The following is a 56,866-nucleotide window of genomic DNA, read 5'->3' as shown; positions in this document are numbered from 1 at the left end:
GCCCAAAACTCGCCGAAGGCTGGAACTTTGGACCCAATGATACAGATGCAACACCGGTACAGAATATTGTAGAAAAAATGGTTCTATTTTGGGGAGAAGATGCTCGTTGGCAATTAGACGGCAATGAGCATCCTCATGAAGCCCATTATTTGAAGCTAGATTGCTCTAAAGCAAAAATGCTACTAGGCTGGCACCCACGTTGGAACCTTGATATTACGCTATCTCGCATTGTTGACTGGCACCAAGCCTGGCTGTCCGGCGCAAATATGCATGAGTACAGTATTAACGAAATTAATAGCTATATGAACACTAAATGATTTGAGGTCATAGATAAATGAGTCAAGAACAATTACGTCAACAGATAGCTGAGTTAGTTGCTCAGTATGCTGAAACGGCTATGGCCCCAAAGCCATTTGAAGCAGGTAAAAGTGTCGTACCACCATCAGGTAAAGTAATAGGCGCAAAAGAGTTACAATTAATGGTTGAAGCATCCCTTGATGGATGGTTAACAACAGGCCGTTTTAATGACGCTTTTGAAAAGAAACTTGGTGAGTATATTGGCGTTCCTTATGTACTGACGACCACCTCAGGCTCTTCTGCTAACTTACTGGCATTGACCGCATTAACATCCCCGAAATTAGGTGCGCGCGCACTTAAGCCCGGTGATGAGGTTATTACTGTCGCCGCAGGGTTCCCCACAACAGTAAATCCAACCATCCAGAATGGATTAATTCCCGTATTCGTTGATGTTGATATTCCAACTTATAATGTCAATGCCAGCTTAATTGAAGCGGCAGTTAGTGATAAAACTAAAGCAATTATGATCGCCCATACTTTAGGTAACTTATTTGATTTGGCTGAAGTGCGCCGAGTCGCAGATAAGTATAACCTATGGCTGATTGAAGACTGTTGCGATGCTTTAGGCTCTAAATATGACGGAAAAATGGCTGGCACATTCGGTGATATTGGTACTGTTAGTTTTTATCCGGCTCACCATATAACAATGGGCGAGGGGGGCGCGGTATTTACTAAATCAGTTGAGCTCAAATCCATTATCGAATCTTTCCGCGATTGGGGCCGTGACTGTTATTGCGCACCAGGTTGCGATAACACCTGTAAAAAACGTTTTGGCCAGCAATTAGGTTCTCTGCCATTTGGTTACGATCATAAATACACCTACTCACACCTCGGTTATAACTTAAAAATTACCGATATGCAGGCGGCATGTGGTCTGGCACAACTGGAACGTGTTGAAGAGTTTGTTGAAACTCGTAAAGCGAACTTTAAATACCTCAAAGATGCACTTCAGTCATGTGTAGATTTTATTGAGCTACCTGAAGCCACTGAAAATTCAGACCCATCATGGTTTGGTTTCCCCATTACTTTGAAAGAAGATTGCGGCATTAGCCGTATTGACTTGGTTAAATTCCTTGACGAAGCAAAGGTAGGAACTCGTTTACTCTTCGCCGGCAACTTAACGCGTCAGCCCTATTTCCATGATGTGAAATACCGTGTAGTTGGCGAATTGACAAATACCGATAGAATCATGAATCAAACTTTCTGGATTGGTATCTATCCAGGACTAACACACGATCATTTAGATTATGTAGTGAGTCAGTTTGAAGAGTTCTTTGGTTTGAATTTCTAATTTAGTTATTACGTTGAGCTAGCTGGTCTAGCTCAATTTTTACTGAGGTAGTTAATGAAAGCGTCTGATGCCATAGCACATGTATTGAGTGCTAATAATGTGGACTTCGGTTTTGAATTGATTGGTGGGATGATTGCGCATCTTGTTGATAGCATCAATTTATTAGGGAAAACAAAATTAGTCTCTGTACATCATGAACAGGCAGCAGCATTTGCAGCAGGTGGGATCGCTAGAGCTACTGCTAATCAAAAGATAGGTCTAGCTTTAGGCACTAGCGGCCCTGGTGCAACCAATTTAATTACAGGCATTGCAGATTGTTGGTTGGATAGCTCACCTTGTATTTTTATTACTGGTCAGGTAAATACAAATGAGCTAAAAGGTGAGAGAAATATCCGACAACAGGGTTTCCAAGAGCTAGATATAGTCAGTATTGTTCAAAGTATTACAAAATATGCCTATCAAATAACAAATAAAGATGAAATTATCCCGTGTCTACAGCATGCTATAGAGACAGCACTCAATGGAAGACCTGGTCCAGTACTTATAGATATTCCAATGAATCTACAAAGAGCAGAACTAGATGACAGTGTGATTGATTATCTTAAAGAAAATAAAGCCAAACAAATAAAATATAATCTTTCTGCATCATCCGAGTTCGAAAAAACATTTGACTTATTAAGCGACTCAAAACAACCAGTTTTCTTAATTGGTGGTGGGGCGATAAATTCAAAGAACTTTAATGAGTGGCAATCCTATCTTTCAGATAATCATATTCCTCATGTTGCAAGCTTAAAAGGGAGTGAAAAGACGATAGCCCTACCAGGATACTTCGGTATGATTGGTAGCTATGGTACTCGTACTGCAAACTATGCTCTACAGCATGCAGATTTAGTTATTGTGCTTGGAAGTCGCTTAGATGTTCGCCAAACTGGTGCAGATACAGATGATTTTGCCCGGAATGCAAAAATCGTTCAAATAGATATCGATCAGCAGCAGCTTGATAATAGAGTCAAGGGTGATTTTAGCGTGGCTGCATCCTGTGAAGACTTCTTTTCTTATTCATTAAGTCATACTGTAAATATTGAATGTGGTAATTGGATTTTAAAGCTAAATAAACATTGGGATGAAATGTTTGTTGATGAATATAAAGAACTTAATATTAGCCCATTTAAAGTATGTGAAGCCCTGAATAATTTATTTAATGATAAGAAAGTGCATTATGTTACTGATGTTGGTAATAATCAAATGTGGGCGGCACACTCTCTGCGATTAAGTTCAGGACAGGCAGTTCATAATTCTGGTGGTTTAGGTGCTATGGGATTTGCAATACCAACTGCGATCGGAGTTTCTTATGCAATTAATGATCTAGTCGTCGTTATTACCGGTGATGGCGGAGCACAACTGAATATCCAAGAACTCGACATCATCGCCAGAGAGAAAAGGCCCATACTTACAATTGTACTTAATAATGATTCTTTAGGTATGGTTAGAGCATTCCAAGAGATGTATTTTGATGGTCGGGATGATTCGACATACTGGAATGGCTATAGCTCATCATTTTCAAGTATTGCTAAGGCTTATAATATCACTGCATTCACTATTACGACAGACATTGAGCTCTCAAAATATATAAATGATTTTATAACTAGCCCAAGACCAATGCTTATTGAAGTATTAATGAGTGATGCGAGAGAATGCCGCCCTAGACTGGCATTTGGTAATCCAATTGACAAACAGTTCCCATATAAGTAATTATTTATTTTAGTCTTTTACTATTAGTGATTTTAAGCTTAATTTCATTTATCAAACGACTACAACTTTATAATAGTTTTTCTAATATCTATCTAATGTGCGAAATTCTTATCCCTAAATGAATTGATAAAAGTGATTTCATTTTAAATAATATGAAAAATAGTCAAACCCTAGCATCTAAAATATCAGAAAAAACTTCAATTGATTACCATGTTGGAGTGACTTTATTACTTAGATTATGGACTATTGCTGCCGGTGGTATATTAATAATATTAATTCCACTTTATCTGACAGCACCTGAACAAGGCTATTTTTTTACCTTCGCAAGCTTAATTGCGATGCAGGTGTTTTTTGAACTTGGATTTAATTATGTAGTTGTCCAGTTTATCGGTCATGAAATGGCTCATGTCACTATTAATAATAATGGCCGCCTCGAAGGAAGTAGTAATAGTGTCAGTCGCATTTACTCACTTATCTCATTATTAAAGAAATGGTATACAGTTATTTCATTGGTTTTCTTTGTTGTCGTTTTTTTTGCAGGATTCTATTTTTTTAAACATAATGGGAGCTTGCAAATTCATGATTGGTTACCTGGCTGGACACTACTAGTTTTCTTTTCCTCGATAAATCTCTTTATTAGTCCGTTTTTGGCTGTATTGGAAGGAATGGGTTTTGTTGGTCAAGTAGCTACGATAAGGTTAATACAATCGGTAGTTGGCTATTCCGTTCTTTCAATATTACTTATATGTAAGTTAGGACTTATTGCTATACCTGCAATTACTGGAGCTGCGGCGTTATTTTCGACAATTCTAGTATTAAAGAGATATGGTAGGTTATTATTTAGACCAGGTTCTGATAATATTATTTCTAATGAAAAGATATCTTGGTATAAAGAAATTTTCCCTTTCCAATGGAGAATCGCTTTAAGTTGGTTAAGTGGGTATTTCATTTTTCAATTATTTAATCCAATGTTATTTGCACATCAAGGTGCAATTGAGGCTGGAAGAATAGGTTTAACATTGGCAATATTTAGTGCGATGTTATCTCTATCAATGAGTTGGGTTACAGCCAAAAGTCCAACAATGGCTAGGTTGATCGCGGAAAATAAAAAGATAGAATTAAATAAGTTATTTATATCCTTAATAAAGAAATCAGGAACATTGAATTTTTTGATTTCTATTTCATTCTTGATTTTCGTTCTTTTACTGAAAAAATATGGTGTCGATATAGTGAGCAGAGTTGCCAGTATTGAAGTTATAGTATTACTGTTTTTCATTTCTCTAGCTAATCATGCGGTATTTTCAATGGCGGCTTACATGCGGTGTCATAAGGAAGAACCTATGATATGGAATTCATTATCAACTGGCTTTATAGCGTTTCCACTTATTTATATATTTTCGCAAGTTAGTTCATTTGCTACCATTGCAAGCTATGGTTCTATAATGATTTTCGTATCATTACCATGGTGTTATTTATTATTCCGTAAGTATTACAATCATGGTGTAATTAAAGGTAATTAGATAAGTTAGTATCTTCTTTTTACGTGTTAGAGATTAGGTGTGTCGTATGCTAACGAGTATATCTCAGAGTGCGGCATTTATATATAGATAGCGTTAATGGCATGATAGACAATGATGAATAAAGAAATAATTTCTCAGGATGTGAATGATATCATTAACTCATGCCAAGATTTGATGACATTAAAAAACAAAGCTATATTAATTACAGGAGCAAGTGGCTTTATTCCTGCTTATATGGTTGAAACTATTGCCGTATTAAATAAAAACCATGGTCTAAACATTAAAGTGTATGCTTTAGTCAGAAATGAAATAAAAGCTAAAAAGAGGTTTAGCCATCTTTTAAATACTAGTTGGTTAAACTTCATCTGCCAAGATGTTACAGAAGAAATTAAAATAGATGCTACAATTAACTACATTATTCATGCGGCTAGCCAAGCGAGCCCAAAATACTATAAGACAGACCCTGTAGGTACTCTTTTAGCAAATACAAAAGGAACTTATAATATACTTGAGTTTGCTCGACGTAATATCCACAGTATTGAGGGAGTGCTTTTTTTTAGTAGTGCTGAAGTCTATGGAGACCTAAATAAAGATATTCAATATGTCTCGGAAAATGATTTTGGTTCTCTAGATTGTAGTGAGTTACGCGCTTGTTATGCTGAAAGTAAGAGAATGGGCGAGACAATGTGTATTTCATGGGGAGAGCAATATTCTGTTCCATGTAAAATTGTAAGAATATTTCATACATATGGACCAGGAATGGCTCTAAATGATGGTCGTGTTTTTGCTGATTTTGTAAGCTGTGCTGTTAAGGGCGAAAATATAGATATGAAAAGTGATGGCTTGGCCATCCGTGCTTTTTGTTATTTATCGGATACAGTTCATGCTATTTTTAAAGTTTTGTTATGTGGCCATATAGGACAATCATATAATGTTGGAAACGAAAACTGTGAAATAAATATTCGTGATTTGGCTTTTTTGGTTAATAAATTATCAATTAATAATAATTCAAAAGTTATAATCTCAAATAGTGATAACAACTATATTTTAAGCAAAGTAAACCGTATTATTCCAGACACAACTAAATTACGATCTCTTGGATGGGAACCGAAATATGACGTAATTTCTGGATATAAACGGACAATAAAATTTTACTTAGAGTAATTTACGCTTATAAATGACAATATATTAATCTACTTAAAGTGATAACTTGAAATCTACTAGTAGCGCAGATAGGCATTATAAAATGAACTCTAAATCAGACGTTAGTATAACAATTGTTATCCCTACCTATAATAGGATCGAAAAACTAAAAAGTCGTATCTTTGAGTTATTACCACAAATGAGTGAAATTGATACATTATTTATATCTGATAATGCCACTGAGAATTTTGATGTTGAAATTATCAACTTTTTCAAAAATGAGCCAAGAATATTTTTTCATCAAAATAAAGAAAATATTGGTGCAAACGCCAATATAGCAAAGTGTTTTGAGTTGGTAGAGAATGACTGGATGTGGCTACTGAGCGATGATGATTGTGTAAAACCAAATGCTTTAAATATAATAAAGAAATATATTGGTGAGAAGAACGTTGATTTTATAAATTTCTCATCTGAGCTTTTAAAAACTAAGCGAGTTGATTCTGTATGTAGGTCTTTTGATGAATACTTAAATTCAATTGGAAAAAATTTCAGTAACCATTTACTTATTTCTAATAATGTATTCAATATGAAAGCGTTTCGGCCTTTTCTAAAATTCGCATATTGGGGGTGTTTTGTTAATGCACCACATTTAGCGCCTGTTTATTGTGCTCTAGAAAATAACTCGCATATTTTATTATCAGGCGAAAATATTGTTGAATGGCAAAAACCCGATCGCATGGATTGTTGGCTGCAATCATCTTCTTTTAATTTGCTTTTTTTACCTGATGTATTATCAAATGCTCAGTTAAGAAGAAGGTCCATTCATACAGTTATGGAAGGGTTATCTATTCCTGAATTTTTAATTGCTCAACTGGCATTCAACAAAATAATCGATCCGGAGTGTGCTGATAAAGTAGATACTTATGCAGGAAGAATTATGAGTATCTATATGAAATATGGTAATGCCTTACAAAAGACAAGAGCTTTTCTTTTGAAAATAATGATAAAATCTCCACGATTATACTTATTTATGGTTAATATTGTGTGTAAAAAAATATATGGTAAGCCTATATATGATTTTCTTCAAAAAAGAAAATTCGAGTTTTATTTATAACTTTAGCTTTTTTACAATCCAAATAATTGGTTAATTGATAAGAAATCATAAGAATTAATATATAATTACAAAGAATAATATATGACTATTATTTTTGATGATTTAAGTCAGTGTGCGTTGAGAGTAATATGATATATAAAAAAGAACTTATTTCAGTAATTATAGTAAAGATTTTCTTTACACTATTTGCGGTTTTTGTATATAACCAGTTTTCGCACTTAGCTGACTCTGAAAGATACTTAAATGCAACAGTGAACCTAAATAATTTTTTAAATAGAACTCAATTTGTAGATAATATATTTTCACTTTTGCGATATTTGATTTCAAGTAAGCTTTTAATAAATGTTTTTATATCTATAATATTTGGATTTTCATTTTATTTTGTATTCAAAGATCTTCTTAATTTTATAGATAGGAAGCTATTATATATATGTTTTCTTCTTCCAAGTTTTCAAATTTGGACAAGTGTAGCAGGCAAGGAAATTATAGCGATAGCAGGGTTGCTTTTTTTTATAAAATGGGTTGTGAACATACAGTTTGGTAGAAGAAATAGAATAAGTTATCTTTTTGTTGGTGTTTTTTTTGGCATTCTACTCCGACCTCATTATGGTATCGCATATGCTTATCTCGCGAGCAGCATTATTATATTAAGCAATGTTAAAATTTCTAATTTTTCAAAATGGGCTTATATCTTACTATTAGTAATAATATCTATTCTACTGGCATTGATACTGGCAGTAACTGTCGGTTTGTGGAGCGAAAAATTTTTAGCAGTATTGGTTATAATTAAAAATTACTTCTTATCATCTGATGCAGCATATGCCAACCGATATTATATACAATGGGGGACAGTTGCAGATTACTTCAATAATATAGTGTGGGGCTCTTGGGTCTCAATTGTTGGACCAACATTTTATGAGACATTAAATAGAATTGTTTATGCTCCTTTCTTTATTGAAGGGATTGTTAGTTTAATGCTAATGATCTATATATTCTATCTGTTTTATAAAGTTACGGAAATAAATGTATTGTATAGAAAGTATTTTTACATAGCATTTATCCCTGCAGTAATAATTGTATTAATGATTCATTATCCATTTGGTGTTTTTAATCCCGGTGCAGCAATAAGATATAAGCAAAATATAACACCATTAATATATTTCTATCCTCTATTGGTGCTTGCCTGTATTAATGAGTCTAAAGCGAAAAATTATATGACATAAGCATTTTTAATTTATTATGTACTCCTTCTCTTCTAATAAGTAACTAAATTCCATATTTCGATAGATTAATAACATGTGAGTATTTTATGAATATTGCAATAGTTGGTGGGTCAGGTTTTATTGGCACAAATTTGGCTGAATTACTCAATAATAAAAATGTCGATTTTTCAATTTTCGATAAAGTTAAGAGTGATAAGTATCCAGATAAGTGGCAATATTGTGATGTTACCGAATATGATACTCTAGTTAAAACATTAGATGGACATGATTTTATCATCAATTTAGCCGCGGAACATAAAGATAATGTTAGACCCATTGACCTTTATTATAAGGTTAATGTTGATGGTGCTAAAAATATTTGTAAGGCAGCAGACTTTCTTGGTATAAAAAATATCGTTTTTACATCTTCCGTTGCTGTATATGGTTTTGTGGAAAAAGAGACCGATGAAAGTGGAGAGTATGCTCCTTTTAACCATTATGGGAAATCTAAGTTAGAAGCTGAAAAGATCTATGATGCATGGTTTGATTCCTCCTCAGATAAAAAATTAGTTACTATCCGCCCTACCGTTGTTTTCGGGGTTGGTAATAGAGGCAATGTTTACAACTTATTTAAGCAGATCGCGTCAGGAAAATTCTTGATGATTGGTAGTGGCGAAAATGAAAAATCCATGGCTTACGTTGAAAATATAGCTGCTTTTTTAGAACTTACTCTTTCGTTTTCTGCTGGGTATCACTTAATAAATTATGTAGATAAGCCTGATTTCACAATGAATGAATTATCTACTATCATTTATAATTGCCTTGGAAAAAAGAGTAAAATAATTAGGGTACCATATTTTATTGGGATATGTGCAGGTTATACTTTTGATATTTTGGCGAAAGTTAGTGGCAAAGAATTACCGGTAAGTAGCATTCGAATCAAAAAGTTTTGTGCAAAAACCCAATTTAGCTCTAACAATATCAATAATTATAATTTTTCAGCTCCTTATTCTCTGAAAGATGCCGTTGTAAAAACAATTTCACAAGAGTTTATGAATAGAAAGTAACTTATTTTTTCTTGATTTAATAATTAAGCTTGTATTTTGTTTGAGAGGTAGAGATGCACAATGTTGCATTTGTAATAACTAAGTCGGAAATTGGTGGGGCCCAAAGTTGGGTTGCGGAACAAGTAAGATTATTTCGTAATGATTGTAAGATTATATTAATAACGTCTGAGCATGGGTGGTTAACTGAATCTATTTCGTGTGACAAAATTGTAATCATACCTCAATTAAGAAGTATGACTAGTATTAAAGCTATATATTTAATGTATAAAGCACTAAAAGAAAATAATATCAATATTGTTGTTGCTAGTTCTGCTAATGCGGGGTTATATAGTCGGCTTGCTCGTGTTTTTATGAGATTTAGATGTATTTATGTTTCTCATGGTTGGTCTTGCTTATATAATGGCAGGTTTTTAAAATCTATATTTTCTTATGTTGAACGTATATTGTCACATTTATCCGATGTAATATGGTGTGTGTCAAAAAGTGATGAAATAAAAGCTATTAATGATATTGGAATAAAGAAATGTAAGATAGTAACATCACTAAATTCTATTACACCCTTATCACCTCGTGATGATCGGGTATGCGAAAATAAAATATTATTTTTAGGTAGATTAACTCACCCTAAAAGACCTGAATTGATTTGTAAGGTTGTTGCTGATAACCCTGAATATAAATTGGATGTTGTTGGCGCTGGAGAGTATGCTGACTCCTTATTCAATAAGTATGCTGATTACAATAATATACGTTTTTTAGGTGAGATAGAGAATTTTAACGCGTTTAATCAATATGATGTTTTTGTTCTAACATCTGACAGCGAAGGTTTGCCTATGTCTGCATTAGAGGCAGCAACAGCTGGAGTGCCTCTTATATTAAGTGATGTTGGTGGTTGTAACGAAGTTATTGATGGGAATGGCTTACTTATTGCTAATTCGGAAACGAATCTATCTGCAGCATTAGAAAGTATCTTTACTAATTATGAACAGTATTATTCGATGGCAAAAAATAGGAAAAATAAGTTCGATATTAATAATAAAAAAGAAGAATACAACAAAATTATTTTTGGTAATTAATATGTCTAAAGCAATCTGTACTAAGCTACTTATAATGAATTTCATGTGCTAATTTATTAATCGAGGGTGAGAAATGACTGTTTTAGTCACTGGTGGTTCGGGCTATATAGGTTCCCATACAGTACTCACATTGTTAGAACAAGGAAGAGATGTTGTTATTCTTGATAATCTAGCTAACTCATCAGCAGAGTCCTTAGTTAGAGTATCAAAAATTTGTGGGCGGGAGCCTAAATTCTATCAAGGTGACGTGCTTGATAGCTCTTGTCTTAAATTGATTTTTTCAAGTCATATAATTGACTCAGTGATCCATTTTGCGGGTTTGAAATCGGTAGGCGAGTCTGTTGAGAAACCTATTGAGTATTATCAAAATAATGTTACAGGCTCTATTATCTTACTTAAAGAAATGCTTGCTGCTAATGTTAAGAAATTAATATTTAGCTCTTCAGCGACAGTATATGGCGAACCTGAGTTCGTTCCATTGACTGAAAATGCTCGAATTGGTGGAACGACTAATCCATATGGCACTTCAAAAGTGATGGTAGAGCAAATACTAAAAGATTTCTCTTTAGCTCATCCTACGTTTTCGATAACAGCACTGCGGTATTTTAATCCAGTAGGTGCTCATCCTTCAGGTTTGATTGGTGAAGACCCGAATGGAAAACCAAATAACCTATTACCATTTATTACCCAAGTCGCTATTGGTAAATTATCAAAATTACTCGTGTATGGTAATGACTACGATACACCAGATGGTTCTGGTGTAAGGGATTATATTCATGTTATGGATTTAGCTGAAGGGCACCTTAGCACTTTAAATAGCTTGGCTTCTGGATTCCATGTATATAATCTGGGTACTGGTATAGGTTATTCTGTTTTGCAGATTATTAGAGAATTCGAGCGTGTTACAGGGGTGACGATTCCATTTGAAATTGTCTCTCGTAGACCTGGTGATATAGCTGAGTGTTGGGCAAGCCCCGAGCTTGCGAGTATAAAATTGGGCTGGGAAGCGAAAAGGAATTTATCTGACATGCTTATGGATGCCTGGAGATGGCAAGAGATGAATCCAAATGGTTATAATTAATGGTTTTTTTTAGTAATTAATGAGTTATTACTCTAATATAAGTGGATACAAATTAATGAATGGTAGATCTATTGATAATAAGAAGTTATCTTCCTTTGAGCAATGCGGCTTATCTTCGAGTAAAGATGAAATAGATCTTATAGATCTAGCATCTATTATTGTAAAATCATATAAGTTAGTTACTTTTGTTACCTTTGTTTTTATTTTTTTTGGTATTGGTGTTATATTGCTCTCCCCCCTAAATTGGCTAAGCTCAGCCACAGTTACTTTTCCTTCTGATCGCCAACTTCAATCTATCGACTCTATAAATGCTTCACTGTCGCTGCTAAATGTTGATTCCAGTATTAGCCAAGATGATATTTTTGGAGGGTTTGTAAGATATTATTCTTCTGAGGATTTATTTAATAAGTACTTGGGTAGTTTGAAGGTTAAACCTGTAGGAAGTGTAACAATTGTAAAATTATCTATAGATAAAAATGTTAATGACTATGTCTTCAATTACACTTCTAACATTGATTCAGGTATGAAAAACACGTTATCTGGCTACATTAATTATGTCAACGAGCAAGTTAATAATGATGTTAATCGTCAAATTAAGTTAGTGTTAGAAAAAGCGAAAAAGATAGCTTCAGAGGAATATGAATTGGCCTTGCAGCAAGCAAAAAATGAACAAAAAGTCAGAGTTCAGCGACTAGAATATGCTGTTTCAATAGCTAAGGCCGCAGGTTTGCAGAGACCGGCTAGTGACGCATTTGGTATTTCTGCAGATAATGATAACTACCCAATATCATTGGGTTATGATGCCTTGAATCGTCAGTTAGAAATTGAAAAATCCATAACCGACCTTACTACTGTTAATGCTGAGTTATTAAATAAAAAACTTTATCTTGATAAAATTAATGCACTGCAACCAGTCGTTATTAATATCCAATCATTTAGTTATTTACAGCAGCCATCTGATCCTGTGCAGCAAGATGCTAAGAAACGACTTCTGATTATTATTCTATTTGGGTTTGTTGGTTTGGTCGGCTCTATTGGTTTTGTCTTGGTTCGCCATTATGTGCGTGAACGTCAAAATACATTAGTTAACTCACCGAAAGAGTAACTTTTATTAGATTAATAATAAAAGGCAGTGGAGCAATAAGTCTGCTGCCTTTTTAATAACCATGATTTGCCTGATCATGTGTTATTTTGAGCTGGCAGTCTGGTAGGTCGGTTTATCCCTCCCTGTTTATCCTCCCTACATGTGCTAAAATTCTGTATCTTCCCGTTTCTACATCTGTAACCTAATACTATGAAATTTCCTGGTAAACGCAAATCTAAGCACTATTTTCCTGTTAATGCCCGTGATCCATTATTGCAACCAGCGCAGGCTGATAATGAGGTGAGTACCTCTTATATCGTTGGCATTGATCAGACGCTAGTTGATATTGAAGCGAAGGTCGATGAGGACTTTATCACCCGTTTTGGCCTTAGCCAGGGGCACTCATTGGTCATTGAGGATGATGTTGCTGAGCGCCTTTATCAGGAGCTAACACTCAATGGGTTAATTACGCATGAGTTTGCGGGTGGAACTATCGGTAATACATTGCACAACTATTCAGTGTTAGCTGATGACCGCTCCATTCTATTGGGCACCATGTGCAGTAATATCAAAATTGGTAGCTATGCCTATCGCTATCTGTGTAATACCTCCAGTCGGACTGATCTGAACTATTTGCAGGCGGTTGATGGTGCTATTGGTCGCTGTTTTACTTTGATTACTGATAATGGTGAGCGGACATTTGCGATTAGCCCCGGCCAAATGAATCAGCTACGCCCAGAGAGTATTCCTGAAGAGGTGATTGCCGGGGCATCGGCTTTGGTACTCACCGCTTATCTGGTGCGCTGTAAATCGGGTGAGCCGATGCCAGATGCCACCATGCAGGCCATCAGTTATGCGAAGAGACATAATGTTCCGGTGGTGATGACGCTAGGCACTAAATATGTCATTGCAGATAATCCGCAGTGGTGGCGTGATTTTCTTAGCGATCATGTTTCTATTTTAGCAATGAATGAAGATGAGGCTTATGAGCTGACAGGGCTAAATGATCCCTTGATGGCCTCTGATATGGCACTGAACTGGGTTGATTTAGTGCTGTGTACCGCAGGCCCTAATGGGCTTTATATGGCGGGCTATACCGAAGAGGCGAATAAGCGCCAGACTCAGCATCCGCTATTGCCTGGTGCGATTGCAGAATTTAATCTGTACGAATTCAGTAGGGCGATGCGTAAAGAGTATTGTGATAATCCATTGCGTATTTATTCTCATATTGCACCTTATATGGGGGGGCCTGAGAAAATAATGAATACTAATGGGGCAGGGGATGGAGCACTATCTGCTGTGCTACATGATATTGCCGCCAATGGCTATCACCGTAATAATGTTCCTAACTCCAGTAAACATGTCCGTAGCTATCTCAGTTATTCTTCATTGGCTCAAGTGTGTAAATATGCAAACCGGGTTAGTTATCAGGTACTGAATCAGCATTCACCGCGTCTAACTCGCGGTTTACCTGAGCGGGAAGACAGTTTGGAAGAGTCCTACTGGGAGCGCTAATCATCCGTGGGAATTACGTAGATAAAAAAACAGGGTCGGCAAATTTGCTGGCCCTGTTTTTTTTATCGCGTGCTGAATAGCCGAAATAGATTTAGATGGGGCAAACTGGACGCTTATCTTCTTCTGTAAGCCGATCTATTTTCAGCATATTCAGCATACTGTTAGCCACTTCGCGTTCCCCCATAACAACCTGATTCGCACCACGGTCTGAGATATAAACCACCTCATCATCATAATGGGCGCGAGCAATTATCTCGAGGTCGGGCCGCTTAATTCTGGCTGATGCAACAATTTCACCGGCTTCGTAGCCATTTGGGATAGTGAGTAATAACCAACGCGCGCAATCCAGACGCGCCAACGACATAATATCGGCGCTTGCAGCATTACCTAATACGGCATTAATACCTTGTTCACGCAGCGCTTCCACTCTTGGCCGAGAATTTTCGATGACGACCAATGGGACTCCTTCGGCATGAAGTTTTGCCCCTAATAAGCTCCCGACCCGGCCATAACCCACCAATAATGCATGGTTGCACAAGTCGACAGGGATCTGTTTCTCCTCTTCGACCGCCTCTTCCAGAATCAGATCTTCCATAGTTTCGTTTTTGGCTAAATAGCGATCCAACAGGGTGAACAGTAGCGGGTTGAGCATAATGGACAGAATCGCTCCCCCTAGCACCAGATTACGACCATGTTCAGACATTAAGCCAAGTGAGATACCTAGCCCCGCCAGAATAAAGGCGAACTCCCCGATTTGCGCCAGGCTCACGGAGATGGTGAGTGCGGTCCGTTTTGAGTGACCAAACATTCGTACCAATGCAAACGCTATCACTGACTTACCGAAGATGATGATAGCTAATGATGCCAGTACGGCGAGGGGTTCACGTAACAAAATCATCGGATCGAACAGCATACCCACTGACACGAAAAACAGCACCGCGAAGGCGTCACGCAGCGGTAAGGTATCTTGTGCTGCGCGGTGGCTTAGCTCTGATTCATTCAATACCATTCCGGCGAAGAATGCACCGAGGGCGAAGGATACATCAAACAGCCCTACAGCACCGTAGGCAATGCCGAGTGCTAACACCAGTACTGCCAGTGTAAATAGTTCACGCGAGCCAGTACTGGCAGTTTTAGCCAGTATCCATGGTACTAATCGACGACCGACGACAATCATCAATGTGATGAATGCGATCACTTTACCAATGGTAATAGCTAACTCAGTGAATAATTGGCTCAAACTGGTGGTTTCGTTGCCCATAACGCCAGCAAAGGCGGGTAGTAGCACCAATGTCAGCACCATCGCCAAATCTTCGACAATCAGCCAGCCAATGGCAATTTGCCCTCGCTGGCTATCAATCAGTTGCCGCTCTTCCAATGCCCGCAGCAATACCACGGTACTGGCGGTTGACAGACATAAGCCAAATACCAAGCCAGTAACCAAATCCCAGCCCAATAAGTGAGATAGTCCCATCCCTAAGAGGGTGGCGACAGTTATTTGTGCTATGGCTCCCGGTATGGCGATCGATTTTACCGCGAGGAGGTCTTTAAGCGAGAAGTGAAGTCCGACACCAAACATCAACAAAATAACACCAATCTCAGCCAGTTCGGGTGCTAATGATGTATCAGCAACAAAACCTGGCGTGAATGGCCCGGCAAGCACCCCTGCGGCAAGGTATCCCACTAGTGGTGAGATGCGCAGGCGGTGAGCCAGTGTGCCCAAGAGGAAGGCGAGAACAAGGCCTCCGACGATCGTGGTGATTAAGGGTGTTGAGTGGTGCATCCAGACTCCTTCTAGTGATACCCGCCATCTTTCAAGTTGCAGGTATGTTGGCTGTGTTCGTGACTCGGCCCCGGCTTGCCGCCTTCTTGCATTTTGCAATCTATTGGGTAGATACAGGGCGGTAAGCATTTCACAGCAATAACATTAGTTTATTGCATTTATGCGATCAATGCGCGATAAAAATTCATTTTTTATAGATAAAAGTCAACTTTGGCATGGAAATTGTTTGAAGTGGTTGTTTGTGAGGGATTTGCCAATTTTGCTAAGATGACATAGGCAACTCTCCCGGCTGAAACAGATATCTCAGTCGGGATTATAGGGTTATTACTATCACTTATCTTCTATATTGGGCAGTAAGGCTGTGAATATCCCGAGTAATGGTAAGAATGCACATATTTGATAAACCAATTCAATACTGGTCAAATCAGCAACATACCCTAGTACAGCCGCGCCTAAACCCCCCATACCGAAAGCAAAACCGAAGAATAATCCGGATACCATCCCCACTTTTCCCGGGATCAGCTCTTGTGCATAGACCAGGATCGCCGAGAAAGCCGAGGCGAGAATGATACCGATAATCACGGTTAAAATGCCCATCCAGTACAAAGAAGCGTAGGGTAAAATAAGGGTAAAGGGTGCTACACCCAATATAGACCCCCAAATAACATATTTTCGCCCTATTCTATCCCCTAGAGGACCGCCAATAATGGTGCCGGCGGCGACTGCGAATAAGAATACAAATAAGTGTATCTGCGCATTTTGTACCGAAACGCCGAACTTATGCATCAAATAGAAGGTGTAATAGCTGCTGATACTGGTCAAGTAGAAGTATTTAGAGAATATCAGCACCATCAGGATAGCTAACGTCTTAATAACTGTCTTTTTTGGCAGCATTTTTGCCGATGAGATTTTTATGGCTTTCCCATGTGTGGCTCTTTGTTGCTGCTGATACCATTTACTGACCTGCAATAGCACGACAATCGCCAGCAGTGCCGCGAGTGAGAACCAGCCAACATTGCCCTTGCCATAAGGTGCAATCAGGATTGCCGCCAGTAAAGGGCCGAGTGCGCTACCGAAGTTACCGCCGACCTGAAACACCGACTGAGCCATGCCATGACGGCCGCCGGATGCCATGCGGGCGACCCGTGATGATTCCGGATGGAACACTGATGAGCCAGTCCCTACCAGCGCGGCGGCCAGTAAAACCACCGGGAAAGTGGTGGCCACTGCGAGCAACAATATGCCCGACAAGGTGAACCCCATACCAATTGGCAGGGAGTAGGGCTGCGGATGCTTATCGGTATACAGGCCAATCAGCGGCTGTAACAATGAAGCCGTAAGCTGGTAAGTCAGTGTGATTAGCCCTATCTGAGCAAAACTCAGTGAAAACTCGGCTTGCAATAGAGGATAGATCGCCAGAATCAACGACTGGATCATATCGTTGAGTAAGTGAGATACGCTAATCGCCCCCAGAATTGAGAAGGATGTACGTTTTACAGATGCATTAACGGCTGGGGGAAGTACGGTCTCAGAACGATCGGTCATAGTGAGTATTCACCTAATAATTTTACTGTTAATAGTGTGTTGGTAATGAATACATATTATGCAGATCGAATGATTTTTACTACATCTGACACAATTTGATATATATTCCAAAGTTCTGAAATGTATCAGTGCGTTACCACATGACAATACGAGGCGTATCACAGTATGACCTTGATTTATCGTGTTATTGCTATGCATTACACCATTTTCACTGATTAAGCTGGCATTTATCGAGCTGGCTTTAACGATAATATGGAGATTTGCCATGGGTTTTTCATTACCGACCACAGCATGTGCTTTGGCTGTGTCGCTGGCGTTTGCACCGGGATGGGCTGCTGCCTGGGAAAAAGATAAAACTTACGATATCACCATACTGCACACCAATGACCACCATGGACACTTCTGGCAAAACGATCACGGCGAGTATGGTCTGGCGGCACAAAAAACGCTGGTAGATAGCATCCGCAAACAAGTTGCTGCAGAAGGGGGCAGCCTGCTATTGCTCTCCGGGGGCGATATTAATACCGGTGTTCCGGAATCTGATTTACAAGATGCAGAACCTGATTTCCGCGGTATGACATTGGTTGGTTATGATGCGATGGCTATTGGTAACCATGAATTTGATAACCCGCTGAGTGTGCTGCGTCAGCAGGAGAAGTGGGCTGCTTTCCCACTCTTGTCTGCCAATATCTACCAGAAAAGCACTCAACAGCGGCTATTTAAGCCCTACGCCCTGTTTGATAAACAAGGGGTAAAAATTGCGGTGATGGGTTTAACCACCGACGATACTGCTAAGATCGGTAATCCCGAGTATTTCACTGATATTGAATTCCGGCAGCCAGCGGCAGAAGCGAAGCAAGTGGTCGAGCAACTGCGAAAAACGGAAAAACCTGACATCATTATCGCCGCGACCCACATGGGACATTACGATGACGGCAAGCATGGATCGAATGCGCCGGGTGATGTCGAGATGGCTCGCAGCTTACCGACAGGCTATTTGGATATGATAGTGGGTGGTCACTCACAAGATCCTGTCTGCATGGCGAGTGAAAACCATAAGCAAGCTGATTATGTTCCAGGCACCCCTTGTGCGCCGGATCGGCAGAATGGAACCTGGATTGTTCAGGCCCATGAGTGGGGTAAATACGTCGGCCGGGCTGATTTCAAATTCCGTAACGGCGAACTGAAGTTGGTGAGTTATCAGCTAATCCCGATCAATTTAAAGAAAAAAGTTGAGAAGGCAGATGGCACCAGCGAGCGGGTCTTTTATACGCAAGAGATTGCCGAGGACCCATCAATGTTGAAACTGCTGACGCCATTTGAAGAGCAGGGTAAGGCGCAGCTGGATGTCAAAGTGGGTAGCGTGAATGGCAAGCTTGAGGGCGACCGCAGTAAAGTGCGCTTCGAGCAGACCAATCTGGCGCGTGTTTTATTGGCTGCGCAAATGGAAAGAGCGGGCGCTGACTTTGCAGTGATGAGTGGTGGCGGTGTTCGTGACTCAATCGACGCCGGTGATATCACCTATAAAGATGTGCTCAAGGTTCAGCCATTTGGCAATACGCTGGTTTACGCGGATATGAAAGGCAGTGAGATTGAAAAATATCTGGCGGTGGTAGCCAATAAAAAAGTTGATTCAGGTGCTTATGCGCAATTCGCTAATGTGAGCCTGGTTGCTGATGGTCAAGGTGTCAGTGATGTAAAAATAAAAGGTCAGCTGCTAGATCCGAATAAAACTTATCGCCTGGCGACCTTAAATTTCAATGCGTTAGGCGGTGATGGCTATCCGAAAATTGATTCGCTGCCGGGTTACGTCAATACCGGTTTTATCGATGCAGAAGTGCTGAAACAGTATATCGAAAAGCACTCTCCGCTAGATGCTAATCAGTATCAGCCGAAAGGCGAGATTGTTTATAAATAAGCGGGATTATTATAAATAAGTAGAGAACTGGAAGCCTCCATCTGTTGGGGGCTTCTGGTGATGGCACTCGCATTGCCGCGATATGTGCCGAGCGCCGCAAATCTTTAATTCAATAACTGAATCAATTAATCCCGCTTCGCGATATCGGCAAATGTGCCTTGCAATAATCGGCATAAATCCGCAGCCGCTAATTCAATATCCAATCCTCGTTTCCCGCCAGAGACAAATATCGTCGGGAACTGTTGTGCCAGAGTGTCAATCACCGTGGGTAAGCGCTTTTTCTGCCCGAGCGGACTGATGCCGCCGACTAAATATCCGGTGGTTCGCTGCGCCAATTGTGGGTCGGCCATCTCCGCTTTTTTTGCCCCCAATGCCCGCGCAACCCTCTTCAAATCAAGTTGAGTCGCCACTGGTGTGACGGCCACCGCCAGATTTTTGGCATCACCATTTAGCGCGACCAGAAGTGTCTTATAAACCTGAGCCGCATTGAGCCCGAGTTTTTTAACCGCTTCATCACCAAAATTGGTTTCAGCCGCGTCGTGATGATAAGGGTGTAATGTGAAAGGAACTTTCTGTTTTTCCAGCAAAATGACCGCAGGTGTCATAATAAACGTCCAGTTAAAAATGAAAATTTATTCAGGTGGATTATCCTACACGCAATTCGTGCGAATGGGGTGAAATTTAACCTAATGAAATCAGCATCATGATGATTAGTTACCCTGGGGAGGTGAATGTCAGTTGCTAATCTAATCGTCAGGTTGCTACCCTATACTGGCTGCTTATATTATCCGCAAGGAGTGTGAGCGCTAAATAACTAAAATAATGAAAATTCCTCTTTGACTGGCCGATAGTGATATCGGCCATTTTTTTTACGGCAATTATTGATATTGGCTATTGGTGATGACTGATAGTCGGTTTCAATAATTCAGGTAAATTCCCCTCGCCATATAAGTGCAACGCGCCGACTGCGACCACATAACGCCCTGGCGGTAACTGTTCTAGCTGTTGTTGCCAACGTGTGTTGCGCTGAATCATCAGCACCTCATAGAGGTTTTGGCTAAAGGTGGGGGTTAGCGTTGTCAGATCCGTGGTCGGATGATGTTCCAGCCACCAGCCAATCATGGTTTGCAGTAGGCGGGCATTGGTGTGCCAATGAGTTAGGGTATCAAGCAGTAAAGATATGCCGTTGTCAGGTAGTGTCGCCAACAGATCGAGCTGCATCTGCGCGCCTTCCAGCTCAATAATCTTTTTCTCCTGCGCGGCGGCCGCTCTCAACAATTGATAATCGATGCCATATTCACCCCGCAACCCCAGTCGTTGGGCCTGGCGAGCTTGCAGCATCAAGGCCACTTGCCATGCGGGCAGAAAAGCCATCGACAGCGGGTCATTGTCCAGCTCTTCGCAGCGTTGCAACAACTGTTGATAGTGCTCCTCCGACAGTCTATCGACTAAGGGTTCAGTCAGGGGATCCTGACCAAAAGAGGGGGCGGCTTCGGTGATATCCGCTTCGACAATCAGCGCATCGGCCTGATTCAACTTATTCAGCAATTCATGGGGGAGGGGGAACATGCCATCTGTTCCCATATGGATACTGCCGACCATATGGAAATGGCGATCACCGGGTAAGGTGATATCCAGCGCTGGGTAGGTGTAAGTCGTCGGCGCGTTAATCCCGAGGAGTGTTGCAATGCGGCGTAATAATTGGCCCATGTTGTTCCCTTATCAGCATTTCCTACATGCTAAACAGTAAATGACGCACAAGAAAGTGTTGTGCGCCATTATAGCTTATCGGGCAAGGTTACTGTTTGGGCTTATAGCGCAGTAAACGGTTGGCGTTGCTGACCACGGTGATGGAGGACAATGCCATCGCCGCGCCTGCTACCACTGGGCTGAGCAAGGTTCCGGTGAACGGGAACAGGATGCCCGCTGCAATCGGGATCCCCAGCGCATTGTAGAAAAATGCCCCCAGTAGGTTTTGTTTCATATTGCGCAATGTGGCTTTGGAAAGCTCCACGGCATCTGCAACCCCATGCAGACTGTGGCGCATCAGGGTGATAGCGGCGGTTTCAATCGCAATATCACTGCCGCCCCCCATGGCAATGCCAACATCGGCTTGCGCCAGTGCGGGTGCATCATTGATGCCGTCACCTATCATGGCCACTTTATGCCCCGCCGCTTGCAACTGTTTGATAGCTAGCGCTTTACCATCGGGGAGGACGCCGGCGATGACCTGATCAATGCCGGTTTCTCTGGCGATAGCATTAGCGGTAATTGGGTTGTCGCCGGTTAACATCACCAGGTTGTATCCCAGTTTATGCAGTCGTTGTAGGGCGCTGACACTGTCACTGCGCAGTGGATCGCGAATAGAGAGCAGTGCCGCCGGTTTGCCATTAGCGGTCAGGATGACGGGTGTCGCACCACTTTCAGCTTGTTGCTGCATCAGTGATTGCAACTCATGGGTATCAATGTGCTGCTCTTCCAGCAGGCGGTTGTTCCCCAGTAACAGCGGAACGCCGTCAACCTCACCACTGACCCCCAAACCGCGCAAGGTGCGGAACTGGTTAACCGTCGCCAGTGTCACTCCTTCTGCACGCTGCAAAATAGCCCGGGCCAGCGGGTGATTAGAGCCGGTCTCCAGTGCTGCTGCCCACGCCAGCGCTTGCTGTTCGCTCACGCCGTTGAAGGTGTGGATAGCCACCACTTGCGGATGCCCCTCCGTCAGGGTGCCGGTTTTATCAAACACCAAGGTATCGAGGTTGCTGGCCTGCTGTAATGCATCAGCATCACGCACCAGAACACCAAATTCGGCAGCGCGACCGACGCCAGAGATAATCGACATCGGAGTTGCCAGCCCCAGTGCGCAAGGGCAGGCGATAATCAACACGGTAGTGGCGACCACCAAGGTGTAGACCAACTGCGGCTGCGGGCCGAAGAAGTACCAGATCAGCCCCGCAAACAGAGCAATCGCGACCACGGTCGGCACAAATACCGCCGAGATCCTATCCGCCAACTTACCGATTTCCGGTTTGCTGCTTTGCGCCTGACGAACCAGTTTGATGATGCGCGCCAGGGTGGTTTGGCTGCCGATGGCATTGGCGCGGAACAGTACCGAACCATCCTGTACTTGAGTCCCGGCGTGTACCACATCACCGGCTGATTTTTGTTGTGGGATAGGTTCACCGGTCAGCATGGCTTCATCCATCCACACTTCCCCCTGCACTATCTCGCCATCAACGGGCACGCGGTCACCGGTGGTCAGGCGTAAGGTCATACCCAGCTGGACATCCGCGAGTGGGATCACTCTCTCACCCTCATCCGTCACTACCCGCGCCGTCGGTGGTGTCAGATCTAATAGTCGTTCCAGCGCATTGGATGAGCGCTGTCTGGCCCGCTGTTCCATGGCATGGCCGAGGTTAATCAAGCCGATGATCATGGCACTGGCTTCGTAATAGAGGTGGCGAGCCTCCATCGGGAAAACATCTGGCCAGATATTGACCGTGATGGAGTAGAGCCACGCCGCGCCTGTTCCTAACGCCACCAAGGTATCCATAGTGGCGCTGCCGTTTTTCAGGCTAACCCAGGCATTACGATAAAAATGGCCACCAGCCAATATCATCACCAGCAAGGTAATGACCCCGACAATCAGCCATGGCGTTTGGGTTTCTGGGGTCAGTGTCATGCTGCCGCCAAATAACCCCCATCCCATCAATGGGATACCCAATAGCAGGCCAAGTGCTGCTTGCCACTGGAAGCGCTTCATACTGGCGTGCGACATTTGCTGCTGGCGCTCACGTCGCTCCGCTTCATCCTCAATGATCTCGGCGTCATAACCGGCGCTCTTGACCGCAGCAATTAAGGCGTCATGACTCGGGGTTCCGGTCACCAATGCGCTGCGCTCGGCCAGATTGACCCGCGCCACCTCGACCCCATCAACATTTTCCAGCGCGTGTTGTACTTTGGATACACAGCTGGCGCAGCTCATCCCGCTAAGCAATAACTGCACGCTATCGCTATCTGTCACCGGGGTGGCTGGGGTTATCTCTGTTTGGTTCGCATCATTTGTGGCCGGAGTGCTGCTTGCGGCTGGAGTAGCGGTGGTTGCCGCAATAGTTGTAACTGCCGGAATAGGTGAAGAGGCCGCTGCCTGATATTCCGGCTGAGATGGGGCTGAGTGAGTCAGCGGCTCAGTTTTTGGGGATTGCGCCCCAAGCAGTGTGGCGTGATAGCCCGCCTGTTCCACCGCATCAATCAGCGTTTGTGCCTCAACCTTACCGTAGACTTTGGCGCTATCGAGGGTGACATCTGCGGCAATCACACCGGGAACCGCTTCCAGTGCTTTGCGTGTGGTTTCGGTGCAATGACCACAACTCAAACCAGAGAGCTGCAACTCAACATCAGGTGTTTGAGCAACTTGCGCTTGATAACCCGCTTGCTGGACGGTATCAATCAACACCTTTGTCTCGGCTTCACCGGTCACTTTGGCATAGTGAACATTCACTTCTGCATGATGAACATCTTCGCGGCTCTCTAACGCCGTTTTCACGCGTTTGGCACAACTCATACAGGAGAGCCCGTTTAAGGCCAGCACTGTGGTTTGCAACATAATTAACTCCTTATCGAGTAGCAACTTATCCGTTAATTTCGTCGGCATAAGTTTAGTCGGTATTTCTGGTCGCATATTGCAGCCTGCGCAATAATCAACTAATCCGTAGCTCTGGGTTGTACAGCTTTTATTCCGCTTGACTGACAACGTCATTTTCACTAATTATGGAGGTTAAACCTTCCAGCAAGGGGAAGGTCAATAGAATATTATGTTGATAGAAAAGGATTTTTATTAACGCTGTCCACAACGCGACCACATTCGACCTAAAGCTCACATATTGTGGGCTTTTTTACACTTGCTAGGAATTTTATTATCCATATAGTTTAGCTATGAGAAACGCTTCTTGGGTTCTCACTCGTATTCTCCACGTTGTAAAACTATAGATGAGGTCAAATCGTAGAATGGCTACAGAAAATCGTAAGTTGTACGCTTATTTGAATATTGATAACCCAATGGTTGCATGGGAAGTTGCCATAGGAAGGATTCAGTCAATTTGTGACAAACAGGAGTTCGGTGTTTCTGTTTGGTTTTATAACTTAGTTAAAGGATTCGTTGAGACAAATAATAATGTAAAGATTACAAACGAATTTAAACTTGAACTAACTAGAATGAAGATGTATCCAGAGAAAGTTTCAAGGCTTCAAGGTGTTTATTTTTTTGAGTCGAGAGAAATGGCTGAAATTGCAGTTGAAAGATGGGGAATTCCTGGCCGAAAAAAATATATAACAGAGGTGGATTTTTTAGGGAATAATTATACCGAAGTGGACTCCGAATGGATCACCGCATATTTAGGTAGTGATCCTAGACAGAACCCATCATGGATGGAGCGCTATTGGAAAGGTGAAACACTTGGGGTAAAACCTTTAATTGAGGTGCTAGCTAGCGGGATTGGTATTGTACGTGACCAAGCGATAAGATGTGAAGCTTACTGGAAAATCATAGATGCTTGGCCGACCACATCAATTCTTCTAAATGGTTGCATAGGTGGTTTTAATAAAAAAGGGCTAGAACAAATTGGTAGATCCATTCCAACCATATTCGTCGAAAAAGGAGAAATGATCGGTAAGCATTATATAAATACGAATGATTTCAAATACCATGTGAAAGAAATATTTGAGTCATTGGATGAAATGGAAGCAGAAGGTATTAAATTACCATTCATTAGGCCAAATAATGAAGAATCTGTTTTTTCAGTTCCTGATTTGAGGCATTTGTCATTCTCATCGAATGATAAAGCAATTTCAGCATTGTTAACTGAAATACATGAGCACTAAAGTAAAACTAACCAGCCGCGACGAAATCATCACGGAATCGACATGCGGCTGTTTTCCTTGGTGTGCCAGTTAGTTGTTTACTCCTCACTCCTAACGATCCATGCGAGATCTTTTATCGCACGTAATTGCAAAAACTTTTTCACCGTAAACCCTCCCGCAAGCCTTGCGGCGCATGGCTTTGGCTCTCTTTCAACTCACATGAAAATAACCTCGCCACTTTTATTTGATCGTCACGTAATCCAAAAGAGATCCTTTTAAAACATGATGTTAACCAAAAGGGTAGCAAGCTGATAGCCGCGACATTTTGCAAACTGTTGCAAATGTTGGCGACCAGTGCAAAACCATTCGAATAGCAACAGCCCAGCGGCGACGCGGTCTGGCGGGTTTGTTTGCCCCTCAAAACTTTTGCAAAATTTTTAAGATCCAAATCGTGCAGGCGGGTGCGGTGTAGCGCCGATTTCGTCCCGCGAGTGCTTCCGTATGTGGGCTAGGGATTCGCCCACGCGCGCAGGTGGTGAGATCGGATTGTTGGGTATGCGGTTACGTGTTTTGGGGCTTGAATTGATTGAGGGGCGCTACAGTGCGTTAGTTAATCACTGAAGCACAGACGGTTAGGTCTGTGCTCGATGGTGGCTAGGCAATGAAGGGGCCGTACTTGGTAGTAAGGGCTTGAGTGCGGTTGGCTGTGGCGGTGAAATCGCCGGCATTCAGTGGCCCGCCGGTGTTGGTATGGGTATGGTTGGCGGTCTGCGTGGCGAGGGTCTGGATCACATCCAGCGTATCGGTTAACAATGTCAGCACATTGATTTCATCTGTACCCAGGCGCACCGATGGCGCGATAAGTTCCTGAGCTGCGGCAACACTGCGGCGAATACCCGTGATTTTCTCTGTGAGCGCGCCGGCAACGTCAGTCGTTAGATTCTGGCCAACCTTGGTATTTTGGTTCTGGCCAACATCGTCAGTTCTGTCTTTGCCAACTTTGGTCACCATGTTGGCCGATGTGCCTATCGAATAATCACCCTCTGCAAGTTGCACCACCTGGCCGGCCATCAGGGTTTTAGTTCCCAGTACCGTGGTGCTATCGTTGGCTTTTACCGTGGTGTTGCGGGTCGTCGTGGTGCGGCTTTCCTCGTCACTGGTCACGCTGCGCCGGCTGCTGGTTTCTTCTATCGCCTGGTCGGTATCACGCTGCCAACTGCCGTCAACCGTCACGCGCTGACTGACGCCGGCGCGCTGCTGTTGCAACTGCTCGCCCGGCTTGACTGCTGGCAGTGATAGCCCCTCAGACAGTATTTGCCGGATCATTGGCTTATCTGGCCGGCCATCAGCAAAACCAATTTCGACCAGCGTTCCCTCTGGCGGGAACTGGAACATACCGCCCTCACTGCCAGCCATCGGAATGGGAAGCGGTACCGCGTTATATTCCTGCGCGCCGGCTGCGGCGTTGCCGTTCTCGTCCAGCAATTGAACATTAACCGCATAGCGAGGCCGGAAGGGGTCGGACGGGTCGCCCAGCTCGGCGGCATCGGTCGGACTCATTACCCGCGCACGGCGTGGCAAATGTAAGCCCGCCCCCAATTCTGGATAAAGTTTTTCAATCTGGCGCTGTTCCGGGGATTTCTGCGCCGGCTGGCCCTGGCTGTTTAACTGCGTCCAGTTCAATGTCATGGTGTCGTCGCTCACATCAACCCTAGTGATGCGCCGGCCATTAACAATCACTCCCGGACGGATTGCCGGGATAAGTGGTAATGTCAGGCTATTCCCGCCGCCGCCGCCCTGGGCGAATTCCTGCGGAATATCAACCGGCGTTTGTGCAAAGCGGGAATCAGCATAACTGCCGACATAGACCGTGCCATCAGGTAGCTGATACCAGACATAATCAGGAATGCTGAACGCGCGCCCCAAATTAAGCACCAGTTGGTTACCACTGCCATTGTGCTGGAAATGGGGGATTGGCGTATCGGTATAAGCGACGTTTTCCGGTAATACAAAACGCATGTTGGTGGATTTACCGACCGCGTCGGTAACATCGCGCAAAGTCGGGTGTTGCAATGAACACGGCCAAGAACGTTCGAACACGCCGACCAGCTCCCGCACCATTAACCGCTGCGCGCCATTTTCAGCTGGCGCGCTACGCTCAACAAATCCGGTTAACCAACGATAAATTGAGGCGTTATAGCCTAAATCCAGCCGCACCAATTTACCGTTACAATCCTGGTCAGTTAGCGCAGTAACAAACCCCAGGCCGCACCCATTAAGTGAGAGCGACAGATTTAAGTTATTGGCGGGGATAACATCATCGCCAATACGCAACGTGACAACGGATTTCATGCGCTACCCCCTGCCGGGCCTATGGTGTTATCAATTTTTTGCAGCACACTTTCAAACCATGAGCGGCTTTCCGCTGTCTCGCCCTCTGACGCGGTCGCGGTACCGCCTGCGGTCTGGATAGTGGCATTTTTCCCGCCTTTGCTGGCTTGTTGGGCCTTACGTTCGGCCACACTGGAAAATTCAGTCAGGGTAAAATTAACCAGCCACGCCATAGCATTTGTTTGTTCGGCGGCATCCACGCCACTGGTAAAGGTGGCTTCCCGGAACTTCACCGCCTGGGCCAGGGAGTGCGCGACACGATAGCGCTTCTTACTGCCATCTGCGTTCTTGGCTTCGGCCAGGCTATAAATACGCGTCAACATAGCGGCATCCGTATATCGGATTAACCCGGATACCCGCAACTCTTTGCCTTTGGTTCCTTGCTCTGATTTGTTGGTACTGCTGGCCTGGCCGCTCTGGTCTTTGTCCTGTATGGGCATCGTCAGCGTAACCAGAATGTTTTTTAATAAAATCGCCTCGCCATCTAACGCCAGCATCACAATATCAGCCATGATTTACCACCATTGCACGCAGTGGGGCCAAATCCGCGCCCACAAACAGTAACGCCAGGCTAAAAATGGCCTGGCTGTCGGGAATGTTTTTTTTCATCTCAGCGATAGCCGTTTGCGTGTTTCCCTCCACTGAAAACGCCCAAATTGGCACACTCGCCCCTTGTAATTGTTCCAGGCTATTTTTTGCCTCGGTCAGCAATGCGGCGCGCTGTTGTTTGAATGCTGCCAGGGCGGTACCGATAGCCTCGCTACTGCTGCCAGCGGCGGTATCGCTGATCGCTTTTTGCAAGGCTTGCGCACCGGATGCCATCCGCGTGGTTGCAACCGATAGCGGCGCACTGGCGGGCAAACCACCAGGGCGCGCGGGGATTTGCATCTTACTGACATCTAAACTCAATGCCGCTTTAGCCCGGCGTTGAACCTGGGTCAGTGCCGGGATGGGGAACACCTCAGCGGTAGCGGTCAGCAAAGTAATAAACTCGGCCAAGGTTTTAGCAGTGATAAGTAATATCAGCACATCTTGATTGCTATCTGCGCCGGCCAGCCGGCTGGCGAGTGCATTCACCGCATTGGCCGGACTGAGAAATGAACCTGATTTCTCCGTCTGACCGACGCCAAACGCCCAGGGGTGAGCGGTAACAGTCGAGCAATTGACCGGGGCCAGATTCGGCGGGATACGTAATAATGATTTACGCCACATCTGACAGCTCCGGCCAGGCAGGTACCCGATAACCCTGATTCACCGCTTCAATCAAAAGCCATTGCGGTAATTCGGGCATTTCAACCAACGGCCAGCCGGCGACGGTCGGCCAGGCGCGATATGCTGCGCGGATAATGGTTAATTCACTGCGCTGCGCTTCGGTCAGTGGCATATCATCAATGGAATAATCACTCACCATGAGGGGATCGGTTGCATGAATGAAGCTATCGCGATACATACGCGCGGTGGCGGCCAACAAATTATCGTTGATTACCCACTGCCTACCATCCCATTGATTAAATTTTTTGGGCGCACTGTCAGTAGTATCAGGAGGATATTCCCCCAAAGCCGTAACCGTTATTTTCTCACCAGTAATAGTGCTATAGCGCACCTCACCCCGATGATCGACTTTATATTCCCATTGCAGTTCATCTTTGCTGCGGCAAATGGTAAAACCTTTTTTTGCCTTGGGGGGGGCATCTAAATAGGCGTGAGCGGGTAACCCTTGTCCGGCGTGAATAAATTCATTCGATGCCGCGATAAACTCGCCACTGTCTGGCGCGGCGTTAAAGATAGAAACATCACCAGCCGTGACCGCATAGCCGTTTTTATTAAATTCAATCGTCATCATGCAGCCCTCACGATGTAGTTATAGGCAATGTTTCGCATACGAGTTTCTGTCGCTGTTCGTGAAACACGGCTAGCATCAAAGGTAATACCGCCAATATTCCCGGCGGTGGTCGCCTGATTGCCTAGTGCGTTATACACTTCCATCGGCCCAAATGCGCCTGTTGCTGCAACGCCTGCGGCCTGTTTACTGCCACCCATATAGAAATTACCAGTGATATTTTGATTAGCATCAAGCTGTTCAGACAGCAGCACACGCCCGGTATCAATTCCGCGACCGTCGTCCCAGGCACGAATAACATCTCCGCGCATGTCGGGTAGCACCCCTGAGGGATATTTAAGTGCTAGCTTTGGATATGTCACTGGATTGAATGTGCCGCCATTCATTTTAAAAAACACCACTCCTTGAACCTCTGTCGGGATATTGGCAAGCGGGTAAGGAAGCGGCACTCCGATTGGAAATGCAGCATCAATTAGCGCCCTGACTTCATCCCGGTTGGGGATATTCGTCATATCTGTCATAAACTCGGTTATAAGCAAATATTGGTCGTGGGGATTATCAGCTCGCACATGGTCACTCATCGCCGTTACCCCGGCATTGACCGCTTTTTTCACCGCTTTCAGGGTGGCGGCTAATTTCTCACTGTCGCTGTCAATATCGTTACCCAACTGGGTAAAGCCTTTATCATTGAGAGTCGCGTCTGGGTGATTGCGCGATTTCTCATGCTCTTTGAGAGCGGCGTTAATATCTGCAATGGCTTTATCAAAAGGATTGGCTTCGCGTTTATCTTCCAGTTCATTGGCGGTAATCATTGCCAGTGGCGCAACATAGTGCATAAAGCCGTTCGGGTCGGGATAATTAGACAAATCATCGGCATTGTTTTTAACACCAATATGAATAATGGCGTTAAATTGCCCTAAGACACTGCCCTGCAAACTCACATCAGCGTAAATAGTATTATTCTCACCGGCATCTAATAAAACCGCGTCAGTCAGTAATGCACGAATACCACCGATATAAGCCAACCCCGGATTAACCCGGTATTTATCCGCTTCTTTACTGACAGAAAAACCATCAGCAAAAAATGCCGCATGGCCGTAATAGTCATAATTTGCCAGGCGGGTGATTTCATCTATCCCACCCAGCCGCGCGCTGAAATCAATTTGCCAGGTTTGCGCGGTGACGGTTATCTGGCTGGCCTCGGCGGCTCCGTCAAACTCCATCACAAAGGTGCGGGTAATGTTGTTGCCCTGTACACCGCCAGCGGTGGCGATTTTTTGCTGCAATGCATTATGTACAATCATGCACAAGGTATTGCTGGCCGAATCGACCAGGCCGATCCAGTTAAAGGAAAAATCACCGACGCGGGTATCCAGCACCACGGAATAGGCAACCGCTGAATCATTAATCACGCCATATTGCGCCACAGCTTCGCTGTGTACGATTAATGCTGCGTCAGGAATACCCTCGTCGCGGTCAATTTCGGTATTACTGTCCAGTCCTGGAATGTGTGCGAAAATAACGGTATCAGGCCGGGCCGGTAAATTATTTAATATCTGTTGCGCCTGCCAGTGCTCAAAGGCGCGAGTAATTGCAGTAGCCATAACAATTCCTTATTTTAATTTTGCTGAATACACTTCGTGCGTGTGCTGCATTTGCGCCGGTGTTGAAATCACTTTTGCCGTCATAATGCCAGGGGCAATATTTAATTTTGCATGGTGGTAATAATAATCCCCGCCAAACTCACCACCGTGGATGGCTAAAGTTTTCGTATTAATCACCTGGAAAATATAACGGCGACAGGTGCGGCCGTATTGGCGAATAAGTGCCATCATTAAATTATTATTTTCAGCCAGTTGATTATCATTTACCCGAATAATAATAACGTCCCAATCATAGCCAGGCTGGCGCTCATGTTGGGTAATGGCACCGATCCCCAATCGTTCAAATATGGCGGCAAATCCCGCCAACGAGCCGGCATCTCTGGCGTTAATAAAGGCGTAATTTACCCGTTTGCGGAATAACGTCAGCGGTTCGCCGGCAAACTGTGTTACATCACGCTGATAAGCCAGGGCATTGAGTAGCGGCACAACACAGGTGAGCGGGTCAGTCTGGTTAAGCGGCCATTTCAGCCAGGTGTAAACCTGTTGCCAGAATGCCAGACAAGCGCGCATTAATTTCACCGGCTCGCCTTTATTCATCCACACCGGCAAGGTAAAAATGGGTAGCTTATCCATTAGCATTCTCCAGCGTCAAAACGCCCAATCGTGGCACGGATAACCCGCTGATTATGTCCTGTTGTGAAAATGTCAGTGACTCAATTTCAGCAAAGTGATCGTGTAATTCTTCCCCCAGGCGCGACATTGAAAATCGGCTGTGCGGCCAGGTCTTTTGTACGCTGTAATCGGTATTTTCACGGAATGCACAGCCGATCAGATTGCGGATATTTGCCAGCAAAACGGCGGTCTGTTCATCATTTAAATTGCTCGTAGCAAAAAGATGCAACGTGACCGTCAGGTCATAAATCACTTCTGGCAGTGGCAAACACAGCACATCGTCGCCGTGGCCGTGGTTGCCCTGGCTCATCACATAATCATTCACCGTATCGATAAATGGCTGGCTGGCGATGCCGGAATCCAGCAACAGATAAACGTTAGCGGTACCGGGGCCGCGTGGCGCATCGTGTAGGAAAAAAATTCGGTCAGTGGTCAGGCCGGCAATACCCGCAATCAACCCACGGTAAACCGCATCGATATGATATTGGCCCGGCAAATTAAACTGATTGCGCACCCGGTCACGCAAGTCGTCGTCCAGCTCCTTATCAGCCCCCGGCGCGATTAACCAATTATCCTCGTTTACCGCACTGGCGATGCCATTGACCGCGACCGGCAGAATACGGAAATAGCCGGGTGCCAGGTTGTGGCCGCTGCCGGCTGATTCAGCATTGACCGCAATCAACGCCCCGGTTACCCCGGCAGGTATGACGGTATCGGCCAATGTCATTAATTTATAAACGGTGCCGTTAATGCGTTCGGTCTGGATCACAGTGCCGGCGGGTACGGTAATTTCAGCGCTAACGCTATCTTTGGTAAAGCGGATCACGCCCTGGGTAAGGCTGGCATCTTTGCGGGACAAATTGACCGCCCAGGCAAACAGATCAACAAATTGCCCGCTGGCAGTTGCCAGGAACATATTTGCCATCACTGTATTCACCAGGGCGTTAATCAGCCACATCACCGGCGCAGTAACAATCGCCTTAATAAGCCGCCAGAACGGCGACATATTCGAGGTGTTGGTGACCAAATTTTCATCAGCCGCGACCTTTGCGAATTCCGCTTGCACCTGGCTTTCAGTCGTCGGCATGCCCTGATCGGCAAGAATAGCTTTATAGTCAGGATTGGGGCGATTATTCATAATAAGTCTCGCAGTGACAGTGGGCCGAAATCGTAGGTATCAGCCGTAATAAAATAGTGTCCCTGGCTATCATCGGTAATCAGTACGGTACCCGGCACAATGCGGGTATCGGTTTCTGTCAACAGTTCCATTTGCAACAAAATATCGGTGCGCAATACCGGGCTACGCTCGGCAATCAGCAACTTAACCAGGCCGGACTCAATAATCCGATGTACGCAGTCCTGCGCAATGCTGATGCGGTTATCGCACAACAGCGGTTCATTGCCGGATGAGAGTGTAAAATCACCGTCAGTGATTAGCAGGTCGATGTACAGTTGTTCACTCATCCGGCGGCAAGCTCCCTTGATTCCATGATGCTATCCAGCGTGGCCCCGTTCGGCGGGTAAATATTCACTTCGCCGATTGTATTACCGGTGCGCACGGTACTGCTCTGGTTGCTGTTATTGGTGGTCAGGGTTTTGGCTATCCCGCCCTTGTTCATCGTCGGGCTGACCAAACCCGCCGGCGTGGGGAGGGTGGTTGCCGGCGCGGCTGCGCCGTTCTCACTCTGGCCGATAGGCTTAAGGTCGATATTCACGCCGGGGATTTTATTGAGCTTGCTGACAATCCAGTTGTAGGTCGCGCCGAAAGACTCCGTCAGGTAATCCCACAGGCCACTGAACACATTAGCGATGGCGTCAACAAAACCGTTAAAGGCTTCTACAGGTGACAGGCCAGCAAAGAACCCAACCACCATTTCCCAGCCCAGGGTAATCGACGCCCATACACCGGCGAACATCTCCCCGACCTGGCCGGCAATCTGCATAACCCACTGGAATGCGGCGCTGTCCAACAGTGCGGCTTTAAGCTGATCCCAATGGGAAATTACATACCAAACCCCCGCCGCCAGCGCGACAAGGCCAGCAATAATCAAGGTGATCGGACTGGTTAATAACTGCATCCCGACACCAGCCAACATGGTGGCGATACCGTAGGCGCGCATAGCAACCGTGCTGCTTATCAACATCATGCGAGTAGCAATAAGCGCGGTGCGCAAGAATTTTAGTGCGCCGTTATAAATGACCGTGACAAAGGTTGCTAACTGAATGGCGCGGGCTTTGAGATTAATCGCCCACATCAGGCCACGAACGGTGAATGTTGCAACCGCCCAAATGCCGGTCAACCCCATCCAAATAAATTTCGATACCCCCATCACGACATTAGCGATTGCGCCGGCTGCGGCCATTCCAAGCGTTGCCATGGCAATGTAGCCAATCCAGCGGGCAATATTGGGGAACATGTCCAGCCATTTGGCGAACTGAGTCCCTGCGTTAATCGCATAATCAGTCAGCGGGGAAATAGCCGGGATAAGCTGCATACCGATGGAAATCCGAATACGCTTCCAGACCTGATCAACACGTTCCCACATGTCGGCCATTTTCTTAGCCATTTCTACCGCCCGGTCTAATCCCTGGGTGTTACCCATATCGCGCATATGTTTACGCAACTTATCCGCCTGGCCCCAGGTGGCAGTCAATGCCTGCGCACCCTCGCCAAAGGTTTTATTTAATGCGGCTTGCGCCTTAACGTTACCCTCGATGGTGTTACCGAATTTCGCCTGAAGTTTTTGCAGAATGTCGGGGAACTCCAACATCTGGCCTTGTGCGTCAGTAAAGCTCAGGCCCAACTGTTTACCGCCCTCGATAGCGCTTTTCAGAAAAGCGTCATAAATACCGCCGGCCTCGGTGCCTTTGGTCTGTTTGAGCATCCCCAGGACGGCGAGTTGTTCATCCATACCCGCCCCCATTTGGGTACCGGTTCCCTTGCTGGACTTGACCATTTCGCGGATTTCGTCAAGGTTTGCGCCAAAATTCTGCACCATGTACGCGCCTTTAGACGCCATCATTTCAGCAAATGGGATATTGCCCATCTCGCTGGCCGTGGTGCGGAAGTTATTTGCCATGTCAGCCATGTAATTAGCGGCCCCCTCTGCGCTGCCTTTGGTCGCGATGGCAAGAGTGTTTATGGCGGTGGTGTAGCGGGGCAATTCATTGTCAGTGATGCCGGCAATGGTACTTTTGATGATGGTTGCCGAACTGATAAAGTCGGCGGCATTCTTGCCGTAAGCGGTGCTAAACGTCTGCGCCGCCTTAAACATTTTGTCTAAGGCTTGCGTACTGACATTACGTGTAGACAACTCATCTAATGTTTTCTGAACCTCATGAGCGGGAGCAAGCAAGCCTTTGACACCTTGAGCAACGCCCCACAACCCCACAGCCCCGACCGCAATTTGTTTAAAGGCCCGTTGTGACTGTTTGGCGAACTGTTCGACAGACTGTTGCGCCTTGCCGAGCGGTGCGCTCAGATTATTTTTAAGACTCAACAGAAAAGACAGTTCTTTCATGATTATCCTTATTCACCGTTAAAGGCTTTGCATATGCCTGCGGTGGTGCCGTTAATGGCGCTTTCGTGGAAGTATTCCGCCAGCCAGGCCGCGCGCGCCAGGCTCATAACGTCATCACCTTCGCTGGGAAGGTAATGACGTCGGAGCGTCATATATTGTTCAAGCGGGTTATTCTTAATCGCTTGAATGAGCGCGGTTATTCCTTTACTTCGATTTCTGCATCTGGCGCGTAAATCTCATTCACTTTCTTCGTGATTTGTGCCGCCAGTCCGGGGAGTTTCATTAGCTCGGCCAGATTGTCGCGGGATTCCGGTACAACAATGCGTTTCAGATAGGTACTGACAGCACCGACGATATTTTCATCCCGCGCCGACTCATTCAGGCACTTGTTATACGCGACCAGGGTCGGGGCAAATTGCACATCCATACCTTTTACGGTCAGGGTGATTAACTCTTTATTTTCTTTGCTCATTTCTCTAATTCCTTTCGTTGTTTTATTTCGCTTATCAATTGGTTATGCCGTGCTGCACATTCCGGGTATATCTTTTGGTACTGCCCTAACGTGTCGCTAAAATCGGTGCCAGTATTACCGGCCAGGCGTGGCAACGTTACCGGGCAAGGGGTCAACAAGTTTTCCTGATAAGGTACGTTCGGCACGTTCCGCACTGGCGTTGAACAACCGGACGTAATCATCAGTAGCGCAAACAGTGCTAAATACCGGTTTAATAATCTCAGTCCTGATAAGTCGCTCGGTGTGCACTTCATTAGCCCTTAGCTCCGTTAATTTATTCTCAAGCTGGCGCGCTGAGGTGCCGGCGATATCTTCAACCTGTACGCGGTTGGCTGCGGCTACCTGGCTAATGGCCAGTTCGATTTTTGCCTGGCGGTCGCCGTGCATCGTCCAGCCCAGCAACCAAGCCGCAATCAGTAGCAGTACCGCCGGCAGCAGTTCGCGCATCACTTCACCCCGTTATGCTCAAAGCTGAAGTGATTGCCGTCAGGATTTGACTTAAAGCGCCCGCCCCAGGCCCCGCCGATTGACTCCCAATATTCCCCCAGGGGCTTATAGGCTTCGCTTTTGTCCTGGTACTGGCCGTTAACAAACAGATTGAAATCCACCGCCAGCCGTTGGGTATGTAAGCTGTTAAGAATGCCTTTACCTGCCCTGGCGTTTAATGCGGATTGTTCCGAGGTGCGGTAGGCTTCGCCAAAGGTCAGGCGATAACCGCGCTCGTCAGCCCAATTAATCAACTGGGCGATCATGACGGTAAATACCGCCTGTTTTTCGCTTAATGTCATGATTCACTTCCTTTTTTTAATCGTCCCAAGTAGCGAGTCAGTAATCGGGTTAGCGTTAGCTCAATCACACTGGAACCGATAATTCCCAGAGCAGCAGCAACACCTATCAACGCCAGAATGTGAATATCTGGAAAATGAATCAGCGCCATACCTGCCAGCAATGAAGTGCCTGAACCTAATATTGTTCGGCCCACAATCAGGCGCAGGGTGATCGCCTCGTTACCCACCAAAACCTTGGCGAGTGAAATAAAAGCGCCAATCCCGCCCAGCATCAGCACAATGCGAATAAATGATGTCTCTCCGTTTGGCATATGCATCACTCACCCGATCAAGTCGCGAACGTCGTCGCTGGATAAAATCGGCGTACCGTCAATGTGGATAAAGTCCGGGCTGGTCACGATGTACTTAAATTTATGGGTGGCCGTCTCGCCGCCTTTTGGGTCAAAACCTAACGGGCTGGTGATAATCAGCTTGCAACCGAATACCTCGACCGTTAACTCCTCATCGCCAGTGTTGGCATAAAACAAAATGTCGGTAGTTGGCATTTTGCGGTAGCTGCCAGCGGATTTAGCGGCAGCACTGAGTTTTTTAAAGTTCTTGGTATCAACTTCCATCTCCCCCTCAGCAGACACATCACCTGATACATAGCCATCAGGAATACCGCGAGATTGTGTGGCGGCGGTGTTATCGGTGATATCCACTGAAACGGTTTTGACATGGATAATTTGCGTACCCAGGGTAATGTCGATTGAGTTACCGCCAATGCGTGCAGTCGTCATGATTAATTCTCCGAAACGGCGGTAATGGATTGGTCTAGCATGATCCCAATCTGAATGGTTTTAGCGCTGCCATATGGCCGCACAACCAAGTAAATGCTCACGGTTTCGTTATCCGACCAGGTAATCACCACATCGCCGGATTGCGGGGATTTCACTTCGCCAGGGAACATCACGCCGTTAATCTGCGAGCTGTGAGACATATCGCGCATGGTGCGGGCGAAAAAGGTCTGGTGCGCCGCAATACTGGCCGGTGTGCTGTTCATCGAACGGTCGGCTATTTTGCTGATTGCCTGAATCCGTACCCGGCGCGCAACTTTGTCAACAATGCGCAGATTTTCAATAATTTGGTAATCACCGCCGACCACGTCGAGTGTGCGGCCGTCAGACCAGTACATGCCCTCGTAATCGGGGTACCACATCGGCACGGAATAACGCAGGTCATGCATGGCGCGCAAGTGCGCCAGGGTGACTTCTACCCCGTTGCTATCAACGGGCATTTCGGCGGTATCAATCCCCAGCCCAATTAATGCACCGGTTTTCACGCGGGCCGGACTGTCGGCCACGGTCACGCTGCGGTGACATAATCGGCCCGCCAACACGCCAGCTTCATTGCCCCACAATGCTGGGACAAGTTGCACGGACTCAGCAGCAATGCCGGTCTCCAGTTCAGCAAGAAATGCCTGGTACGCTGACCACGACATAGGTACAGGCAGCGTCGTCGGCCCGGAAACAGTCAGCATTGACCACACCCAACGACCATATTTATTGGTCAGTTCGGCGCGCAAAGCGTCGTATAAGTTAATTTTGGTGCGGCCATCGGCCACGGTAGTGATCGGGATGGTGCAGATAACCCCTTCAACAGAAATCATTTGTTGAGCGCTTAGAATTGCCAGCATATCGTCGCCAGCCTGTGCATCAGCCGCCAATACCAGCGCATAGGCTTGCCAGTTCTGACCGCCATTGCGCTGTGCGGCGCGGACGTTTTCACGTAATGCCGTATCAGCATCAGCCAGCACAAGCGTGATATCAGATTGTGAATCTAGTGCGATCAAGTCGCCTGGGATTTCAGAATCAGCGGCAGCGCTACCGATGAATAAAACGGTACGCTCTACCTCGTTAATCTTGCCCTGGCGCTGGTTAAGCTGGTCTATCGTAACTGTGGGCCATGTCATTATTGTTTTCCTTTTATGTCCTGCGCTTTCACGTTCCAACCGAAACCGATAGCCTGGAGTTGGCGCGCCATAATGTTGTTAAACTCGGTATCGCTTACCCCCAAGAACACGCGAGAGGGGATATCAATTTTCCAGGTACTTTTTGATGGTTTCCCCCGGAGTTTTTTTATCATTAACCCAGCCTGCGCCATGCTCATCGTGTTCAGAATATGTGCACTGGTTGCCTTAACGTATTTACCGTTTTTGAGCATCTTAAAACCCATGGCGCGCAACTTTTTAGCCTGACGCGGCAGTGCCGGTTTATTGCGCTGGTCAGGGCGCGGCGCGCGGTCGGCACTCATTGAAAATGACGCGCCATCTTGATGCACCCCCGCAATCAAGCCGGCTGAAACGGGGTTATTACCGTTGTTATACTTGCCACCCTTGAAATAAATCCGCACGGCTTCCCGTTCTGGCATTTCCCGTACATGTAGCAATTTCGGTAGCTGGCGTAACATCTTGCCTTTACCGCGCTTGCGCGCCGGCCATGGATTGCCGTCCGGGTCTGTCTGATTACGTTGGTGACGTTTCGCCGCTGTAATGATCCCTAGCTTGGCAATGCGCCATAACAACCGTTGCCGCTTTTTCGGGGGCAGTTCCGCCGCCTTTAGTGCATCCCGCAACTGTTGAAGCTGACGTTTATCCAACTCTCCCCGGACAATCACTGTGTATCACTCAGTGGCGCGCCCTCAGGCCCCCCGGCAAACAGCCGGCCACCAGTGGCAATCATGATTTCAGGGTTAACCAGTGACCAACGCCGGCCCTGCAATGGAATATTTCCGTTTACATCCAGGCGAATATTGATGCTGTCGGCCAGTTCCACCACGATTTCAAGTGGTGCCGAGGTTTCTTCATCAAATTCAATATCAACAGTCGGTTCGGCTAGCTCTAACTCGTCATAAATCTCATTACGATAGGAATCCAGCCAGGCCAGTACCAGCGCGTAGACTTCTGCCGGCGCGCAAATTCGGTAAGGGAATGCCCCCCAATTCAATACCGCGTGATAGCGAAATATTCCTAGCCGGCGCTGGTCTAATCCCAATGCTTTTGGTGCTCTGATAATTGACGCGCTATCAATGGCACTTTCAAACTGTTGCATCGACCGTTCTGGCAGGCATTCCGTTAAAAATGCGGTCAGGCTTTCTATTTGGCTCATATCAAATGCACCCCAACACGCGGAAATTTCTTCATATTTCGGAGCACAAACGCCGCCTCAGCCAACAGAATGGCGCGGGTTTCGCTGCTTTCCTGTCCTGGGTGCGTTTCGCGCCGGCCAATGCTGGCAAACTCGCCTAACAAATCCGCTTTTGCCCTGGCGTAGACCGCCTTTTTGTATTGGGCGGTAAGCTGGTTTTCATCGGCCATCTTTGCGCCAGGCGTATCCAGTGCGGTGGCGTGGCCTTTGCCTTGCCAGTAGGTCACAACGTCGGCGGCATCATCATTGATTTCAGCAATCGCGGCTAAAAGCGCCTGGGCGGCTGTTGATGCCGGCAGCTCTGGCGGGATAGTGCGCGACTTTTGAAAGTCGGCTAGATTGAGGTCGGGCCAGAAAGCCACCCCGTTAATAATTGGCTCATCCTGGTATTCAATCTGCCGACCGCTAAATCCTAATGATGGTGCTGCCACGTAAACCCCTTATGTGCAAAATGGGAAGCGGGCTGACCGAGATCCACGACCTTGAAAACCTTACGGGTTTTCTGTCTCCCTCGCGCCCGCCCCGGCTTGCGGTAGTCGTTAAACTTTTTGTAAGGCCCGAATACGGGCGGCGATTTTTTCGCGATGGGTCTTTACGCCCACTTTCACATCAAAAGCGCCCGCCTGTGCCAGCAATGCGTCAGCCTGTAACAGGGTTTCCACATCATCAATCGCCGTGGCAACCGGTTTACCGGATTTATCACTCAGCAACAGCAGCCCGGCGAACTTGTACCACTTGGCGTTAACCTCTTCATGAAGCCGCCATTTATCGCGGATGTTGATAAACGTCCGGCTAAAATACGGCTCAATGCTGTGACCAAGTGACGCCTGGGTTTCGGCCCAGGCCATCACGGTGTCAGCCACAAAGGTGGCAAAGGTGCTTTTGATGTTCTCAGGGGTGCTTTGCCCCTGTTCGATCGCGATATCGGCCCAATCCAGCGCCTGGTCAAAATTCCCCACGTCAAACAACCAGACCACACACCAGGCGAAAGCCGGGTTAGCGTGAACTATGCCGCTTTCCAGATAGCGCTCGACGGTCGGTAGCCATTTCGGCAACAGCTCGTCACGCTTCATATCTACGCGGTCGGCAATCGTTCCCAGGCTGCGCACCCGCGCCACATCACTGTCTAGCTCACGTAGCTGTAAGTGCAGGCTGGCCGGGCTGGCGCTCAGGGCTTCATGGTTTTTTAACGCCAATTCAGCATGAACGCGGCGGCGGTAACGCTGACATGGGGAAAGGGCCATAATTATTCGCCTCCGTTAACTGCATCCAAGACGCCATCGCCAACGGTGATCACATCGTAAGCCGCATACAGCTCGTCATACTCCACCGCGTAACCTTCCATGCGCAGGTAGTTGTTTTCAAAACGCTTGCGGTCGTCTACCCATTCAGCTTTACGCTTACGGGTACCGCGCTGGGTGTACAGGTGTAGGTTTGACAGCGTGGTAACGATCAAACGCCCTTCTGGCATAAATGGCGGGGTGTAGGCGGTACGGCCTGCAATCTCGCGGTTAATCAACTGTGCGGCGACTTTCTCGGTCGGGCGGTCAATGCGGTTCATCATGCTGGTTGCATCCGCCGCGATAAGGTCAGCCGATACCAATACCACTAGGCGCGGGTCGTTACGGAATGGCTCATAAATGCAACTGTGGATCAGGTCAGTGACTGCCGCATCCAGAGAAACGAAATCTGCGCCCGTACCGTTGCGGTCTAAAATCACGCTATCAGTGATGATTTGACCGGGTGAGCGTTCCTTAACGATGGCATGCCAGCCACGGTTCACATCTTCACCCAGCGGGTTAGCCACTGGATCAGTATTTTCGGCGATGCTGGTACCGTTAAAGCCGATGCGCAACATATCAAGGGCAAAGGATTCATTACTGAATGCCTGGATGCGTTGGAAAAATTCATCTTCGGTACCGGAGTTCGCCCACACGACTAAAAGCGCGTAAGTCAGATAAGAACCGGAATCGGTTTCGACCAACTTATATTCGTTACCCGATACGCCCATTTCACGATTGAAACGACCGTCTTTTTTACGCCCGGTAAACATTCCCGGATTCCCGGTATTGACGACCTGGCCCTGGATCTGTTCAACGTCCATCAGATTGATTAAGCGTAAAAACTCAGATTCTTGTAGCAGCGCATTACGTAGCGAAGTTTCTTTCGGGTCAGTCAGCGAAAAAAATTGCTTCGTATCGGGCTGGTTATTGGCCTTTGCTAAGCCAGCCGCATATTTGCGGATTAGTGCTTCCGCTTTGGGTGTTAATTGCATGTTCTTTTTCCCGTTTAAAGGTGGTCAATGGCGAGTGCGGTTAGTTGAACTCGAAAGGCTTATTGCCGCCGCTTGGTGCGCCGTTGGGTACCTTGGTTTGGCGCGCATCCAATACGCTGAATTTTTCCAGTAAGGTGTTTAGCTGGTCTTTTAAGCCGGTCAATTCGTTACCGCTGGTTTCAGGCTTAGGTGTGCGGGCGGTAAAGTCCTGGCGGCGACCGGCGCGGCGCGTGTGGTTACGAGTGCGGGAGCGGCGCGCCGGCGCACCCTTAGCGGAAAATGACGTCATCAGTCGCGCCAGGTTCTTTTTAGCGACGCTAAATTCAGCCGCAACCACTTCATCCTCTGGATTGTCAGCCACTTCGGCGGCGATTTCGGCCACCTGGTCGGCGACGTCGGCAATCTCATCAGCCAAGTCGGCCACATCGGTGGCGGCTTCTTCCGGTGTATCTGCCGTGGTGCCGTTGGCTTTTTCTTCCATTTGCTGAATACGCAGGGTCAGCGCTTCAATAAGGGCTTTTAATTCATCCATCTTGGTTTCATCCTCGCCCTGGTCGGGCTGGTTATTGTCGGGGTCGGGTGTGAATTCTTTTTTGACGGAAAATAGGCGGTCAAAGAAACCCGGCTTTTTATTTTCCGGTTTACTCTCACGGCTTTTTAATTGTCCCAAGCTAAAGGCTTCGACATTACCGCGTGTTCCTTCTTTGGTTTCACCATCAATAGTAAATGACAGTTTTTCAGTGCCTAGACTGTTAGGTATATCGGTCACGGCAAGACCAAATAAATAATTTTGACCACTCCCGGCGAAGTCAGGAAATACCTCAACTGAGGTAAATAACTTTTGTCCCAGGCGGTTAGCTTCAATTAAAAATTGATTGGGGATTATTTTGGCGTAAAGTTTAACTTTCCCGTGTACTTCTTCGTATTTTAACGCATCAACCTCACCGAGATTATAAGTATATTGCCGCATAGCAATATCTTCTTCATGGTGCGGCCATAACAGTGCGGTGTAAGTTTCACGGCTGTAAGTATTGGCGCAGTCTATCAACCACTGGGGTTCTAGTATCCGGCCATCTACCGACGCGCCAGAAGTACCAATACAACGCCAGTCGGAAATAAGTTGCGGCATGAAATACCCTTTTACTGTTTTTATAATTAATTATTACTGTGTGATTTGCAGTATTGCGGATATTTAAATGCTGTGCATCCATCTTCATTATTATAAGTTCGGTTATAAGCCATTAACCGAATATAGCCGATATATAGTTATCAACGTTGTTTAAATCCCTCGTCATAATAGCCTTATGGCAAAATATTCTGATGAAATTAAAGAGGCGGCGCGAACGCTTTTTATTAAAAGCTGGACGCCCAAAGATATCGCGCAGGAATTAAATATTCCGGTGCGCACAATTTACCATTGGTCTGATATAGGCCAGTGGGCGGCATTATTACCGGTTGAATCTTTTGAAGCGGCCATTACGCGCCGGCATGACCAGTTATCACGGCGCGAAAACAAAACCGCGCTGGAGCTGGAAGAGATCCGCGACCTGGTCGCGCACCACGTCAAATTAATGGCGCAGAGTAATAAACACGCCGAAAAAATGGCAGAAATAAAAGCGCGCATGGCGATGCAGTCAGGAGGCGGCGAGGATGAAACCGGATTCGGGAGCGAGAAAAAACGCTCATACCGTAAAAATGATATTTCCAGCATCACCAAGGAAATGTTGGATAGTTGGGCCAGTGAGCACCTGTTTGATTACCAGCTACATTGCCGCGCCAATAAAGAGCAGAACTTCCGGCACATTCTGAAATCACGTCAAGTCGGCATGACTTACTATTTTGCTTTTGAAGCCTTTGAAGATGCGGTGTTGAGCGGTGATCGGCAGGTGTTTTTCTCTGCGTCTCGCGCGCAGTCTGAAATATTCAAATTTTATATTGTCGAAATCGCTCAACAGGCGTTTGGTATTACGCTGACCGGTAACCCGATCAAGTTGAGTAACGGGGCGGTGCTGCGGTTCTTGTCGACCAATGCCGGCACGGCTCAGGGTTTTAACGGCCATCTGTACGGTGACGAAATATTCTGGATACCCAAATTTGGGAAATTCCACGAAACCGCGTCAGCGATGGCAACGCATAACAAATTTCGTACTACTTATTTTTCAACGCCCAGCGCCAAAACTCACCCAGCGTACCCCATCTGGACGGGGGATACCTGGCGGGAAGATGACGCCAAACGGAAAAAGGCCATATTCCCCAAAGAAAGCGAACTGCGTAAAGGGGGGATTCTTTGCCCAGATGATCAATGGCGCTACATCATCACGATGGAAGATGCGATCAAGGGCGGGCTGGGTGCCTTGGTCGATATTGAGCGGCTGCGTAATAAGTACAACGCAACCGCGTTCGCCATGCTGTACATGTGCCAGTTTGTTGACAGCAAAGACGCGGTATTCAAGTTTTCCGAGTTGGAAAAATGCGGTGTAGATGCCGGCATGTGGCAAGACCACGACATCAAAGCCGCCCGACCGTTTGGTAATCGTGAAGTGTGGTGTGGTTTTGACCCGTCCCGCTCCGGTGATAACTCAACCTTTGTGATTGTCGCGCCGCCCATGTATGACGGCGAACGCTTCCGCGTCCTGGCGGTGTTCTACTGGCAAGGACTAAATTTCACCTGGCAGGCTGAACAGATAAAGCAACTCATGCGCCGCTATAACGTCACCTATATCGGGATTGATGTGACCGGCATCGGGCGGGGCGTTTATGACCTGGTGACCAAATTCGCGCCCAGGGAGGCCACCCCGATTTTATACAGCGTGGAAAGTAAAACGCGCTTGGTGCTGAAAATGGTTGATACGGTTGAACGCCACCGCATCGAATGGAGCAAGGACGCCACCGATGAGAACAGCCAGGAACGGGCAGAAATTGCCGCCAGCTTTATGGCAATTCGCCGCACGACAACCAGCAGCGGTAACGCGCTGACTTTTGTCGCCGAACGGTCAGACGCCACCGGCCACGCCGACGTATTTTTCGCCATTTCTCACGCCGTGATTAATGAACCCCTCGACTATGAATATGATCGCCCGTCTACCTGGGCCTTTGGAAAAGCAGCATGACAACTAAAAAGAAACGCGGACGCCAGAACAACACCCAGCCCAAAAAAGCCAAGGCAACTGAGGATTTCACCCCCGGACGCGGTAGCGTTATTTCATTCGGGGAACCGGAACCGATTTTAACGACCGGCACCGATTACAGTGAAATATGGTACGACAATGATTTCGACCACTGGCGATTACCCATTGATCGCCTCGCCCTGGCGCAGTTGCCTAACCTCAACGGCCAACATGGTGGCGTTCTTTATGCCAGGCGCAATATGTTAGTCAGTGATTACCTGGGCGGCGGCCTAACAACGGATAGTATTGAGGGCGCGGGGTTTGATTATTACCTGTTTGGTGATGTGGCTATCTTGAAAGCGCGTAATTTTTGGGGGGAGGTGACCGACCTGGTGCCGTTACCCTCACTTTATACGCGCCGGCGCAAATCGGGCGAGTTCGTTGTCTTGCAAAAGGATGAGCCTCTCGTTTATTCCCCGGAGGATATTATATTTTTGGCGCAGTATGATCCCCAGCAACAGATTTACGGCTTGCCGGATTATATCGGGGGCATTCATTCGGTACTGCTTAATTCAGAGGCGACGATATTTCGCCGCCGCTATTACCATAATGGTGCACATATGGGCTTTATTCTGTATGCCAATGACCCCAGTATCAGCACGGAAGTGGAACAGGAAATAAAGGAAAAGATAGAACAGAGTAAGGGCGTGGGTAACTTTCGCAATATGTTTATCAGTATTCCGAAAGGTGACCCGGAAGGGATTAAATTAATATCGATTGGTGAAGTGAGCGCCAAAGATGAGTTTTCCAACGTTAAAAGCATTACCGCCCAGGATATTCTTACCGCGCACCGCTTCCCGGCTGGCCTGGCGGGGATTATTCCGCCTAATGGTGCTGTGATGGGTGACCCGGACAAGGCCCGATCAACGTATCGAAAAGATGAAGTGTTACCGGTGCAAAATAAGTTTATGCGCGCCGTGAATACTGATCCCGAAATACCCGCCCATTTACACCTGCGATTTAAAGTAGATAAAGACACGGATAACACCGAAAGGGGCGAAAAGTGAGCAGGATTAAGCTAAAATCACGGAAGTTAACAGAAATAGCTTTCGGAGTGGTTAATATGCGAATGTTCAAAATTAAATGCACGGAATGCCGCGCGCCCGCAATTATCCGCAAAACAGAATGGAAAGACGTCAAAATAGCCGACCTGTATTGTGCCTGTTCAAATGTCGAGTGCGGCCATACCTTTGTATTTAACGCGGTGTTCTCGCACTCACTTAGCCCCAGCGGGCTAACGGGGAGTAAGTTGGTAATGGCATTACTTGAAATGTTAAAGCCGGATGAAAGACAAATTGCCCTGGACTTGCTGCAAGGTCAGCCAGGATAAGAGAAACCCGCCGAACGGCGGGTTTTTTGTGTGGTTGTATTTTCGCAACACAACAACTTGTTATACGCGTATTATCCTCGCATATTTTTCCATGCTCCCTATCTCTATATAAAACGGCTCTAAGTGTTGTAAAGGTGATGGGGGTAACCATATAGACCTCACCTCATTCTGATATGAGTATCTAAAATGTTTCGAGAATAGTATATCGACATCATTTGGATTACACATTAAGGGGTCTAAATACTTAACTGGAGACGCGAAACCCTTAAACTCAGGGAGTTTTTTAAAAACTTCCTTCATCATTTTTTGGAATAAAACCCTTGGATCACGAATAACAATGCAAGCATTTGCCTCGAAATCGTCATACTCTCTAAAAGTATATTTACTGGCAAAGCAATGAACGTAATAATTAGTGTTTGATTCAAGATGAAAGGTTACATTTCCATATGTAGGTATAATCTCATTGTCATGACTTTTAATAACTACGTTATCAGCCCTACTACTTATAGAAAATGAAAGTTCATCATCCCGTATTGCTTTATTCAATGAAGGGTCATTGTAGAGTGATGCAGGGGCAATTCTAATTCTTCCATGTTTAAACATGGGTTCTAGATGTTCGCTTTTCCCGAACTTATATATGTACCCTTCCTTTAAACCGTCAACTTGATCTATTGCTATCTTCGAAGGTGGTATGTCTGGATAAGTTGGCTTTACCATAGGAGCATCTTTTAAAAAACCGTCAGAAAATCCATTTGGGTAAGGGCCATATCTAAGTTTGAACTCTTCTAGTATATGAGTCCATTTAATCATCCAAAATAAACCATTATCATTAAGCCCATGAAGCCCGAGCTGCCCTTCTGAGGTAAGGATAGACATGTTTGACGTGATGTCTTGGGTTCTAATCTGAAGTTCCTCATAAGATAGATACTCCATATATCTATGTTGCCGATATTCATGTCGCCAAAGTTCATGATTTACCAAAGTATTAGCCTCTATATGACAGCGTTGAGTGATTAATATTACGATAATTGTAAGGTTTTGATACTGAATGATGCAACGGATAGCACATCCCTGATGAGGTATCCGCTTCTGACACAAAATGTTCGGTTGTTTGCCCGCCCACATTTCAAGGCCAGCACAGAATTCAGGTGGATTATTTATTTTTATACCCTTGTCCTTTATCCGCCAGCCCACGTATAGCCGCGCGGGCTAAAATAAGAGTCTGCCCGGCGTGAATTGCTCGGCAGAATTCGTCACGCTCATTCGGATGCTCGGTAGGAAGCAGTAAATATTGATTCCATACATCACCCAGCATTTGGGCGATTCGGTGTTCTGCTGCTGACAATGTGCATACGGTATCGGTGTAACTGATGTTTGTTGTTTCCATGGTTTATTTCCCCTTATCTGGTTGTATATCCAAAGTCTTAATTAACGTCACTTCCCCCTGTTGCCAGCGTTCCTGGTCAAGTCGGGCAGTCACTTTGTTGGGGAGTACCAAATTACCGCCCTTGGCTAACACGCTGATTTCCCACTTTTCCAATATCCAGCCGCTGCGCTGTAAGGCTTTGTCGATTTTCTGGCACATTTCCACCATTGAGGCGCTGATAGGCTGCGCCTCAATTTTTTTCGGTGGTTTTTTAGCTTCTTCCCGTAGTCGGTTGCGCAGTTCTCGCCGCTGGGTGTAGGTGAAACTGTCAAAATTATTAAAATCTGGCGCTGGAGTTGTGCGTTTTTTACGCTGTTTCGGGGTTTCGTCGTCGGAGGTGGGGACAGTTATTGCCACGAGTCCAAGAGAGGGCGAAAGGGCATTAGGGCCAACGTCAAAACCCGTGCCCGCGCTGCGGTCGGTCTTAGGTTGGTTCTCGGTAGGCTTAGCGACCATCTTCCAATTATCGCTATGGGTGCATACGCGTGATTCAGCGCCCAGGCGTGGTGACCAGACTCCATAAATTTGTGTACCGTGTTCGCCGTAATCATTCGCCACGTCTGCTACTGCATAAGCGGTGCGCACGGTGTGGTACTTGCGCGGGATAAGGACGCCGCCCTGATGGTGGATATAGGTAGCAAAACAACCCGCATCAGCCGCCGCTAGCACATCATCCATTTTTTTATCGGGTAGAAGTTGTGCGCCCTTTTTGGGTTTTAACTTACGTTGTAGCTGGCCGGCTAACAGCCGTAATTCGCGGTAAGCCTGGCGGGAAGGAATGCCAAAGAACTGGAACTGTCTCACCCGGTGCAAACTCGCCCAGGCAACCGCATTTTCGACCATATCGCCCAACGGTTTACCAGTCTCTTTACTTAGCAACGGCTTGCCGGTTGCCTTGTCGATCACCGTTTTCATTTGCCGGCCATCAACGTTCTTGCTGATATATTTGGCTATGTAGCTGGTCGGCGAGCCTTTTCGTTTTGTTATCAACTCGGCAGTAAAGCGGGGTTTGATATCATCACCCAGCTCAGCGCGGTCTTTCCTGATCGCAAAGTCACGCATTATCTTTGTGATGGATGTGCGATGTTTTTTGCGCATAAAGCACATTAAGTGCCAGTGTACGGTGCCATCATGATGGGCTTCAGCAACACGCATCCCATACCAGCGTAAACCCATGCGATGCATCTTCTTACGGATACCGGAAAAGAGATCAACCAGATAATCACTGCTTTCTCTTACCGTCTTGGTTGTCCATTTGGGGTTTGGTTTTCCATTGGCAAGGGTGGCGTGATATTGAGACGGACAGGTAATTGTGTAGAAAACAGCACAATCAGATCGCATGTCAGCCAGATTTTCCAGCCCTTTCATGGTGGTCATCATTTCATTGCGGCGCATACGCGGATTACTGGCGCTGGCATTAACCACCGTTTCCATATCCAGCGTGACACCCTCGTCATTCACAAACTCATGTGAACGGATAAAATCCAGCATTCGGCGGTACTGTTCACGTTTGTGCGTCAGGGCGTCGTAGCTGATATAAGCGGAGGCGTGTTTATGCACTAATAAAACCGCGCGTAATTGTTCCTCCCGCCATTCACTCCGTAAGCGCCATAACTTTCTGTACCACCATTCGGCACATCGCAGCCGCGCCAGTGCTCCGGGGAGTAAATGATAAGGTACTTCCCCACGCCGGCGCAGACATTCATTCAACGCATACCAATAAGGTGGCGTGATACAAAGTCGGGCGGCTTCATTGGCGACGACCTGATAGATTTGTAATATTTCATCGGGGGTGGTTTCGTCAGTGAGCACTTTCGTGGCCTGATCGTCAAAGAGCATATCCATATGCGCGGCAACCATTGTCGCCAGGGTTTTCACTTCTTTTTGGTTCAATTCTGGCAGTCGCAATAAATCGTCCAGCCGTTCCCGGCTAGCAATATGTTGATAGGCGACGGTTTGCTGTTTCTTTCTCATGGCTTCCAGGCGTGACAATGCGCTTTCAACAATTTCAGTTAAAAAGGCATTGGCCCGTTCATCGCCAGATTCGCGGCGTAGGTAATCAATCCGTTGCTGTAATGGCTTGCGGATAAACTTTGGTTGGCTGCTTAAGTTGGCTTGCACCTCAACAGCAGGGCAATGGCGCTGTAACTTATGTGACTGCGCCAGTCGGGCAAGATGAATATCAAGGAAAAGCTCATGTTCTTCCCGGTCGTCCATTTGCCATTGACGCCGTTCGCGGGCTTTTAATTCTTCTTCGGTGAGTGATGCCTCAAATGCCGCCTGTTGGTCAATCTGATAAGCAGCCATCATGACAGCCAGCGGGGTACGTTGTGCCGGGACGATATCCAAGAACGGGTTTATAGCGATTTGGGGTTTATTATTCCAAGAGTAAACCCCGGTAAACGCCTCATCGTTTCCGGGGTAGGGTGTAGGGGGTTGAAATCGACTGCGCTTGGCGGTCATGGTTGGAATGAGCCGCCGGGTGTGGGGGTTCGGCGCGTCCGGTAATACACAATCCCGTATACAGCACTGACCGGCATTTCCATTTTTTCCGCGATAAATCTCGGTTTTACACCATCCTCGTAAAGTGCACGGCATAACTCCACGTCATGATCGCTGTGTTTGGCGTTTCGATTACATTCGCCAATGCCTGACGGGTTTACACCTTCAAAGAATGCTCTTACCCGTATTGCCGTTAATGTACGGCCCAGATGATCGGCAATATCTTGATATCGTGTTGTTGTTACCGCTTCACGTAAGTAAGCCACCTCATCCTGTGACCAGGGTTGTCCGTGACGTTGTGGAATAGTCATGGCTTCATCCTTAAAATGGAATTTCATCGCATGGATCAAAAAATGAAAGCATGACTAATTTCGGAGCGGCGAAATCACATTGAGTAATATCTGATATTTCTACAACAATCTTGCGGCCCGAATATTCATCAGTTCCACCGTCCCACTCAGCTAAAAGCAGATAATCCCCAACTTTAAAATTACGGTCATTAGTTCGTAATTCAGCTTTTTTTCTTCCCTCAATAACAGCTTGGAAATATTCAGGCAGAATTTTTAATTGATGGGTTTTAACTGATTGCGAATATCCGGCCGACTCCTGAAATGCCTGCGCTATCCGGTTGGCCTCTTTGCGGTCAGACTCCGTTTTATGTATTGCCTTGATTGCCAAATCTGTTGTTTCATCATGGCCGTTTTTGCATATATTCTTACCGGCATCCGTACCCATGATCGCAAAAATTAAAGAATCCCATTTAGGTTCGAATGATGAATTGAATCCCTCCAAATGTTGAATACGCGCTCGTAACTTGATTGCCTCGCTATTAAGGCGTTCGATTTCAAGACCGGCAGCAACTAAATGCTTTCTGACGTGCGCTCTCAATGCGATTGCATAAATGCCATCGAGCGCAGCAAGGAGAGTGAGACTACTAGCCGCACAAGTCAGCCCCTTAATTGCATTGGTAGTATTAATATGAGTAGCCATTATTTAGCCTCTTTATTGATAGTTGGTGAGTTTGCAATGGATTTAATTTCTGACATCCAGCCGGATAACTCTTTAAATACATCTTCTTTAGAAATATTGGCTTTATTTAATTTGGCCAGTTTGTTTTCTAACCTTTCAAGCAACATCAAACGCTCAGAAAGGCGGGCATTATTAAAATGCGCTGCCAGTTCTATATCGTTTATCTCTTGCGTTAATTTTATCGGTGCAACAGCCATTCTTATTACCCCGTTTTTAGATAATGGAAATCCCGACGCAACAAAGCGCCTGTTAAATTCAGGTGTTTATTTAATTACTTTTATTATTCAGTAGTGGATCACAATCTATATAGGTGATCCGTTCCGGTAATAAACTGGTCGATGCCCTCCATCTGTTCAGTGCATCAACTAAATTTCTCTGCTCATGCGGTAGCAGCTCCTTAAACTCTAATCTGTGCCTTGCTTTCGGAATGTCTGCAAGGTAATAGATGGCACCTTTCATTTTTGGGTCTGTCTCGCCCATTTCATTAATCAGTGCCGGTATAGCTCCCTGGTGTTTTTTGCTGGGGAGCAAAGACCAAATTTCAGCAACATGCTGTAGGCCGTGCTGCCGTTCTTTTAATGTCAGCGGAACGGCGCGGGCCTCCTCGGTATTTGCCATACATCCCCCTACGCAAATATTCCCATCAGACGCGCCCACCAACGGGGTTTAGCCCTGGGCTTTGTCATAAATGGAGTGCGGCAACCTTTGATAAATTGCACTTCGCTGGCCTTTGGTTGGAAGTTGCGACCGTCTGGTGTCTCAATCCAGCCGAACTGGTGGCGGCAGTGTGTGATTTGCTGGCCGTTCCGTAGCATCGCGGCCAGTGACGGGCATTGATTAGCGGTCATTAAGTGATCTCCATCAAATGAATAGTTGCCGGGGGACTGCATCGCGCCCGGCGCGCGTTTTCTGTGGTACTGTTTTTACGCCGGTTAATACTGTGAGAAGGAACCCCGGCGCAAATACCAACCGACCACAAAAAGGAATGTGATATGATTTTTAAACTGCAATGCAAAATTGATAACGGGCATAAATGGTGGTGGGAACTAATAAACAAATCATCCGAAGTGCGCCTTAAAGGTCTAATATTTACCGGTCGGCACGGGGCAATAAGAGACCTTGAAAAAATACAAACTGCTATAGAAAAAGCGCCTCTCGTTAGCTGTATTGCAGAAAAAATTGATGAGATTGATTTGTATCCTGAAATTACAGCCTTGAAAGCACCTGTTGTTTTTATTTTTAATAACCGCAAGCCGGATGTGTGGGATTGGCAAGCAATCGACGAAGAAGGCAATGTAATCACCGAGAGCGCAGAGGAATACAGCGGACGCAATGGATATAAGACATGCGAAGAGGCTTTGATTGCTGCCAAAAAAACCAGAGAATCCATTGCTTGCGCCCCTTTCGTTGATGCGGCTGGTGTGCCAATAAGTCCGGCAGTGCTATCTAAAGATTATTGTGAGCGGCGAGAGTTAGTTGATAACCATCCCGCCGCCGTTTATTGGCGAAAGCGTGATAACAGGTAGCGTCACTCGCCACCCTCGCTTATTAAAGCTAGCGCTGCCGCCTCTGTAATGCGGCAGTTCGAGTCAAAAACTATCACGCCGCTATGGACTCCATTTACGTAATAATTACGTCGGAAAATTTCTACACCTTCCAGTTGCTTTTTTGTATTTCCCACCAATGAGATCACTTTGAAACTTCCCACTTTGGGGCCGATTTCACTTGGAGTAATAGTGACAGTCCCGATGTTTGTTTTTTTATTAATTAAGCACTCTTCTTGAATTAAAGTTTCTGCTAATTCATTAATTGATATATCTACATCATCAAAACCCGAACCCAATATGGCAATGTTACTTTTCCCATCAGCACGGCCATACGCACAAATGATTTTTTCAAAATCTACAAGAATGAATGTTTCCCCGTCTTTTATTTTAATAAATTTTGACATATCTAAATCTCCATCGGTGAATAAAGATAAAACCCTTTCGCAAATCTGTTATTTGAGAGAGGGCTTTATCCCCTCATTTCATACAACTGATCAATGTATTCGGTTGCCTGCGCCTGGGCGTCGAACTTGCCGTAAGACTCATCACCCTGGCGAACGTGGTAACGGGTGATCGGGTTTCTTTTATTACGCTTTGCGCGAGTAATTGAAAAGCCACGGTAAGCACTGGTGTGGTCGCTGATAACAGTCAGTGCGTAGCGCGGTGCTGGTTTTGGGTGATTGATGTTAAAATTAAACGGGCTAAATCGTAAGCTAATCATGCTGTTACGCCTTTACTTCCACCATTCCTTGCCACACTGCGGCGATAGGTAGATTTATCACGCATCAGACGATCAATGTGATAACGCTCATCAGAAGTGATGATTGCGCGGCAATGTTGCAAGGCATCTAAATATTCTTGCATCATGATGAAACGTTTTGGGCGTTTTGAACCAGGCATACCCTCACGGTGGACAGGTATCTGATTTCTATCCATAAGGTGTTGCACTGACTTAAGAGTACGACCGGTCAGATAGGAAAATTCTTCCGCATTAACATACGGTTGGTTTGCCAATTCATCACGAGACATATCACGTAATTTTCCTATTTGTTTTTCAGTCATGCGACATACGCGAAGTGCGCGACCGATATCAATCGGGAATTGCCTTACATATCGCAGGTCTATTTCACTGATGTTTTGCATTTGTGATAAAGTCCTTAATTGAACCCCGTTGGGGCTTGTTGGGTGCAGAGTTGATACTGTTCTCTCTGTTATTATTATGGGTAATTATTACGAGAACTCGAAACAATGTCAATAACGCAAGGAAGTAAATTAAGACTGATTCGTAACTCTGAGCAGTTAACTAAGAGGCAACTAACTGATTTAATTGGTATTGTTTATACCACTTATCATGGTTATGAGGCGGACAAGTCAAAAATGACATTAGAGTCAGCGGTGAAGCTATTTGGTCACCCACGTTTTCATAAATATCAGGATTGGTTTATGTACGACAAAATAGATCCAGCGAAGGGGCAAATAGCACCGGCGCTCGCGCTTTATACGCCAGACGAAACAAACTCGTCCCGCTAAGGGAGGATAATTGGTTAGATATTTTTTACCTGTGGGCTGAATACCTATGGGAACAATCTGAGCAGTACATCGGAGGGTTATCTTATGTCTATTAAGAAACTCGAAGATGGTCGCTATGAAGTGGATGTAAGACCGCGGGGCCGCAATGGAAAGCGTATCCGTAAAAAGTTTGATCGCAAGGCCGATGCTCACGCCTATGAACGTGACATTATCGCCAAGCATCAAACTAATGATTACCTGAGTCGACCGGCAGATAAGCGCCGCATGAGTGAATTTGTAGAATTATGGTGGATGTTGTTAGGCCGTAATTTACCTTATGCTGCCCGCAGACTAAGCACTGTAAATGGAATCTGTCGGGATATGGAAGATCCCATGCTGTACCAAATTGATTCCCGATGCCTGATTGATTACCGGGCCTATCGCTTAGGGGAGGGGATTAAGGCATCAACCATTAATCATGATTTGTTTGCATTGAGCGGTGTGTTTAAGTCAATGGCTGAAGTTGATGAGTTCCACGGTGAAAACCCCGTTGCAGCACTAACGCCATTGAAAGAGGTTCGTTCTGAAATGTCATATCTCACCGCTGAAGAGATCGATAGTTTGTTGGCACTGGTACAAGGTGATTACTATCGTATAGCAGTTCTCTGCCTGGCGACGGGGGCAAGGTGGGGGGAGGCTTACGGCCTCAAGGCTGAAAATATTGTGCATAACCATGTGATGTTTTCGCATACCAAAAACGGTGATAAACGTGTTGTACCTATTTCGCAAGAGGTTGCCAACGTTGTGAAAACGCGTGAGTCAGGACGTTTATTCAGGGTTAGCTATAGCCGCTTTCGTAAAATGATGAAAGAGGCAAAACCTAATTTACCTGATGGTCAGGCGGCACATGCATTGCGCCACACCTTTGCAACTCACTTTATGATTAAGGGAGGAAATATCATTACGTTACAACGAATTTTAGGGCATTCTGATGTGTCTCAAACTATGACCTACGCACACTTTTCACCTGACTATCTTACTGATGCTGTAAGTTTTAATCCTCTGAATGGTGTGTCCACATTGCGACCACACATAGGGGGGCAAGTGGGGGATACTGGGGCATAAAGGGGTTGTAATTTATTGATTTCCCATAGTCACCTAGGTGGCTGTGGGTTTTAAAGACCTGCCAGCAAGGGGAAGGTCAAGGGGGAAATATGAACATTAGTAATGTCGCAAAAAAAACGGGCTTAACCAGCAAAGCCATACGTTTTTACGAAGAAAAAAAACTGGTGACACCGCCTATCCGTACCGATAACGGCTATCGCAGCTACAGCGCCAAACATATTGAAGAGTTAACACTATTACGTCAGGCGCGGCAGGTTGGCTTCACATTGGATGAGTGTCGCGAGCTGTTGGCACTGTTTCATAACCCGGCCCGACACAGCGCAGATGTGAAAGCCGCGACCTTGCTAAAAGTAGCGGAAATCGAGCAACATATTAATGATCTTAATCAGATGCGCTTGCGGTTGTTGGCCCTGGCGGATGAGTGTCCGGGGGATGAGGGGGCTGATTGCCCGATTATCAATAATCTGGCGGGATGTTGCCACACGGCTGATAAGCAGAAAGTGGGGTGATGGGGGAATATTGTTGGGGGGATTGTGGGTTTAGAATAAAACTCTGGGTTTGGAATAAAATTTTGTGTGTGGAATAAAACGATGAATATGGAATATAGCTAAAGGCGTATTGAGATAAATACGCCTTTATATCAATAATTAGTGATGAACAGCCCGCACATGCAAGGTATTGCCTTCCACTAATATCACTTCAACTTCGGTGCCGACACTTAGCTCGGTAGTGCAATAAATACGCCAACTGCTGTCGCCCACTCTCATCCGGCCATAGCCATCAATGGTGGGTTCGGTCAATGTCGCTCGCGTCCCCAGCAATTGATGAGTGCGCTGGTTGAGCATGGCCGGTTGCGGTTTGGTGCGTTTACTCAGCCAATACCACCACAGGAATGCGGCGACCACCGTCAGGACGGCAAACAGCACACCTTGCATCTCCCAGCTAAAGGGAGATAGCCAGACCAAAGCACCCACCACCACGGCGGCAACACCGCTCCACAGCATATAACCACTGGCACCTAGCATCTCAGCGGCGAGTAATAGCCCGCCGAGTGATAGCCAAAACCAGCTTGGATTTGCTGCAATTTCCTCCAGCATGGTTATTTACCCCGGCTGTTTTTACTCTCACCAATCAGTTCTGCAA

General features: G+C 45.9%; 61 protein-coding genes (2 of these 61 running past the window's edge). 21 read left to right on the top strand and 40 right to left on the bottom strand.

Annotated features, from left to right (window positions below; translation table 11 throughout):
• The 12 genes from rfbG to AACW11_RS10795 form a co-directional block, all read left to right on the top strand.
• Positions 1-317, top strand: partial view of a CDP-glucose 4,6-dehydratase gene (gene rfbG / locus AACW11_RS10850; protein WP_212584294.1) — the 3' end only. The gene continues 757 nt to the left of window position 1, outside the view; only the last 317 of its 1,074 coding nucleotides appear in the window; its start codon lies off the left edge, out of view; the stop codon is at positions 315-317.
• Positions 318-334: 17 nt separating this feature from the next.
• Positions 335-1,648, top strand: coding sequence for a lipopolysaccharide biosynthesis protein RfbH (rfbH, locus tag AACW11_RS10845; protein WP_212584293.1), 1,314 nt, complete (start codon positions 335-337; stop codon positions 1,646-1,648).
• A 54-nt stretch (positions 1,649-1,702) separates the two neighbouring features.
• Positions 1,703-3,400, top strand: coding sequence for a thiamine pyrophosphate-binding protein (locus tag AACW11_RS10840; protein ID WP_212584292.1), 1,698 nt, complete (start codon positions 1,703-1,705; stop codon positions 3,398-3,400).
• 152 nt (positions 3,401-3,552) lie between these two features.
• Complete coding sequence (locus AACW11_RS10835) at positions 3,553-4,920, top strand: hypothetical protein (protein ID WP_212584291.1); 1,368 nt, start codon at positions 3,553-3,555, stop codon at positions 4,918-4,920.
• A gap of 111 nt (positions 4,921-5,031) precedes the next feature.
• Entirely contained in the window at positions 5,032-6,084 is a 1,053-nt protein-coding gene (locus AACW11_RS10830; protein ID WP_212584290.1) for an NAD-dependent epimerase/dehydratase family protein, read from the top strand.
• Between the two features lie 82 nt (positions 6,085-6,166).
• Complete coding sequence (locus AACW11_RS10825) at positions 6,167-7,177, top strand: glycosyltransferase family 2 protein (RefSeq protein ID WP_212584289.1); 1,011 nt, start codon at positions 6,167-6,169, stop codon at positions 7,175-7,177.
• Between the two features lie 128 nt (positions 7,178-7,305).
• Positions 7,306-8,400 carry a hypothetical protein gene (locus AACW11_RS10820; RefSeq protein ID WP_212584288.1) on the top strand — a complete coding sequence of 365 codons (1,095 nt, stop codon included), beginning with the start codon at positions 7,306-7,308 and terminating at the stop codon, positions 8,398-8,400.
• A gap of 86 nt (positions 8,401-8,486) precedes the next feature.
• Positions 8,487-9,446: an NAD-dependent epimerase/dehydratase family protein gene (locus AACW11_RS10815; protein WP_212584287.1), complete on the top strand. Its 960-nt coding sequence runs from the start codon at positions 8,487-8,489 to the stop codon at positions 9,444-9,446.
• A gap of 53 nt (positions 9,447-9,499) precedes the next feature.
• Positions 9,500-10,519: a glycosyltransferase gene (locus tag AACW11_RS10810; RefSeq protein ID WP_212584286.1), complete on the top strand. Its 1,020-nt coding sequence runs from the start codon at positions 9,500-9,502 to the stop codon at positions 10,517-10,519.
• Between the two features lie 73 nt (positions 10,520-10,592).
• The gene (gene galE / locus AACW11_RS10805; protein ID WP_212584285.1) at positions 10,593-11,600 is read left to right on the top strand and encodes a UDP-glucose 4-epimerase GalE; all 1,008 of its coding nucleotides are present in this window, start codon (positions 10,593-10,595) and stop codon (positions 11,598-11,600) included.
• A 55-nt stretch (positions 11,601-11,655) separates the two neighbouring features.
• Positions 11,656-12,705 (top strand): Wzz/FepE/Etk N-terminal domain-containing protein, encoded by a 1,050-nt coding sequence (locus tag AACW11_RS10800; RefSeq protein ID WP_212584284.1) that lies wholly within the window; start codon positions 11,656-11,658, stop codon positions 12,703-12,705.
• A 189-nt stretch (positions 12,706-12,894) separates the two neighbouring features.
• Entirely contained in the window at positions 12,895-14,199 is a 1,305-nt protein-coding gene (locus tag AACW11_RS10795) for an inosine/guanosine kinase (protein WP_212584283.1), read from the top strand.
• Positions 14,200-14,290: 91 nt separating this feature from the next.
• On the opposite strand, the gene ybaL is transcribed toward AACW11_RS10795, so the two are convergent.
• Both ybaL and AACW11_RS10785 read right to left on the bottom strand, forming a co-directional pair.
• A complete protein-coding gene (ybaL, locus tag AACW11_RS10790) occupies positions 14,291-15,982 on the bottom strand; it encodes a YbaL family putative K(+) efflux transporter (protein ID WP_212584282.1) in 1,692 nt (563 codons plus the stop codon).
• 330 nt (positions 15,983-16,312) lie between these two features.
• Positions 16,313-17,527: an MFS transporter gene (locus AACW11_RS10785; protein ID WP_212584281.1), complete on the bottom strand. Its 1,215-nt coding sequence runs from the start codon at positions 17,525-17,527 to the stop codon at positions 16,313-16,315.
• Between the two features lie 265 nt (positions 17,528-17,792).
• Between AACW11_RS10785 and ushA the strand changes: the two genes are divergently transcribed.
• Entirely contained in the window at positions 17,793-19,445 is a 1,653-nt protein-coding gene (ushA, locus tag AACW11_RS10780; protein ID WP_212584280.1) for a bifunctional UDP-sugar hydrolase/5'-nucleotidase UshA, read from the top strand.
• Positions 19,446-19,570: 125 nt separating this feature from the next.
• Here ushA and ybaK read toward each other — a convergent pair whose 3' ends face one another.
• The 3 genes from ybaK to copA form a co-directional block, all read right to left on the bottom strand.
• Positions 19,571-20,050, bottom strand: coding sequence for a Cys-tRNA(Pro)/Cys-tRNA(Cys) deacylase YbaK (ybaK, locus tag AACW11_RS10775; protein WP_212584279.1), 480 nt, complete (start codon positions 20,048-20,050; stop codon positions 19,571-19,573).
• 286 nt (positions 20,051-20,336) lie between these two features.
• On the bottom strand, positions 20,337-21,155 hold the full coding sequence (locus AACW11_RS10770) for a TraB/GumN family protein (protein WP_212584278.1): 819 nt from the start codon (positions 21,153-21,155) through the stop codon (positions 20,337-20,339).
• A gap of 88 nt (positions 21,156-21,243) precedes the next feature.
• Positions 21,244-24,048 carry a copper-exporting P-type ATPase CopA gene (copA, locus tag AACW11_RS10765; protein WP_212584277.1) on the bottom strand — a complete coding sequence of 935 codons (2,805 nt, stop codon included), beginning with the start codon at positions 24,046-24,048 and terminating at the stop codon, positions 21,244-21,246.
• 401 nt (positions 24,049-24,449) lie between these two features.
• Between copA and AACW11_RS10760 the strand changes: the two genes are divergently transcribed.
• Complete coding sequence (locus AACW11_RS10760) at positions 24,450-25,322, top strand: hypothetical protein (protein ID WP_212584276.1); 873 nt, start codon at positions 24,450-24,452, stop codon at positions 25,320-25,322.
• A 633-nt stretch (positions 25,323-25,955) separates the two neighbouring features.
• On the opposite strand, the gene AACW11_RS10755 is transcribed toward AACW11_RS10760, so the two are convergent.
• From AACW11_RS10755 to AACW11_RS10650, 22 genes are all read right to left on the bottom strand, one after another.
• Positions 25,956-27,653 (bottom strand): hypothetical protein, encoded by a 1,698-nt coding sequence (locus AACW11_RS10755; RefSeq protein ID WP_212584275.1) that lies wholly within the window; start codon positions 27,651-27,653, stop codon positions 25,956-25,958.
• Positions 27,650-28,204: a baseplate complex protein gene (locus AACW11_RS10750; protein WP_050132632.1), complete on the bottom strand. Its 555-nt coding sequence runs from the start codon at positions 28,202-28,204 to the stop codon at positions 27,650-27,652. The genes AACW11_RS10755 and AACW11_RS10750 overlap by 4 nt, the downstream gene beginning before the upstream one ends.
• The gene (locus tag AACW11_RS10745; RefSeq protein WP_212584274.1) at positions 28,197-28,904 is read right to left on the bottom strand and encodes a hypothetical protein; all 708 of its coding nucleotides are present in this window, start codon (positions 28,902-28,904) and stop codon (positions 28,197-28,199) included. Before AACW11_RS10745 ends, AACW11_RS10750 begins: the two co-directional genes overlap by 8 nt.
• On the bottom strand, positions 28,894-29,532 hold the full coding sequence (locus AACW11_RS10740; RefSeq protein WP_212584401.1) for a phage tail protein: 639 nt from the start codon (positions 29,530-29,532) through the stop codon (positions 28,894-28,896). The genes AACW11_RS10745 and AACW11_RS10740 overlap by 11 nt, the downstream gene beginning before the upstream one ends.
• Positions 29,532-31,136 carry a phage tail-collar fiber domain-containing protein gene (locus AACW11_RS10735; protein WP_212584273.1) on the bottom strand — a complete coding sequence of 535 codons (1,605 nt, stop codon included), beginning with the start codon at positions 31,134-31,136 and terminating at the stop codon, positions 29,532-29,534. The genes AACW11_RS10740 and AACW11_RS10735 overlap by 1 nt, the downstream gene beginning before the upstream one ends.
• Positions 31,137-31,145: 9 nt before the next feature.
• Complete coding sequence (locus AACW11_RS10730) at positions 31,146-31,769, bottom strand: phage tail protein (protein WP_212584272.1); 624 nt, start codon at positions 31,767-31,769, stop codon at positions 31,146-31,148.
• The gene (locus tag AACW11_RS10725; RefSeq protein ID WP_212584271.1) at positions 31,762-32,946 is read right to left on the bottom strand and encodes a baseplate J/gp47 family protein; all 1,185 of its coding nucleotides are present in this window, start codon (positions 32,944-32,946) and stop codon (positions 31,762-31,764) included. Before AACW11_RS10725 ends, AACW11_RS10730 begins: the two co-directional genes overlap by 8 nt.
• A complete protein-coding gene (locus tag AACW11_RS10720; RefSeq protein WP_025376673.1) occupies positions 32,943-33,272 on the bottom strand; it encodes a DUF2590 family protein in 330 nt (109 codons plus the stop codon). Before AACW11_RS10720 ends, AACW11_RS10725 begins: the two co-directional genes overlap by 4 nt.
• Positions 33,269-35,329 (bottom strand): phage tail tape measure protein, encoded by a 2,061-nt coding sequence (locus AACW11_RS10715; protein WP_212584270.1) that lies wholly within the window; start codon positions 35,327-35,329, stop codon positions 33,269-33,271. Before AACW11_RS10715 ends, AACW11_RS10720 begins: the two co-directional genes overlap by 4 nt.
• An 8-nt stretch (positions 35,330-35,337) precedes the next feature.
• Positions 35,338-35,481: a DUF6890 family protein gene (locus tag AACW11_RS10710; protein ID WP_167335165.1), complete on the bottom strand. Its 144-nt coding sequence runs from the start codon at positions 35,479-35,481 to the stop codon at positions 35,338-35,340.
• 44 nt (positions 35,482-35,525) lie between these two features.
• Positions 35,526-35,801, bottom strand: coding sequence for a putative phage tail assembly chaperone (locus tag AACW11_RS10705; RefSeq protein WP_088130346.1), 276 nt, complete (start codon positions 35,799-35,801; stop codon positions 35,526-35,528).
• Positions 35,802-35,915: 114 nt separating this feature from the next.
• Positions 35,916-36,287 (bottom strand): hypothetical protein, encoded by a 372-nt coding sequence (locus AACW11_RS10700; protein ID WP_212584269.1) that lies wholly within the window; start codon positions 36,285-36,287, stop codon positions 35,916-35,918.
• Positions 36,287-36,628: a M15 family metallopeptidase gene (locus AACW11_RS10695; RefSeq protein WP_212584268.1), complete on the bottom strand. Its 342-nt coding sequence runs from the start codon at positions 36,626-36,628 to the stop codon at positions 36,287-36,289. The genes AACW11_RS10700 and AACW11_RS10695 overlap by 1 nt, the downstream gene beginning before the upstream one ends.
• Positions 36,625-36,939 (bottom strand): holin, encoded by a 315-nt coding sequence (locus AACW11_RS10690; protein ID WP_339379057.1) that lies wholly within the window; start codon positions 36,937-36,939, stop codon positions 36,625-36,627. The genes AACW11_RS10695 and AACW11_RS10690 overlap by 4 nt, the downstream gene beginning before the upstream one ends.
• Positions 36,940-36,948: 9 nt before the next feature.
• Positions 36,949-37,407, bottom strand: a complete 459-nt coding sequence (locus AACW11_RS10685; protein ID WP_025376679.1) for a phage protein — start codon at positions 37,405-37,407, stop codon at positions 36,949-36,951.
• Between the two features lie 2 nt (positions 37,408-37,409).
• Complete coding sequence (locus tag AACW11_RS10680; protein ID WP_212584266.1) at positions 37,410-38,579, bottom strand: DUF2586 domain-containing protein; 1,170 nt, start codon at positions 38,577-38,579, stop codon at positions 37,410-37,412.
• Positions 38,579-39,283 (bottom strand): phage virion morphogenesis protein, encoded by a 705-nt coding sequence (locus AACW11_RS10675; RefSeq protein ID WP_212584265.1) that lies wholly within the window; start codon positions 39,281-39,283, stop codon positions 38,579-38,581. The genes AACW11_RS10680 and AACW11_RS10675 overlap by 1 nt, the downstream gene beginning before the upstream one ends.
• Positions 39,280-39,774, bottom strand: a complete 495-nt coding sequence (locus AACW11_RS10670; RefSeq protein ID WP_212584264.1) for a phage tail protein — start codon at positions 39,772-39,774, stop codon at positions 39,280-39,282. The genes AACW11_RS10675 and AACW11_RS10670 overlap by 4 nt, the downstream gene beginning before the upstream one ends.
• A complete protein-coding gene (locus AACW11_RS10665) occupies positions 39,771-40,244 on the bottom strand; it encodes a head completion/stabilization protein (RefSeq protein ID WP_212584263.1) in 474 nt (157 codons plus the stop codon). The genes AACW11_RS10670 and AACW11_RS10665 overlap by 4 nt, the downstream gene beginning before the upstream one ends.
• Positions 40,245-40,352: 108 nt before the next feature.
• The gene (gene gpM / locus AACW11_RS10660) at positions 40,353-41,057 is read right to left on the bottom strand and encodes a phage terminase small subunit (protein ID WP_212584262.1); all 705 of its coding nucleotides are present in this window, start codon (positions 41,055-41,057) and stop codon (positions 40,353-40,355) included.
• A 2-nt stretch (positions 41,058-41,059) separates the two neighbouring features.
• The gene (locus tag AACW11_RS10655; protein ID WP_050882495.1) at positions 41,060-42,088 is read right to left on the bottom strand and encodes a phage major capsid protein, P2 family; all 1,029 of its coding nucleotides are present in this window, start codon (positions 42,086-42,088) and stop codon (positions 41,060-41,062) included.
• Positions 42,089-42,128: 40 nt separating this feature from the next.
• Positions 42,129-43,217: a GPO family capsid scaffolding protein gene (locus tag AACW11_RS10650; protein WP_212584261.1), complete on the bottom strand. Its 1,089-nt coding sequence runs from the start codon at positions 43,215-43,217 to the stop codon at positions 42,129-42,131.
• Positions 43,218-43,392: 175 nt separating this feature from the next.
• Between AACW11_RS10650 and AACW11_RS10645 the strand changes: the two genes are divergently transcribed.
• From AACW11_RS10645 to AACW11_RS10635, 3 genes are read left to right on the top strand one after another with little or no spacing between them, the layout of a single operon-like run.
• Positions 43,393-45,198: a terminase large subunit domain-containing protein gene (locus AACW11_RS10645; protein ID WP_050149100.1), complete on the top strand. Its 1,806-nt coding sequence runs from the start codon at positions 43,393-43,395 to the stop codon at positions 45,196-45,198.
• Positions 45,195-46,262: a phage portal protein gene (locus tag AACW11_RS10640; RefSeq protein WP_050882497.1), complete on the top strand. Its 1,068-nt coding sequence runs from the start codon at positions 45,195-45,197 to the stop codon at positions 46,260-46,262. The genes AACW11_RS10645 and AACW11_RS10640 overlap by 4 nt, the downstream gene beginning before the upstream one ends.
• The gene (locus tag AACW11_RS10635) at positions 46,259-46,585 is read left to right on the top strand and encodes an ogr/Delta-like zinc finger family protein (protein WP_049616163.1); all 327 of its coding nucleotides are present in this window, start codon (positions 46,259-46,261) and stop codon (positions 46,583-46,585) included. The genes AACW11_RS10640 and AACW11_RS10635 overlap by 4 nt, the downstream gene beginning before the upstream one ends.
• Positions 46,586-46,645: 60 nt before the next feature.
• On the opposite strand, the gene AACW11_RS10630 is transcribed toward AACW11_RS10635, so the two are convergent.
• From AACW11_RS10630 to AACW11_RS10595, 8 genes are all read right to left on the bottom strand, one after another.
• A complete protein-coding gene (locus tag AACW11_RS10630; protein WP_212584260.1) occupies positions 46,646-47,518 on the bottom strand; it encodes a hypothetical protein in 873 nt (290 codons plus the stop codon).
• A 220-nt stretch (positions 47,519-47,738) separates the two neighbouring features.
• Positions 47,739-47,972 (bottom strand): hypothetical protein, encoded by a 234-nt coding sequence (locus AACW11_RS10625; RefSeq protein ID WP_212584259.1) that lies wholly within the window; start codon positions 47,970-47,972, stop codon positions 47,739-47,741.
• Between the two features lie 3 nt (positions 47,973-47,975).
• Positions 47,976-50,360 (bottom strand): replication endonuclease, encoded by a 2,385-nt coding sequence (locus tag AACW11_RS10620; RefSeq protein WP_249192710.1) that lies wholly within the window; start codon positions 50,358-50,360, stop codon positions 47,976-47,978.
• Positions 50,361-50,470: 110 nt separating this feature from the next.
• Complete coding sequence (locus tag AACW11_RS10615; protein WP_050132648.1) at positions 50,471-50,824, bottom strand: hypothetical protein; 354 nt, start codon at positions 50,822-50,824, stop codon at positions 50,471-50,473.
• A gap of 10 nt (positions 50,825-50,834) precedes the next feature.
• The gene (locus tag AACW11_RS10610; RefSeq protein ID WP_212584257.1) at positions 50,835-51,503 is read right to left on the bottom strand and encodes a DUF3850 domain-containing protein; all 669 of its coding nucleotides are present in this window, start codon (positions 51,501-51,503) and stop codon (positions 50,835-50,837) included.
• A complete protein-coding gene (locus AACW11_RS10605) occupies positions 51,503-51,739 on the bottom strand; it encodes a hypothetical protein (protein ID WP_212584256.1) in 237 nt (78 codons plus the stop codon). The genes AACW11_RS10610 and AACW11_RS10605 overlap by 1 nt, the downstream gene beginning before the upstream one ends.
• 70 nt (positions 51,740-51,809) lie before the next feature.
• Positions 51,810-52,160 (bottom strand): DUF5347 family protein, encoded by a 351-nt coding sequence (locus AACW11_RS10600; protein WP_212584255.1) that lies wholly within the window; start codon positions 52,158-52,160, stop codon positions 51,810-51,812.
• Positions 52,161-52,168: 8 nt separating this feature from the next.
• Positions 52,169-52,390 (bottom strand): phage filamentation protein Fil family protein, encoded by a 222-nt coding sequence (locus AACW11_RS10595; protein ID WP_212584254.1) that lies wholly within the window; start codon positions 52,388-52,390, stop codon positions 52,169-52,171.
• A gap of 144 nt (positions 52,391-52,534) precedes the next feature.
• Between AACW11_RS10595 and AACW11_RS10590 the strand changes: the two genes are divergently transcribed.
• Complete coding sequence (locus AACW11_RS10590; protein ID WP_212584253.1) at positions 52,535-53,068, top strand: hypothetical protein; 534 nt, start codon at positions 52,535-52,537, stop codon at positions 53,066-53,068.
• Between the two features lie 2 nt (positions 53,069-53,070).
• On the opposite strand, the gene AACW11_RS10585 is transcribed toward AACW11_RS10590, so the two are convergent.
• The 3 genes from AACW11_RS10585 to AACW11_RS10575 all read right to left on the bottom strand — a co-directional run bounded on the left by AACW11_RS10585 (position 53,071) and on the right by AACW11_RS10575 (position 54,232).
• Positions 53,071-53,493 (bottom strand): hypothetical protein, encoded by a 423-nt coding sequence (locus AACW11_RS10585; RefSeq protein WP_212584252.1) that lies wholly within the window; start codon positions 53,491-53,493, stop codon positions 53,071-53,073.
• A 65-nt stretch (positions 53,494-53,558) separates the two neighbouring features.
• Entirely contained in the window at positions 53,559-53,810 is a 252-nt protein-coding gene (locus AACW11_RS10580; RefSeq protein ID WP_445285814.1) for a hypothetical protein, read from the bottom strand.
• Positions 53,807-54,232 carry a hypothetical protein gene (locus AACW11_RS10575; protein ID WP_249192709.1) on the bottom strand — a complete coding sequence of 142 codons (426 nt, stop codon included), beginning with the start codon at positions 54,230-54,232 and terminating at the stop codon, positions 53,807-53,809. The genes AACW11_RS10580 and AACW11_RS10575 overlap by 4 nt, the downstream gene beginning before the upstream one ends.
• A 105-nt stretch (positions 54,233-54,337) precedes the next feature.
• Between AACW11_RS10575 and AACW11_RS10570 the strand changes: the two genes are divergently transcribed.
• From AACW11_RS10570 to cueR, 3 genes are all read left to right on the top strand, one after another.
• On the top strand, positions 54,338-54,619 hold the full coding sequence (locus AACW11_RS10570) for a helix-turn-helix transcriptional regulator (protein ID WP_212584251.1): 282 nt from the start codon (positions 54,338-54,340) through the stop codon (positions 54,617-54,619).
• An 84-nt stretch (positions 54,620-54,703) separates the two neighbouring features.
• The gene (locus AACW11_RS10565) at positions 54,704-55,723 is read left to right on the top strand and encodes a phage integrase (protein ID WP_212584250.1); all 1,020 of its coding nucleotides are present in this window, start codon (positions 54,704-54,706) and stop codon (positions 55,721-55,723) included.
• An 89-nt stretch (positions 55,724-55,812) separates the two neighbouring features.
• On the top strand, positions 55,813-56,232 hold the full coding sequence (cueR, locus tag AACW11_RS10560; RefSeq protein ID WP_212584249.1) for a Cu(I)-responsive transcriptional regulator: 420 nt from the start codon (positions 55,813-55,815) through the stop codon (positions 56,230-56,232).
• A 138-nt stretch (positions 56,233-56,370) separates the two neighbouring features.
• Here the strand turns inward: cueR and AACW11_RS10555 are convergent, their stop codons facing one another.
• Positions 56,371-56,820, bottom strand: a complete 450-nt coding sequence (locus AACW11_RS10555; protein WP_212584248.1) for an NfeD family protein — start codon at positions 56,818-56,820, stop codon at positions 56,371-56,373.
• Positions 56,821-56,822: 2 nt separating this feature from the next.
• A protein-coding gene (locus tag AACW11_RS10550) for an SPFH domain-containing protein (RefSeq protein ID WP_004704953.1) crosses the window boundary here: on the bottom strand, positions 56,823-56,866 show its final stretch. The gene runs 871 nt beyond the window's last position; the window shows 44 of its 915 coding nt (coding positions 872-915); the start codon falls outside the window, past its right edge — the gene reads right to left on this strand; it ends in the stop codon at positions 56,823-56,825.

The organism is Yersinia sp. Marseille-Q3913 (assembly GCF_963892745.1).
In the GTDB taxonomy this organism is placed as follows: Bacteria; Pseudomonadota; Gammaproteobacteria; order Enterobacterales; family Enterobacteriaceae; genus Yersinia; species Yersinia bercovieri.
The sequence above is the reverse complement of the archived record's forward strand: the minus strand, read 5'-3'. Positions and strand labels throughout refer to the sequence as shown.

What these genes read in the sequence shown, in the direction of transcription:
- rfbH (WP_212584293.1), top strand. Translation starts at nt 335, where the DNA reads ATGAGTCAAGAACAATTACGTCAACAGATAGCTGAGTTAGTTGCTCAG.
- AACW11_RS10840 (WP_212584292.1), top strand. Translation starts at nt 1,703, where the DNA reads ATGAAAGCGTCTGATGCCATAGCACATGTATTGAGTGCTAATAATGTG.
- AACW11_RS10835 (WP_212584291.1), top strand. Translation starts at nt 3,553, where the DNA reads ATGAAAAATAGTCAAACCCTAGCATCTAAAATATCAGAAAAAACTTCA.
- AACW11_RS10830 (WP_212584290.1), top strand. Translation starts at nt 5,032, where the DNA reads ATGATGAATAAAGAAATAATTTCTCAGGATGTGAATGATATCATTAAC.
- AACW11_RS10825 (WP_212584289.1), top strand. Translation starts at nt 6,167, where the DNA reads ATGAACTCTAAATCAGACGTTAGTATAACAATTGTTATCCCTACCTAT.
- AACW11_RS10820 (WP_212584288.1), top strand. Translation starts at nt 7,306, where the DNA reads ATGATATATAAAAAAGAACTTATTTCAGTAATTATAGTAAAGATTTTC.
- AACW11_RS10815 (WP_212584287.1), top strand. Translation starts at nt 8,487, where the DNA reads ATGAATATTGCAATAGTTGGTGGGTCAGGTTTTATTGGCACAAATTTG.
- AACW11_RS10810 (WP_212584286.1), top strand. Translation starts at nt 9,500, where the DNA reads ATGCACAATGTTGCATTTGTAATAACTAAGTCGGAAATTGGTGGGGCC.
- galE (WP_212584285.1), top strand. Translation starts at nt 10,593, where the DNA reads ATGACTGTTTTAGTCACTGGTGGTTCGGGCTATATAGGTTCCCATACA.
- AACW11_RS10800 (WP_212584284.1), top strand. Translation starts at nt 11,656, where the DNA reads ATGAATGGTAGATCTATTGATAATAAGAAGTTATCTTCCTTTGAGCAA.
- AACW11_RS10795 (WP_212584283.1), top strand. Translation starts at nt 12,895, where the DNA reads ATGAAATTTCCTGGTAAACGCAAATCTAAGCACTATTTTCCTGTTAAT.
- ybaL (WP_212584282.1), bottom strand. Translation starts at nt 15,982, where the DNA reads ATGCACCACTCAACACCCTTAATCACCACGATCGTCGGAGGCCTTGTT.
- AACW11_RS10785 (WP_212584281.1), bottom strand. Translation starts at nt 17,527, where the DNA reads ATGACCGATCGTTCTGAGACCGTACTTCCCCCAGCCGTTAATGCATCT.
- ushA (WP_212584280.1), top strand. Translation starts at nt 17,793, where the DNA reads ATGGGTTTTTCATTACCGACCACAGCATGTGCTTTGGCTGTGTCGCTG.
- ybaK (WP_212584279.1), bottom strand. Translation starts at nt 20,050, where the DNA reads ATGACACCTGCGGTCATTTTGCTGGAAAAACAGAAAGTTCCTTTCACA.
- AACW11_RS10770 (WP_212584278.1), bottom strand. Translation starts at nt 21,155, where the DNA reads ATGGGCCAATTATTACGCCGCATTGCAACACTCCTCGGGATTAACGCG.
- copA (WP_212584277.1), bottom strand. Translation starts at nt 24,048, where the DNA reads ATGTTGCAAACCACAGTGCTGGCCTTAAACGGGCTCTCCTGTATGAGT.
- AACW11_RS10760 (WP_212584276.1), top strand. Translation starts at nt 24,450, where the DNA reads ATGGCTACAGAAAATCGTAAGTTGTACGCTTATTTGAATATTGATAAC.
- AACW11_RS10755 (WP_212584275.1), bottom strand. Translation starts at nt 27,653, where the DNA reads ATGAAATCCGTTGTCACGTTGCGTATTGGCGATGATGTTATCCCCGCC.
- AACW11_RS10750 (WP_050132632.1), bottom strand. Translation starts at nt 28,204, where the DNA reads ATGGCTGATATTGTGATGCTGGCGTTAGATGGCGAGGCGATTTTATTA.
- AACW11_RS10745 (WP_212584274.1), bottom strand. Translation starts at nt 28,904, where the DNA reads ATGTGGCGTAAATCATTATTACGTATCCCGCCGAATCTGGCCCCGGTC.
- AACW11_RS10740 (WP_212584401.1), bottom strand. Translation starts at nt 29,532, where the DNA reads ATGACGATTGAATTTAATAAAAACGGCTATGCGGTCACGGCTGGTGAT.
- AACW11_RS10735 (WP_212584273.1), bottom strand. Translation starts at nt 31,136, where the DNA reads ATGGCTACTGCAATTACTCGCGCCTTTGAGCACTGGCAGGCGCAACAG.
- AACW11_RS10730 (WP_212584272.1), bottom strand. Translation starts at nt 31,769, where the DNA reads ATGGATAAGCTACCCATTTTTACCTTGCCGGTGTGGATGAATAAAGGC.
- AACW11_RS10725 (WP_212584271.1), bottom strand. Translation starts at nt 32,946, where the DNA reads ATGAATAATCGCCCCAATCCTGACTATAAAGCTATTCTTGCCGATCAG.
- AACW11_RS10720 (WP_025376673.1), bottom strand. Translation starts at nt 33,272, where the DNA reads ATGAGTGAACAACTGTACATCGACCTGCTAATCACTGACGGTGATTTT.
- AACW11_RS10715 (WP_212584270.1), bottom strand. Translation starts at nt 35,329, where the DNA reads ATGAAAGAACTGTCTTTTCTGTTGAGTCTTAAAAATAATCTGAGCGCA.
- AACW11_RS10710 (WP_167335165.1), bottom strand. Translation starts at nt 35,481, where the DNA reads ATGACGCTCCGACGTCATTACCTTCCCAGCGAAGGTGATGACGTTATG.
- AACW11_RS10705 (WP_088130346.1), bottom strand. Translation starts at nt 35,801, where the DNA reads ATGAGCAAAGAAAATAAAGAGTTAATCACCCTGACCGTAAAAGGTATG.
- AACW11_RS10700 (WP_212584269.1), bottom strand. Translation starts at nt 36,287, where the DNA reads ATGCGCGAACTGCTGCCGGCGGTACTGCTACTGATTGCGGCTTGGTTG.
- AACW11_RS10695 (WP_212584268.1), bottom strand. Translation starts at nt 36,628, where the DNA reads ATGACATTAAGCGAAAAACAGGCGGTATTTACCGTCATGATCGCCCAG.
- AACW11_RS10690 (WP_339379057.1), bottom strand. Translation starts at nt 36,939, where the DNA reads ATGCCAAACGGAGAGACATCATTTATTCGCATTGTGCTGATGCTGGGC.
- AACW11_RS10685 (WP_025376679.1), bottom strand. Translation starts at nt 37,407, where the DNA reads ATGACGACTGCACGCATTGGCGGTAACTCAATCGACATTACCCTGGGT.
- AACW11_RS10680 (WP_212584266.1), bottom strand. Translation starts at nt 38,579, where the DNA reads ATGACATGGCCCACAGTTACGATAGACCAGCTTAACCAGCGCCAGGGC.
- AACW11_RS10670 (WP_212584264.1), bottom strand. Translation starts at nt 39,774, where the DNA reads ATGAGCCAAATAGAAAGCCTGACCGCATTTTTAACGGAATGCCTGCCA.
- gpM (WP_212584262.1), bottom strand. Translation starts at nt 41,057, where the DNA reads ATGGCCCTTTCCCCATGTCAGCGTTACCGCCGCCGCGTTCATGCTGAA.
- AACW11_RS10655 (WP_050882495.1), bottom strand. Translation starts at nt 42,088, where the DNA reads ATGCAATTAACACCCAAAGCGGAAGCACTAATCCGCAAATATGCGGCT.
- AACW11_RS10650 (WP_212584261.1), bottom strand. Translation starts at nt 43,217, where the DNA reads ATGCCGCAACTTATTTCCGACTGGCGTTGTATTGGTACTTCTGGCGCG.
- AACW11_RS10645 (WP_050149100.1), top strand. Translation starts at nt 43,393, where the DNA reads ATGGCAAAATATTCTGATGAAATTAAAGAGGCGGCGCGAACGCTTTTT.
- AACW11_RS10640 (WP_050882497.1), top strand. Translation starts at nt 45,195, where the DNA reads ATGACAACTAAAAAGAAACGCGGACGCCAGAACAACACCCAGCCCAAA.
- AACW11_RS10630 (WP_212584260.1), bottom strand. Translation starts at nt 47,518, where the DNA reads ATGGAGTATCTATCTTATGAGGAACTTCAGATTAGAACCCAAGACATC.
- AACW11_RS10625 (WP_212584259.1), bottom strand. Translation starts at nt 47,972, where the DNA reads ATGGAAACAACAAACATCAGTTACACCGATACCGTATGCACATTGTCA.
- AACW11_RS10615 (WP_050132648.1), bottom strand. Translation starts at nt 50,824, where the DNA reads ATGACTATTCCACAACGTCACGGACAACCCTGGTCACAGGATGAGGTG.
- AACW11_RS10610 (WP_212584257.1), bottom strand. Translation starts at nt 51,503, where the DNA reads ATGGCTACTCATATTAATACTACCAATGCAATTAAGGGGCTGACTTGT.
- AACW11_RS10605 (WP_212584256.1), bottom strand. Translation starts at nt 51,739, where the DNA reads ATGGCTGTTGCACCGATAAAATTAACGCAAGAGATAAACGATATAGAA.
- AACW11_RS10600 (WP_212584255.1), bottom strand. Translation starts at nt 52,160, where the DNA reads ATGGCAAATACCGAGGAGGCCCGCGCCGTTCCGCTGACATTAAAAGAA.
- AACW11_RS10595 (WP_212584254.1), bottom strand. Translation starts at nt 52,390, where the DNA reads ATGACCGCTAATCAATGCCCGTCACTGGCCGCGATGCTACGGAACGGC.
- AACW11_RS10590 (WP_212584253.1), top strand. Translation starts at nt 52,535, where the DNA reads ATGATTTTTAAACTGCAATGCAAAATTGATAACGGGCATAAATGGTGG.
- AACW11_RS10585 (WP_212584252.1), bottom strand. Translation starts at nt 53,493, where the DNA reads ATGTCAAAATTTATTAAAATAAAAGACGGGGAAACATTCATTCTTGTA.
- AACW11_RS10580 (WP_445285814.1), bottom strand. Translation starts at nt 53,810, where the DNA reads ATGATTAGCTTACGATTTAGCCCGTTTAATTTTAACATCAATCACCCA.
- AACW11_RS10575 (WP_249192709.1), bottom strand. Translation starts at nt 54,232, where the DNA reads ATGCAAAACATCAGTGAAATAGACCTGCGATATGTAAGGCAATTCCCG.
- AACW11_RS10570 (WP_212584251.1), top strand. Translation starts at nt 54,338, where the DNA reads ATGTCAATAACGCAAGGAAGTAAATTAAGACTGATTCGTAACTCTGAG.
- AACW11_RS10565 (WP_212584250.1), top strand. Translation starts at nt 54,704, where the DNA reads ATGTCTATTAAGAAACTCGAAGATGGTCGCTATGAAGTGGATGTAAGA.
- cueR (WP_212584249.1), top strand. Translation starts at nt 55,813, where the DNA reads ATGAACATTAGTAATGTCGCAAAAAAAACGGGCTTAACCAGCAAAGCC.
- AACW11_RS10555 (WP_212584248.1), bottom strand. Translation starts at nt 56,820, where the DNA reads ATGCTGGAGGAAATTGCAGCAAATCCAAGCTGGTTTTGGCTATCACTC.